This window comes from Pseudoalteromonas sp. A601 (assembly GCF_002165575.1).
In the GTDB taxonomy this organism is placed as follows: Bacteria; Pseudomonadota; Gammaproteobacteria; order Enterobacterales; family Alteromonadaceae; genus Pseudoalteromonas.
This window is the reverse complement of sequence record NZ_MXQF01000010.1, coordinates 114,954-172,624: the sequence shown is the minus strand read 5'-3', so window position 1 is coordinate 172,624 and position 57,671 is coordinate 114,954. Positions and strand designations below refer to the sequence as shown.

The 57,671-nt window shown below is 40.7% G+C and carries 57 protein-coding genes (2 of these 57 cut by a window edge); 40 read left to right on the top strand and 17 right to left on the bottom strand.

The window, feature by feature from the left end; translation table 11 throughout:
• Positions 1-30, bottom strand: partial view of a SlyX family protein gene (locus B5G52_RS10655; protein ID WP_087532623.1) — the start only. The gene continues 183 nt to the left of window position 1, outside the view; only the first 30 of its 213 coding nucleotides appear in the window; the start codon lies at positions 28-30; its stop codon lies off the left edge, out of view.
• Positions 17-1,015 carry a WD40 repeat domain-containing protein gene (locus tag B5G52_RS10650; RefSeq protein ID WP_087532622.1) on the bottom strand — a complete coding sequence of 333 codons (999 nt, stop codon included), beginning with the start codon at positions 1,013-1,015 and terminating at the stop codon, positions 17-19. The genes B5G52_RS10655 and B5G52_RS10650 overlap by 14 nt, the downstream gene beginning before the upstream one ends.
• 202 nt (positions 1,016-1,217) lie before the next feature.
• Between B5G52_RS10650 and fkpA the strand changes: the two genes are divergently transcribed.
• Positions 1,218-1,973: an FKBP-type peptidyl-prolyl cis-trans isomerase gene (gene fkpA / locus B5G52_RS10645; RefSeq protein ID WP_087532621.1), complete on the top strand. Its 756-nt coding sequence runs from the start codon at positions 1,218-1,220 to the stop codon at positions 1,971-1,973.
• A gap of 59 nt (positions 1,974-2,032) precedes the next feature.
• Here fkpA and rsd read toward each other — a convergent pair whose 3' ends face one another.
• Positions 2,033-2,503, bottom strand: a complete 471-nt coding sequence (gene rsd / locus B5G52_RS10640) for a sigma D regulator (RefSeq protein ID WP_087532620.1) — start codon at positions 2,501-2,503, stop codon at positions 2,033-2,035.
• Positions 2,504-2,985: 482 nt separating this feature from the next.
• On the opposite strand from rsd, the gene hemE reads away from it, so the two are divergent.
• The gene (gene hemE, locus B5G52_RS10635; protein ID WP_087532619.1) at positions 2,986-4,050 is read left to right on the top strand and encodes a uroporphyrinogen decarboxylase; all 1,065 of its coding nucleotides are present in this window, start codon (positions 2,986-2,988) and stop codon (positions 4,048-4,050) included.
• A gap of 100 nt (positions 4,051-4,150) precedes the next feature.
• Here hemE and sthA read toward each other — a convergent pair whose 3' ends face one another.
• Positions 4,151-5,578 (bottom strand): Si-specific NAD(P)(+) transhydrogenase, encoded by a 1,428-nt coding sequence (gene sthA, locus B5G52_RS10630; RefSeq protein WP_087532618.1) that lies wholly within the window; start codon positions 5,576-5,578, stop codon positions 4,151-4,153.
• Between the two features lie 13 nt (positions 5,579-5,591).
• The gene (locus B5G52_RS10625; protein WP_087532617.1) at positions 5,592-6,725 is read right to left on the bottom strand and encodes a fatty acid desaturase; all 1,134 of its coding nucleotides are present in this window, start codon (positions 6,723-6,725) and stop codon (positions 5,592-5,594) included.
• A 126-nt stretch (positions 6,726-6,851) separates the two neighbouring features.
• Between B5G52_RS10625 and fabR the strand changes: the two genes are divergently transcribed.
• From fabR to leuD, 5 genes are all read left to right on the top strand, one after another.
• Positions 6,852-7,475 carry an HTH-type transcriptional repressor FabR gene (gene fabR / locus B5G52_RS10620; RefSeq protein ID WP_087532616.1) on the top strand — a complete coding sequence of 208 codons (624 nt, stop codon included), beginning with the start codon at positions 6,852-6,854 and terminating at the stop codon, positions 7,473-7,475.
• Between the two features lie 389 nt (positions 7,476-7,864).
• Entirely contained in the window at positions 7,865-9,418 is a 1,554-nt protein-coding gene (gene leuA / locus B5G52_RS10615) for a 2-isopropylmalate synthase (protein ID WP_087532615.1), read from the top strand.
• A complete protein-coding gene (leuB, locus tag B5G52_RS10610; RefSeq protein WP_087532614.1) occupies positions 9,415-10,491 on the top strand; it encodes a 3-isopropylmalate dehydrogenase in 1,077 nt (358 codons plus the stop codon). The genes leuA and leuB overlap by 4 nt, the downstream gene beginning before the upstream one ends.
• A gap of 61 nt (positions 10,492-10,552) precedes the next feature.
• Positions 10,553-11,953, top strand: a complete 1,401-nt coding sequence (gene leuC / locus B5G52_RS10605) for a 3-isopropylmalate dehydratase large subunit (RefSeq protein WP_087532613.1) — start codon at positions 10,553-10,555, stop codon at positions 11,951-11,953.
• Complete coding sequence (leuD, locus tag B5G52_RS10600; protein ID WP_087532612.1) at positions 11,953-12,552, top strand: 3-isopropylmalate dehydratase small subunit; 600 nt, start codon at positions 11,953-11,955, stop codon at positions 12,550-12,552. The genes leuC and leuD overlap by 1 nt, the downstream gene beginning before the upstream one ends.
• A 54-nt stretch (positions 12,553-12,606) precedes the next feature.
• On the opposite strand, the gene B5G52_RS10595 is transcribed toward leuD, so the two are convergent.
• Positions 12,607-12,921 (bottom strand): hypothetical protein, encoded by a 315-nt coding sequence (locus tag B5G52_RS10595; RefSeq protein WP_140394316.1) that lies wholly within the window; start codon positions 12,919-12,921, stop codon positions 12,607-12,609.
• A 205-nt stretch (positions 12,922-13,126) separates the two neighbouring features.
• On the opposite strand from B5G52_RS10595, the gene B5G52_RS10590 reads away from it, so the two are divergent.
• Positions 13,127-13,720 carry a hypothetical protein gene (locus B5G52_RS10590; RefSeq protein WP_087532610.1) on the top strand — a complete coding sequence of 198 codons (594 nt, stop codon included), beginning with the start codon at positions 13,127-13,129 and terminating at the stop codon, positions 13,718-13,720.
• Between the two features lie 9 nt (positions 13,721-13,729).
• Here the strand turns inward: B5G52_RS10590 and B5G52_RS10585 are convergent, their stop codons facing one another.
• The gene (locus B5G52_RS10585) at positions 13,730-14,101 is read right to left on the bottom strand and encodes a hypothetical protein (RefSeq protein ID WP_087532609.1); all 372 of its coding nucleotides are present in this window, start codon (positions 14,099-14,101) and stop codon (positions 13,730-13,732) included.
• A 95-nt stretch (positions 14,102-14,196) separates the two neighbouring features.
• Between B5G52_RS10585 and B5G52_RS10580 the strand changes: the two genes are divergently transcribed.
• A complete protein-coding gene (locus B5G52_RS10580; RefSeq protein ID WP_087532608.1) occupies positions 14,197-14,640 on the top strand; it encodes a TerB family tellurite resistance protein in 444 nt (147 codons plus the stop codon).
• A 23-nt stretch (positions 14,641-14,663) separates the two neighbouring features.
• On the opposite strand, the gene B5G52_RS10575 is transcribed toward B5G52_RS10580, so the two are convergent.
• Positions 14,664-15,233: an NADPH-dependent FMN reductase gene (locus B5G52_RS10575; RefSeq protein ID WP_087532607.1), complete on the bottom strand. Its 570-nt coding sequence runs from the start codon at positions 15,231-15,233 to the stop codon at positions 14,664-14,666.
• 125 nt (positions 15,234-15,358) lie between these two features.
• On the opposite strand from B5G52_RS10575, the gene B5G52_RS10570 reads away from it, so the two are divergent.
• Complete coding sequence (locus B5G52_RS10570; RefSeq protein WP_087532606.1) at positions 15,359-16,255, top strand: LysR family transcriptional regulator; 897 nt, start codon at positions 15,359-15,361, stop codon at positions 16,253-16,255.
• The gene (locus B5G52_RS10565) at positions 16,255-16,485 is read left to right on the top strand and encodes a hypothetical protein (protein WP_087532605.1); all 231 of its coding nucleotides are present in this window, start codon (positions 16,255-16,257) and stop codon (positions 16,483-16,485) included. Before B5G52_RS10570 ends, B5G52_RS10565 begins: the two co-directional genes overlap by 1 nt.
• Before the next feature lie 3 nt (positions 16,486-16,488).
• On the opposite strand, the gene norR is transcribed toward B5G52_RS10565, so the two are convergent.
• Complete coding sequence (gene norR, locus B5G52_RS10560; protein WP_087532604.1) at positions 16,489-18,048, bottom strand: nitric oxide reductase transcriptional regulator NorR; 1,560 nt, start codon at positions 18,046-18,048, stop codon at positions 16,489-16,491.
• Positions 18,049-18,206: 158 nt separating this feature from the next.
• Here norR and B5G52_RS10555 point away from each other — a divergent pair, with 158 nt between their 5' ends.
• Genes B5G52_RS10555 through hmpA form a run of 3 tightly spaced genes read left to right on the top strand, consistent with a single transcriptional unit; the run spans position 18,207 to position 20,905 of the window.
• Complete coding sequence (locus B5G52_RS10555) at positions 18,207-18,464, top strand: hypothetical protein (RefSeq protein ID WP_087532603.1); 258 nt, start codon at positions 18,207-18,209, stop codon at positions 18,462-18,464.
• Entirely contained in the window at positions 18,464-19,696 is a 1,233-nt protein-coding gene (locus B5G52_RS10550) for an NnrS family protein (protein ID WP_087532602.1), read from the top strand. The genes B5G52_RS10555 and B5G52_RS10550 overlap by 1 nt, the downstream gene beginning before the upstream one ends.
• Positions 19,697-19,723: 27 nt before the next feature.
• Positions 19,724-20,905 carry an NO-inducible flavohemoprotein gene (hmpA, locus tag B5G52_RS10545; protein ID WP_087532601.1) on the top strand — a complete coding sequence of 394 codons (1,182 nt, stop codon included), beginning with the start codon at positions 19,724-19,726 and terminating at the stop codon, positions 20,903-20,905.
• A gap of 41 nt (positions 20,906-20,946) precedes the next feature.
• On the opposite strand, the gene B5G52_RS10540 is transcribed toward hmpA, so the two are convergent.
• From B5G52_RS10540 to B5G52_RS10525, 4 genes are all read right to left on the bottom strand, one after another.
• Entirely contained in the window at positions 20,947-21,318 is a 372-nt protein-coding gene (locus tag B5G52_RS10540) for a hypothetical protein (RefSeq protein WP_140394315.1), read from the bottom strand.
• Positions 21,311-22,942 carry a S41 family peptidase gene (locus B5G52_RS10535; RefSeq protein ID WP_087532600.1) on the bottom strand — a complete coding sequence of 544 codons (1,632 nt, stop codon included), beginning with the start codon at positions 22,940-22,942 and terminating at the stop codon, positions 21,311-21,313. The genes B5G52_RS10540 and B5G52_RS10535 overlap by 8 nt, the downstream gene beginning before the upstream one ends.
• A 96-nt stretch (positions 22,943-23,038) precedes the next feature.
• Positions 23,039-23,692, bottom strand: coding sequence for an endonuclease (locus B5G52_RS10530; RefSeq protein ID WP_087532599.1), 654 nt, complete (start codon positions 23,690-23,692; stop codon positions 23,039-23,041).
• A 134-nt stretch (positions 23,693-23,826) separates the two neighbouring features.
• Complete coding sequence (locus B5G52_RS10525; protein ID WP_087532598.1) at positions 23,827-24,528, bottom strand: hypothetical protein; 702 nt, start codon at positions 24,526-24,528, stop codon at positions 23,827-23,829.
• Between the two features lie 160 nt (positions 24,529-24,688).
• On the opposite strand from B5G52_RS10525, the gene B5G52_RS10520 reads away from it, so the two are divergent.
• Positions 24,689-25,069 carry a hypothetical protein gene (locus B5G52_RS10520; protein ID WP_087532597.1) on the top strand — a complete coding sequence of 127 codons (381 nt, stop codon included), beginning with the start codon at positions 24,689-24,691 and terminating at the stop codon, positions 25,067-25,069.
• Here the strand turns inward: B5G52_RS10520 and B5G52_RS10515 are convergent.
• On the bottom strand, positions 25,066-25,509 hold the full coding sequence (locus B5G52_RS10515; RefSeq protein ID WP_087532596.1) for a PaaI family thioesterase: 444 nt from the start codon (positions 25,507-25,509) through the stop codon (positions 25,066-25,068). The two genes, B5G52_RS10520 and B5G52_RS10515, sit on opposite strands and share 4 nt — an antisense overlap.
• A gap of 112 nt (positions 25,510-25,621) precedes the next feature.
• Here B5G52_RS10515 and B5G52_RS10510 point away from each other — a divergent pair, with 112 nt between their 5' ends.
• The 6 genes from B5G52_RS10510 (at position 25,622) to B5G52_RS10485 (ending at position 31,675) form a co-directional block, all read left to right on the top strand.
• Positions 25,622-26,395: a hypothetical protein gene (locus B5G52_RS10510; protein ID WP_087532595.1), complete on the top strand. Its 774-nt coding sequence runs from the start codon at positions 25,622-25,624 to the stop codon at positions 26,393-26,395.
• Between the two features lie 94 nt (positions 26,396-26,489).
• On the top strand, positions 26,490-27,107 hold the full coding sequence (gene lexA / locus B5G52_RS10505; RefSeq protein WP_087532594.1) for a transcriptional repressor LexA: 618 nt from the start codon (positions 26,490-26,492) through the stop codon (positions 27,105-27,107).
• 410 nt (positions 27,108-27,517) lie between these two features.
• Complete coding sequence (gene coxB, locus B5G52_RS10500; protein WP_087532593.1) at positions 27,518-28,660, top strand: cytochrome c oxidase subunit II; 1,143 nt, start codon at positions 27,518-27,520, stop codon at positions 28,658-28,660.
• The gene (gene ctaD, locus B5G52_RS10495) at positions 28,660-30,261 is read left to right on the top strand and encodes a cytochrome c oxidase subunit I (protein WP_087532592.1); all 1,602 of its coding nucleotides are present in this window, start codon (positions 28,660-28,662) and stop codon (positions 30,259-30,261) included. The genes coxB and ctaD overlap by 1 nt, the downstream gene beginning before the upstream one ends.
• Positions 30,261-30,788, top strand: a complete 528-nt coding sequence (locus tag B5G52_RS10490) for a cytochrome c oxidase assembly protein (protein ID WP_087532591.1) — start codon at positions 30,261-30,263, stop codon at positions 30,786-30,788. The genes ctaD and B5G52_RS10490 overlap by 1 nt, the downstream gene beginning before the upstream one ends.
• 11 nt (positions 30,789-30,799) lie before the next feature.
• The gene (locus tag B5G52_RS10485; RefSeq protein ID WP_087532590.1) at positions 30,800-31,675 is read left to right on the top strand and encodes a cytochrome c oxidase subunit 3; all 876 of its coding nucleotides are present in this window, start codon (positions 30,800-30,802) and stop codon (positions 31,673-31,675) included.
• Here B5G52_RS10485 and B5G52_RS22530 read toward each other — a convergent pair.
• Entirely contained in the window at positions 31,575-31,937 is a 363-nt protein-coding gene (locus B5G52_RS22530; RefSeq protein ID WP_356948211.1) for a DUF2909 domain-containing protein, read from the bottom strand. The two genes, B5G52_RS10485 and B5G52_RS22530, sit on opposite strands and share 101 nt — an antisense overlap.
• Between B5G52_RS22530 and B5G52_RS10475 the strand changes: the two genes are divergently transcribed.
• The 13 genes from B5G52_RS10475 to B5G52_RS10415 all read left to right on the top strand — a co-directional run bounded on the left by B5G52_RS10475 (position 31,891) and on the right by B5G52_RS10415 (position 44,108).
• Positions 31,891-32,628, top strand: coding sequence for an SURF1 family protein (locus B5G52_RS10475; protein ID WP_087532588.1), 738 nt, complete (start codon positions 31,891-31,893; stop codon positions 32,626-32,628). The genes B5G52_RS22530 and B5G52_RS10475 overlap by 47 nt on opposite strands.
• A gap of 1 nt (position 32,629) precedes the next feature.
• The gene (locus B5G52_RS10470; protein ID WP_087532587.1) at positions 32,630-33,124 is read left to right on the top strand and encodes a transmembrane cytochrome oxidase associated protein; all 495 of its coding nucleotides are present in this window, start codon (positions 32,630-32,632) and stop codon (positions 33,122-33,124) included.
• Positions 33,125-33,144: 20 nt separating this feature from the next.
• The gene (locus B5G52_RS10465) at positions 33,145-34,134 is read left to right on the top strand and encodes a heme A synthase (RefSeq protein WP_087532586.1); all 990 of its coding nucleotides are present in this window, start codon (positions 33,145-33,147) and stop codon (positions 34,132-34,134) included.
• A gap of 9 nt (positions 34,135-34,143) precedes the next feature.
• Entirely contained in the window at positions 34,144-35,052 is a 909-nt protein-coding gene (gene cyoE / locus B5G52_RS10460; RefSeq protein WP_087532585.1) for a heme o synthase, read from the top strand.
• Complete coding sequence (locus tag B5G52_RS10455) at positions 35,049-35,675, top strand: SCO family protein (RefSeq protein WP_254911189.1); 627 nt, start codon at positions 35,049-35,051, stop codon at positions 35,673-35,675. Before cyoE ends, B5G52_RS10455 begins: the two co-directional genes overlap by 4 nt.
• 280 nt (positions 35,676-35,955) lie before the next feature.
• Entirely contained in the window at positions 35,956-36,228 is a 273-nt protein-coding gene (locus B5G52_RS10450; RefSeq protein WP_087532584.1) for a lipid asymmetry maintenance protein MlaB, read from the top strand.
• A gap of 9 nt (positions 36,229-36,237) precedes the next feature.
• Positions 36,238-36,600 carry a response regulator gene (locus B5G52_RS10445; protein WP_087532583.1) on the top strand — a complete coding sequence of 121 codons (363 nt, stop codon included), beginning with the start codon at positions 36,238-36,240 and terminating at the stop codon, positions 36,598-36,600.
• Positions 36,601-36,615: 15 nt separating this feature from the next.
• Positions 36,616-38,700: a chemotaxis protein CheA gene (locus tag B5G52_RS10440; RefSeq protein ID WP_087532582.1), complete on the top strand. Its 2,085-nt coding sequence runs from the start codon at positions 36,616-36,618 to the stop codon at positions 38,698-38,700.
• Positions 38,697-39,182 carry a chemotaxis protein CheW gene (locus B5G52_RS10435; protein WP_087532581.1) on the top strand — a complete coding sequence of 162 codons (486 nt, stop codon included), beginning with the start codon at positions 38,697-38,699 and terminating at the stop codon, positions 39,180-39,182. Before B5G52_RS10440 ends, B5G52_RS10435 begins: the two co-directional genes overlap by 4 nt.
• Positions 39,183-39,229: 47 nt before the next feature.
• Positions 39,230-41,560, top strand: a complete 2,331-nt coding sequence (locus tag B5G52_RS10430) for a methyl-accepting chemotaxis protein (RefSeq protein WP_087532580.1) — start codon at positions 39,230-39,232, stop codon at positions 41,558-41,560.
• Positions 41,561-41,636: 76 nt separating this feature from the next.
• The gene (locus tag B5G52_RS10425) at positions 41,637-42,467 is read left to right on the top strand and encodes a protein-glutamate O-methyltransferase CheR (RefSeq protein ID WP_087532637.1); all 831 of its coding nucleotides are present in this window, start codon (positions 41,637-41,639) and stop codon (positions 42,465-42,467) included.
• A complete protein-coding gene (gene cheD / locus B5G52_RS10420; RefSeq protein ID WP_087532579.1) occupies positions 42,451-43,068 on the top strand; it encodes a chemoreceptor glutamine deamidase CheD in 618 nt (205 codons plus the stop codon). Before B5G52_RS10425 ends, cheD begins: the two co-directional genes overlap by 17 nt.
• Positions 43,069-43,076: 8 nt before the next feature.
• Positions 43,077-44,108, top strand: coding sequence for a chemotaxis response regulator protein-glutamate methylesterase (locus B5G52_RS10415; RefSeq protein WP_087532578.1), 1,032 nt, complete (start codon positions 43,077-43,079; stop codon positions 44,106-44,108).
• Positions 44,109-44,118: 10 nt separating this feature from the next.
• On the opposite strand, the gene B5G52_RS10410 is transcribed toward B5G52_RS10415, so the two are convergent.
• Positions 44,119-45,150 carry a polysaccharide deacetylase family protein gene (locus B5G52_RS10410; protein WP_087532636.1) on the bottom strand — a complete coding sequence of 344 codons (1,032 nt, stop codon included), beginning with the start codon at positions 45,148-45,150 and terminating at the stop codon, positions 44,119-44,121.
• Here B5G52_RS10410 and dinF point away from each other — a divergent pair.
• The 6 genes from dinF (at position 45,127) to B5G52_RS10380 (ending at position 57,359) form a co-directional block, all read left to right on the top strand.
• On the top strand, positions 45,127-46,464 hold the full coding sequence (gene dinF / locus B5G52_RS10405; RefSeq protein ID WP_087532577.1) for an MATE family efflux transporter DinF: 1,338 nt from the start codon (positions 45,127-45,129) through the stop codon (positions 46,462-46,464). The two genes, B5G52_RS10410 and dinF, sit on opposite strands and share 24 nt — an antisense overlap.
• A gap of 99 nt (positions 46,465-46,563) precedes the next feature.
• On the top strand, positions 46,564-50,577 hold the full coding sequence (locus B5G52_RS10400; RefSeq protein ID WP_087532576.1) for a two-component regulator propeller domain-containing protein: 4,014 nt from the start codon (positions 46,564-46,566) through the stop codon (positions 50,575-50,577).
• A 610-nt stretch (positions 50,578-51,187) separates the two neighbouring features.
• The gene (locus B5G52_RS10395) at positions 51,188-54,697 is read left to right on the top strand and encodes a hypothetical protein (protein ID WP_087532575.1); all 3,510 of its coding nucleotides are present in this window, start codon (positions 51,188-51,190) and stop codon (positions 54,695-54,697) included.
• A 52-nt stretch (positions 54,698-54,749) separates the two neighbouring features.
• Positions 54,750-55,127, top strand: a complete 378-nt coding sequence (locus B5G52_RS10390; RefSeq protein ID WP_087532574.1) for a hypothetical protein — start codon at positions 54,750-54,752, stop codon at positions 55,125-55,127.
• Positions 55,128-55,199: 72 nt separating this feature from the next.
• Complete coding sequence (locus B5G52_RS10385) at positions 55,200-55,814, top strand: trimeric intracellular cation channel family protein (protein WP_087532573.1); 615 nt, start codon at positions 55,200-55,202, stop codon at positions 55,812-55,814.
• Positions 55,815-55,847: 33 nt separating this feature from the next.
• Positions 55,848-57,359: a YifB family Mg chelatase-like AAA ATPase gene (locus B5G52_RS10380; RefSeq protein ID WP_087532572.1), complete on the top strand. Its 1,512-nt coding sequence runs from the start codon at positions 55,848-55,850 to the stop codon at positions 57,357-57,359.
• Positions 57,360-57,366: 7 nt separating this feature from the next.
• Here the strand turns inward: B5G52_RS10380 and B5G52_RS10375 are convergent, their stop codons facing one another.
• Positions 57,367-57,671, bottom strand: the 3' portion of a protein-coding gene (locus B5G52_RS10375) for a response regulator transcription factor (protein ID WP_087532571.1). The gene runs 400 nt beyond the window's last position; 305 of the gene's 705 nt are visible here — the last part of the coding sequence; its start codon lies beyond the right edge, outside the window — the gene reads right to left on this strand; it ends in the stop codon at positions 57,367-57,369.

Below are 57,671 nucleotides of genomic sequence, written 5' to 3'. Positions count from 1 at the left end.
TTCCATTAAGCGATGTTCAATTGTGTTCATTAGCTTCTCGTATAGTAAAGCGCTCAGCGATTCCGCTGGAGCTTTCGGTTAACAACGCAGTATCGTTATCAGTAAACGCGACATCTAACACCACCGCCGATTTAGGCTTACTGCCTTCGCGCGGAGTGACTCGCCAGCTTTGAATATTTTCACCATCGGCTATTTGCCATAAATCAACTAAGCGGTTAGGTGATCCAGTTAACAACAAAGTTGCTTGTTCGTTAAATCGAACCGCAGTAAAAATTTTCTGACGGGCAATATACTTTAGTTTGCTAACAAGATCACCTGTTGTCAGCTGCCATACATGTGCTTGTGCCATACTGTCTGCGGTAAAGGCGTAGCGACCTTGTGGATCAAGGGCTACTTGGGTTACACGGTTAGGGTGGTTAAAGCGGTGAATGACTTGGCCGCTTTGCGTATCCCAAAAGTAAGCAACGTAGTCGTTTGAGCCACTTAGTGCAAAGCGACCATTGGGAGAGAGGTCTACCACGTTAATTTTTTCTTGGTGACCAAGGAACTCAATGCGCCGGCCGGTCTCTAAGTTGAGGTAAACAACAACATTGTCGCTACGGCCATATAAAACACTGCGACCTTGATTGCTAATAGCGATATCGCGAATGGTGGCGGTTTTTATTTTATAATAACCAACGTTGTCACCAGTATTGATATCCCATACGGCAAACGTGGTTTTTTCTGCGGTAACGGCATGGCTGTTATCAAAGGCTATGGCCACGGTGTGTACCAGACTATCCTGGTCTTGTTGCTGAAACCATTGATATTTTAGTACCTGTTGTTGATTATCCCATAGGGCGACCCCATGGTGTATAGATGAGATCAGGCTATACTGGCCATCGTGAGAAAGTGCAGAGGCAAACGCGCCACGAGCTGCATGCTCATAGCTGGCAGTCGCGTGTTCTTTTTGTTCTGAGCAAGCAATTAATAAAGTGCAGCTCAGAAGATACAAAAAAGTACGAAATATCGACATATTACAGGTATTTCCCCTTAACTCTTGTTGACTGAGAGGTTAGACTAGGACGCGATAAAGGTCGAGGTCGTTTATCTAATGATTTGAAATTGGCATATCGCCGTACTCAGTAATTAGATAAGCAGCCTATCATGTAGGCCGTTAATCTTTAACTAGTAATAATACAATAAATGACATCTGCAAAGTGTGTCGGAGATTTAAAATGAAAAAGACGATTAAATTGTCATTGATTGCAGCGTCAGTTTTAGCGCTTACGGCTTGTAATCAAGAAGCAAAACAAGAACAAGCAGCACCAGTTAAGTTAGAAACTGAAGCACAACAACAAGCATACGGTATTGGTGCATCAGTTGGTAACTTCTTAAATAAAGACTTAGCCGATAAAAAAGAGCTAGGTGTTGAGCTTGATCAAGCACTACTTATGCGCGGTTTTGAAGATGCACTTGCTGGTGAGTCTAAGCTTGATGAAGAAAAAATCCGTGAAGTGTTAACGGCACTTGATACATCTGTACGTACTAAGCAAGAAGCTCACGCGAAAGTAGAAGCTGAGAAAAGTAAAGCTGATGGTGAAAAATACCTAGCTGATAATGCTGCAAAAGAGGGCGTTACAGTGACTGAGTCAGGTCTTCAATATGAAGTGATCACTCAAGGTGATGGTGAAAAACCTGTGGCGACAGACGTAGTTAAAGTACATTATCAAGGTACTTTATTAGACGGTACTGAATTTGATAGCTCTTATTCACGTAATGAGCCAACAACTTTCCCACTTAATCGTGTTATTCCTGGTTGGACTGAAGGTCTACAGCTTATGCCTGTTGGCTCTAAGTACAAGTTCACAATCCCTGCTGATCTTGCTTACGGCGACCGTGACTTAGGTAAAATTCCAGCTAACTCTACACTTGTTTTTGAAGTAGAACTACTTGAAATTCAAGATGAAGAGCAAGCTGCAGCTGCTGAGTAATTTACTCAAGTTAGCAAAAAGGGGCCATTTGGCCCCTTTTTTAATGCAACTTAAAAAGCTTAATCAGTGTGATTAGAATACAAGTTGTCAATGAGTTCATCTTCAAGCTCAAAACGTAGCTCTAATGCTTCACCTAATTTAGATAAGTCATTATCAAAATCATTTAATAACTCATCTTTAGCCACCTCTGCGTATTTATCATTAAAATCCAGAGCAATATCTGTAGTATCAGAAATACGAGGGTATAGGTCGTTGGCAAGCTGTTGGCTTTTTTGGCCTTTTTGCTCACATGCTTTTGCTATATCGTCATAGACCTCAAAGTGCCCAGCTGATAAATAATCCATTAATATTTGGCAAAAGCTTTGAATTTGTAGTTGATCAGGCAAAGCATGATCTTTTTTATCATAAGGAGCAAAACCTGCAATTTTACAATAAAGTACTAATAGCTCTTGGCGCTCTGTTAACCATTTGTCGATTATTGTGTGGCTACCGCCCCATTTTTGTTGAGCTTTTTCCAAACGCGTCAGCATGATTATTCTCCTAAGCTGGGTTGGTTTTCTTTATATAACAATGAAATATGCAGCAAAGATCAACACATTTTTTTATTATTTCGGTAACAAAATTTGAACTGAATGATATATAAGCAGTTTTTATATATTATTAGTATTATTTCAGACAAGAAAAAACCACCATAAAGGTGGTTTAATTTCTTTTCCATGACTTGTTTAAACAAGCTTTCTTTTTGTTATGGGAAGATTTTTATTATTGTTGTTATATAATTTTTATTGTTGTTATTGTTAACGCAGGACAAGTTATACCAAGCTTTTTACCATGTTGCAAACTTATTAATGATAAATTTCAAATGTTATTTTTGTTACTCGACTTTTAAACGTTAAATAAAACCCTTGATCTGCATCTATCAATCTATGTTTTAGCTTCATTGCAATAGAGCACTTGGCGATATGGTGATACAATCTGCGCAATATATATCAGCTTTAGGATCCTTTACGCTATGAGCGAATTAAAAAACGACCGTTATTTACGTGCACTACAGAAACAACCCGTTGATGTGACTCCGGTATGGATGATGCGCCAAGCTGGCCGTTATTTACCTGAATACCGCGCTACACGTGCACAAGCGGGCGATTTTATGAGCCTATGCAGAAATGCTGAACTAGCCTGTGAAGTAACTTTACAGCCGCTTCGCCGTTATCCACTAGATGCCGCTATTTTATTTAGCGATATTTTAACGATTCCAGATGCGATGGGCTTAGGCTTGTACTTTGAGACCGGTGAAGGCCCTAAGTTTGAACGTCCGATTTCATCATTAGCTGATGTTAAAAAAATTCCAAAGCTTGACCCAACGGATGAGCTTGGCTATGTAATGAACGCCGTAAGTACTATTCGCCGTGAGTTAAAAGGTGAAGTGCCACTAATTGGTTTTTCTGGTTCACCATGGACTTTAGCCACTTATATGGTTGAAGGCGGTAGCAGCAAAGTATTTGGCAAAATCAAAAAAATGGCGTTTGCAGAGCCACAAACACTGCACTTATTACTTGATAAATTAGCTGATTCAGTGATTGATTACCTTAATGCGCAAGTAAAGGCCGGTGCTCAATCACTTATGGTTTTCGATTCATGGGGTGGTGTATTAAGCCCGCGTGATTACAACGAGTTTTCATTGCAGTACATGCATAAGATTGTTGATGGTTTAATTCGTGAATATGACGGCCGTAAAGTGCCTGTAACACTATTTACTAAAAATGGCGGTCAATGGATAGAAGCAATCGCGGCAACAGGCTGTGACGCTGTAGGGCTTGATTGGACTATCAATATTAGTGATGCTAAACGTCGTGTTGGCGATAAAGTGGCGTTACAAGGTAATATGGACCCATCAATGCTACACGGTACGCATGATCGCATTCGCCAAGAAGTCGGCACTATTTTAGAAGACTTTGGTACTGGTAATGGTCATGTATTTAACCTAGGTCACGGTATTACACCAGATGTAGATCCTGAAAACGCAGGTGTATTCATTAACGCAGTACATGAGTTAAGTGCGCAATATCATAAATAATAGCCGTTAAAATAACGAGCCATACGTTATTTGCCTAGTAAAAAGCCCGCTAATTTTAAGCGGGCTTTTTGTTGTCTTTTAAGGCGCTTTTAAATATGGGTTATTTAAATAAGCGGTTTAAACCATTTAACGCCGCAACACGGTAAGCCTCAGCCATGGTTGGGTAGTTAAATGTAGTATTTACAAAGTAGTCGATATTATTGCCACCATTTTTTTGTTCCATAATGGCTTGGCCAATGTGAACAATTTCAGAGGCACGCTCACCAAAGCAATGTACGCCAAGTACTTCTTTAGTTTCAGTATGAAATAATATTTTTAAACTGCCTACTTCAGTGCCGGCAATTTGAGCACGTGCTAAGTGTTTAAACTGTGCACGGCCTACTTCGTACGGTATTTTAGCCGCAGTAAGTTGTTGCTCGGTTTTACCGACTGAACTCATTTCAGGAATGGTATAAATACCCGCCGGAATATCAATGATCAGCTTTTCATCGCAATTACCACAAGCGATGGCATCAGCTGCAATTCGGCCTTGATCAAACGCGGCACTGGCAAGGCTTGGGTAACCAATTACATCACCCACCGCGTAAATGTTATCAACCTCGGTTTGGTAGGTTTCATTTACTTTTAATTGCCCACGGCCATCCGCGTTTAAACCTACTGCTTCAAGGTTTAAACCATCGGTGTTACCCGTACGGCCATTGGCAAATAAAATACAATCAGCTTTAACGCGTTTGCCTGATTTTAAATGCATTACTACACAGTCATCACGGGTTTCGATACGGTCAAATTCTTCATTATGGCGAATAACAATACCGCTATTCCAAAAGTGGTAGCTTAATGCGTCTGATATTTCAGCATCCATAAACGCCAATAAGCGATCACGGGTGTTCACTAAATCAACCTTCGCGCCTAAACCTTTAAAAATAGACGCATACTCACAGCCAATTACACCAGCGCCATAAATTAATACGCGATGTGGGTCATGCTCAAGGCCTAAAATTGTATCGCTGTCGTAAATACGCGAGTGATCAAAGTCGACTTCTGGCGGGCGGTAAGGGCGTGAACCAGTTGCAATAACAATGGTCTTTGCTGTTAAACGCTCAGTTGAGCCATCAAGGCGAGTGATTTCAACGGTATTTTTATCAACAAAGCTCGCATCACCTTGAAACAAGTGAATACGATTTCTATCGTAAAAGCTACTACGTAAATTAGATTGCTTTGAAATAACCGAACTTGCATGACGCAAAATATCAGGGAAGGTTAAGCGGCTTGGTCGCTCGCCCACATTAAATAGTGGGTTGGCTTTATACTCAATATAACGGCTAACAGAGTGACGTAGCGCTTTTGATGGAATAGTGCCCCAATGTACGCAACCGCCTCCAACACCTTCTTGGCGTTCGATCACCGCTACTTTTTTGTTGCTTTTAGATAGGTTCATGGCGGTACCTTCACCGCCAGGACCCGTGCCTATAATAATCGCATCATATTGAAACGATTGTTGCTCTTTCTTTACTTGTTGTTTGGCCACAGCCACTCCTACATTAACTAAAAGAGGCTTTTAATAACCTCGCATTCAGTGCTAGCCATGCTTGCTTTTGTGTTTCCCAAGCGGCTTCTAGCTCATGGTATTGTGTAATTAAAGCTGATTTTTCGCATTGTTGCAGCATGTTATTCTTTTTAACTTCAAGTACCTGTTTTTTTAGGGCACAAAAGTGTTGTAGCTTTTTCAACAATAAATCATATTCTTGCTGCAATAATGTAAGCTTATCTTGCGCTAATGGCAATTTAGCTAAGCGAACTTGCGTTTTGTTCATTAAAGTTTCGGCTTTTGCTTTTTCAATACGCTCTACCGGCGTGCGCTTAAGCTTTTTAGCTAACCCAACAGCAGCTAAAGAGCGGATCATCCATTTGGTGGGGTCATAATGAAACCATCTAATGCCATTGCGGTAATCGCTGGCAAAAATATGATGGAAGTTATGATAACCCTCACCATAAGTAAACAGCGCTAAAAAGCCGTTATCTCTTGCTGTATTTTTTTCAGTGTAAGGGCGAGAACCCCAAATGTGTGCCACTGAATTGATAAAAAAGGTAAAATGCTGACTTAACACCAAACGCAATAATCCTGCTAATAATAGCATACCAAACACATCGCCGACCATTAAACCAAGTGCTAATGGAATACCAATATTAGTAGCAAGTACTAGCTTCATGTAGTGACGGTGTTGCCACATCACTACTTTATTACGTTGTAAGTCACGGCAGTTGCTGTAATCACCATAGCTGTCACCTTGATAATCACGAAGCATCCAACCTATATGGCTATACCAAAAACCATTGGTTGCAGCGTATGGGTCTTTGATTGGGTCATCTACTTGACCATGATGAATACGATGATCGCTACTCCAATGCAATGCACTGTTTTGTAATGCAAAGGCCCCACCTAGAGCAAAAAATACTTCTATAGCTGGGTGGGCATCGTAGGTTTTATGAGCCCATAAACGGTGATAGCCAGCTGTTATCGACATACCGGCGTAAAACATACAGCCGACAAATGCAATCCAGTGCGCGCTGGTAAATCCGTAGGTAATTCCATACCAAGGGACTAAAGTAGCCGCAGCTAAAAAAGTTAGGCTAAAGAACAGGACATTGGTCCAAATAATAGGTGGTTTTTTCATCTTTTAAAATCTGAGCGTACACTTGTAAGCTAAAATAATATTTCATTCTCTCGCCGTCAAGTATTAGACTGACGAATTCACATAAAAGTCATCATAAATTGATTTAAATTAAATCAGGAGTAGTTCATGTCGGGTGTTCGCGCGCAACAGAAACAAAAAACACGACAAGCATTAATTGAGGCGGCATTTAATCAGCTAAGTGCTGATCATAGTTTTTCTAACCTCAGTTTACGTGAAGTTGCTCGCGAAGCGGGTATTGCGCCTACCTCGTTTTATCGACACTTCAAAGATATGAATGAGCTGGGCTTGACTATGGTGGATGAAGCTGGCCTAACACTGCGCCAACTAATGCGCCAAGCACGACGCCGTATTGCCAGTGGCGGCAGTATTATTACCACTTCTGTTGTGACCTTTATGGAGTTTATTGATAACTCAAGTAACCAATTCAGGTTACTACTACGCGAACGCTCAGGCACTTCCAAAGCATTTAGAGCCGCAGTTGCCCGTGAAATTAAACATTTTATTTTAGAACTAGCCCACTACCTTGAAAGCGAAACCCCTTGCGATGCGACGCATGCCTATATTCAGGCCGAAGCTATGGTAACACTGGTGTTTAATGCTGGCGCAGAAGCCCTTGATATAGAAGGTCAGCAACGTGATGAACTGGTAGAGCGAGTAATTTGGCAACTACGTTACATTACTCGTGGCGCAAGTAATTATGTAAGAGAAACCAAAGCTGAAAGTGAATAAATAAGAAAAAGTAAGATGAGTTAATCTAAGCAGTGGTTTTAGCTGCATTGGTTTAATACGGTTTATATTTTATATTTACATAATAAATAATTTGTTTTTTTTATTATGTTGGATTTTTTATTCTTTATGTGGCATGTTTTTTCAGTTTGTTAGGAATTATTATGCTTGCATGCTCGGCTGTGAGGTGTTAAAAATAGGGCTCACTGAACACACACATTTAGTAAAGATGATGAAAAATACACAGTTAATTACATTAAAACTAAACCTCTTACTGCTAACGTATGTAAGCGGGGATTAGTGTATTTTCATTAGAAAACATTAAAAAACCCCGCAATATGCGGGGTTTTTTTTATCTCGCAACTAGGGCAGCTGAGAATTAAGGGTAGATTATGCAAGATAAAGACAAGGTATGGATTTTCGACACCACATTGCGTGACGGTGAGCAGGCGCTTAAAGCAAGCCTAACTGAAGATGATAAAATCCAACTGGCGCATACTATTAGTCGTCTAAATGTGGATGTGATGGAAGTGGGCTTTCCGGTTTCGAGCCCTGCCGATTTTCGTTCAGTACAACGCATTGCCACTGAAGTGAAAGGGCCTATTATTTGTGGTTTAGCACGCTCTGTTGCTAAAGACATTGAAGCCTGCGGTGAAGCATTACGCACGGCGCAACAAAGCCGTATTCATACTTTTATCGCTACCAGCCCGCTGCACTTAGAACACAAACTACGTATGAGCTTAGATGACGCGACAGCCATGGCGGTTAAATCAATCAAACTTGCGCGTAATTATACAGATGATGTGGAGTTTTCATGTGAAGATGCGGGCCGTACGCCACATTGGGATTTATGTAAAATTGTAGAGCAGGCTATCAATGCGGGTGCATCTACGATTAACTTACCCGATACCGTTGGTTTTGTAACGCCAGACGAATACGCGGCGATGATCCATCATTTAATGAATAATGTGCCAAATATAGATAAAGCCCGTTTGAGTGTGCATTGTCATAACGACTTAGGGTTGGCAGTTGCAAACTCAGTTGCGGCTGTTCAAGCTGGCGCACGCCAAATAGAATGTACTATCAATGGTATTGGCGAACGTGCGGGTAACTGCTCGCTTGAAGAAGTGGCGATGATCATGAAAATGCGCCAAGACCACTTAAAAGTACATACCGATATTCGCAGCGAAGAAATTTACCGCGCTTCTCGCCAAGTGGCAAAAATTTGCAATATGCCAGTGCAACCGAATAAAGCCATTGTTGGTGAAAACGCATTTGCTCACAGTTCTGGTATTCACCAAGACGGTGTATTAAAAGCGCAAAATACTTATGAAATCATGTCGCCAGAAAGCGTTGGCGTGCCAAATAACCAATTAAATATGACCTCACGTTCGGGGCGTCATGTTATTGAACATCGCTTAGAAGAGTTAGGTTATCAAAAATCTGATTACGATATGGATAGTTTATACGCAAGCTTTTTAGTGTTAGCGGACCAAAAAGGCACGGTTTACGATTACGACCTTGAAGCGATGATCTACTTTAATCAAATCAATGATAAAGACGAAAAATATCAATTAGAGTTTGTTAACTCAACGTCTAATTCACAGTCGGTGGCAAGTTCAACTATTGGCATGACTATCGGTGGCGAATCGAAACAAGAAGCCGCAACCGGCAACGGACCAGTTGAAGCGTCATTCTTAGCGATTGAGCGCTTAACGGGTATGGCTGTTGAAATGATTGAATTTAATTTAGAAGCCACAGGTGAAGGTGCCAGTTCATTGGGGCAAGTCAATATTATAGCTAAATACGATGGTCGCCCTTATCACGGAGCGGGCATAGCTGCGGATGTGGTTGAAGCGTCAGTACGCGCCATGATCCGTGTTTATAACTTAATTTATCGTGCACAAAAAGTGTCTGATTTAAAACAACAAAGGAAAGCAGGATGAGTCAAACAAATTACAGCGTTGCGGTATTAGCAGGCGACGGTATCGGCCCTGAAGTAATGGCAGCAGCAGAAAGCGTGCTTGATGCAGTAAGTAACAAGTTTGGCTTTACCATGACTCGTCATCCTCACGCTATTGGCGGTGCAGCAATTGATGAGTTTGGCAAAGCATTACCAGATACAACGCTTGCAGCGTGTGAAAAGGCCGATGCGATTTTATTTGGCTCAGTAGGTGGCCCTAAATGGGAGCACTTACCTGCTGATGAACAACCAGAACGTGCTTCTTTACTCCCACTGCGTAAGCACTTTGGGTTGTTTTGTAATTTACGCCCAGCCCAGCTATTGCCAGCATTAAGTGCAGCTTCACCACTACGTGCAGATATTAGTGAACGTGGTTTTGATATTTTATGTGTGCGTGAGCTAACAGGTGGTATCTACTTTGGAGATAAAGGCCGTACAGGTGAAGGTGCTGATGAAGCTGCATTTGATACACAAACTTATTCGCGCAAAGAAATAGAACGCATTGCTCGTTTTGCTTTTGAAGCGGCAAAATTACGCAGTAATCATGTTACATCAGTTGATAAAGCGAACGTACTCGCATCAAGCGTGTTATGGCGTGAAGTGGTAACGGATGTCAGCAAAGACTACCCTGAAGTCAGCCTAGATTATATTTATGTTGATAACGCAGCAATGCAATTGGTTAAGCAACCAAGTCAGTTTGATGTATTACTTTGTGATAACTTGTTTGGTGATATTTTGTCTGATGAATGCGCGATGATCACAGGTTCTATGGGGCTATTACCTTCAGCGAGTTTGAATCAATCGGGTTTTGGTATGTATGAACCTGCTGGTGGCTCAGCCCCAGATATTGCAGGCAAAGGCATTGCTAACCCAATCGCACAAATTTTAAGTGCGGCGCTGATGTTGCGTTATTCGCTAGGTCAAGACGAAGCGGCGCGCAGTATTGAAAAAGCAGTAGCAGAAGCCGTGGAAGCGGGTGTAGGCACACCAGATATTTATCCAAATGGTGGATACACTACAAGTGATGTTGCAGCAGCAATCGTTTCACGCATCTAAATATTTTTATAGCCGAAGCACCGTTATGTTTCGGCTCAAAACAGCATTAGGGAATTAGCAAGTGGCCCAAACTTTATACGACAAAATCTGGCAAGCACACGTAGTTGCCAGTATTAATGAGCAAACTGACTTACTTTATATTGACCGTCATTTAGTGCACGAAGTAACCTCGCCGCAAGCGTTTGCAGGCCTTCGTGAAAAAAATCGTAAAGTACGTTGCCCAGAAAAAACCATCGCAACGATGGATCATAATGTATCGACTAAAAGCCGATCACTTGATGCCGCCAGCGAAGTATCAAAGAACCAATTAATGGCGCTTGATGCAAACTGTAAAGAATTTGGTATTACGCTTTACGATTTAAACTCAATTAATCAAGGCATTGTGCATGTAATGGGGCCTGAGCAAGGGATTACCTTACCGGGCACCACCATAGTGTGTGGCGATAGTCATACCTCAACTCATGGTGCATTTGGTGCGCTTGCTCACGGTATTGGCACTTCTGAGGTTGAACACGTACTAGCGACGCAAACGTTACAACAGAAAAAAGCCAAGTCATTAAAAATTCAAATCAATGGCGTTTTACGCCCAACAGTGACAGCCAAAGATTTAATAATGGCGGTTATTGGTAAGCTAGGTACTGCCGGTGGTACAGGCTATGTAGCAGAGTTTTGTGGTGAAGGTATTGAAGCGTTATCAATGGAAGCACGTATGACGCTGTGTAACATGAGCATCGAAATGGGCGCGAAAGCCGGTTTAATCGCTCCAGATAAAACTACTTATGATTACTTAAAAGGTCGCCCATTTGCACCAAAAGGCGCGGACTTTGATGCAGCTATTTCCTATTGGGAAACGTTAAAAACTGACAAAGGTGCGCAGTTTGATTTAGAAGTAGAACTAGAAGCGAGCAGCATTCAGCCGCAAATTACTTGGGGTACTAGCCCTGAGCAAGTTATTGGCGTAGATGAATTTATTCCGGATCCAGACAAAGAGCCTGATTTAATTAAAGCTGATGCAATTCGTAGCGCACTTAAATACATGGACTTAAAAGCGGGAGAAAAGCTGTCATCAGCAAGCGTTGATACCGTATTTATTGGCTCATGTACTAACAGTCGGATTGAAGATTTACGTGCTGCTGCTCATATTGTGCAAGGTAAGCAAGTTGCTGCTGGCGTTGAAGCGTTAATTGTACCGGGCTCAGGCTTGGTGAAAAAACAAGCGGAAGACGAAGGCTTGGCCGATATTTTTAAAGCCGCAGGCTTTGAATGGCGCGAGCCGGGTTGTTCAATGTGTTTAGCAATGAATGATGACCGTTTAGGTGCAGGCAAGCGCTGTGCATCTACCTCAAACCGTAATTTTGAAGGTCGCCAAGGTCGCGGCGGACGTACACACTTAGTGAGCCCTGCAATGGCCGCAGCGGCAGCAATACATGGTCGTTTTGTTGATATTAGAGGAGAAGCTTAATGAGCACTTATTTTAGCGGCTTAATGGCCCCACTAGATAAAAACAATGTTGATACAGACCAAATTATTCCTAAGCAGTTTTTAACATCAACCAGCCGTGACGGCTTTGATGCAGCCTTGTTTTATGATTGGCGTTATTTAGATAACGGCGAGCCAAACCCAGAGTTTATTTTAAATCGCCCTTGTTACCAAGGTGCGCAAATATTGCTAACTCGCGATAACTTTGGCTGTGGCTCATCACGTGAGCATGCACCTTGGGCACTTAAACAATACGGTTTTGAAGTGATTTTGGCTGAAAGCTTTGCTGATATTTTCTTTAATAACTGCGGTAATAACCAAATGCTTGCGATTGCATTACCAGCGCAAACATTGGAAAATTTATTTGTACTGAGTGAACAACATGACGATATTCATATCGACATCGATCTTGAAAATCAAACGTTGACCAGTAACAAGTTTGCACCAATTAGCTTTGATATTCGTAAAGACGTAAAAGAGCGTTTATTAAGTGGTTTAGATTTTATCGGCGTAACCGAAACGCTAAATCCGCAAATCGACGCCTTTGAAGCAAAGCTTAACGCTGAGCGTCCTTGGCAGTAGTGGTTTAAAAGTGATTAAATAATGAAACGCGGCTCAGGCCGCGTTTTTTTATGGTTAATATATATAAGCAATCGTCAAACCTAGTACTGTAAGTGCAAAGCAAATAGTCATATTAATAGTTTTAAGCTTTTTAAATTGACTAATTTTTGGGTCATCTAGGGTTGAGAAAAAGCCATTTTTGAGTGATTCATTAAAATTAGCAGTCAATGTGGAGCGTGAAGTATCGCCTAGTGTATTTTGCGTTAATTGCTCCCACTGAGTTGGGTATGCCTGCGCTAAGTGTGTAAGTAAGGCGTTATATTTTCGATTTTGTATAATAAATAGTGCACAAATTAAAATGAACGACAGCAATGGGTAACTTCCCATCATTCCTTCCTTATTTTTGTTTATCTTTTATTAACCGAACATAAGTTGTTTTTCATTTAAGTTCAACAGTGATGGCCGCTTTTGTTTTATTTTTAGACTCGCTAACTTTTATCTCACCTACTTATAGCTGAACTGCCATTCACCGCGATTACTTCCTTTGTCTTTAGTAACAAGCTAAGGTGGGCTTTTTATCTATTAGGAACATGCTATGAAGTTATTAACTGCTGCAACCTTATTTTTGGCATCAACTGCTGTGTTTGCACGCCCAGCACCGTTAGTGTCTATCCCTAGCCATGATGGCTTTTTTGATAATATTGCCGCCCATTGTGGTAAAGCTTACGAAGGAACCGTAACAGTTGATAATGCTGCTGGTCCTAGTTCGTTTGCGGGTAAAAAATTAATCATGCATGTTCGTAAATGCACTGATAGTGAACTGCAAGTGCCATTTCACGTTGGCGATGATGCCTCACGTACGTGGATAATTACAAAAACAGGCAGTGGCTTGAGTTTAAAGCATGATCATCGCCATAAAGATGGCTCTGATGATGTATCTACTATGTACGGTGGTCATACGATTGATGCGGGTTTTGAGAGCGTGCAGTCTTTTCCTGCTGATCAATACTCAAAAGAATTGTTTGTTAACCAAGGTATTCCACAATCAATGGGTAATACATGGCAAATGTATATTTACCCTGAAAAGTTTACTTACCGCTTGATTCGCCAAGGCCGTGAATTCCGTGTTGATTTTGATTTAACTAAACCAATTACTCCACCTGCTGCACCTTGGGGTTATAAAGATTAAAAGCAAAGACTAGTCTTTTGTGGGCTCAGTCTCACATTGCAGTAATACAGTTAAAGGTGGCTGATATTTACGAGGTTTGGTCGGGAAACGGTCATATTCTTGTACGCCGTCAGTCACTTTTAACATAAAGGTATTGCCACGACATAGACGGTTAGCATGACGAAGTAAAAACACGCTTTGGTTTTTAAAATGCTGATAGTCGTCAGATTGAATTTCTAAGTGGTAGTTATTATCGTCAATTTGAGTTTGATAGTAATGCACTTTTTCGTCAAAGTCGTAGAGCTTTTCGGTTTCTCCTTTTTCTGCATAGGCAGTATTACACCCCGCTAATATCATAAGAATAAAGATACTTGTGAGGTTTTTGCTCCATTTTCCTGTCATAAACCTTGTACTCCATTATTGTATTGCGCACGCGATTTAACTACAGTGGTGCTTCAGCTATGAGTTAAGTCTAACACCCCAAAAGGGAAAATGTGATGTTCAAACAAATAAAACAGCTATTTTCAACTTTTAATGATCAGCCAAATCAGATGCAAGAGCATGATCTGAAAACAGCGGTCGCGGCATTATTAATTGAGGTTATGCGTGCAGATACCCAGCAGCAAGATGATGAGCTTAAAACGTTAACCTTCACACTTAAAAAGTATTTTCAGTTAACGGATGAAGAAGTTGACGAGCTGATGCAAAGCGCAGGTAAAAGCTTAGATGATGCGATTGATTATTTTCAATTTTCTAAGCAAATCAATAATCAGTGCAGTGCACAGCAGCGTATTGAGATAATTGAACTACTTTGGCGCTTGGCTTATGCTGATGGTGAGCTTGACCCGCAAGAAGAATATGTAATACGCCGTGTTGCTAACTTACTTTACGTAACTCATGAAGACTTTATCGCCGCTAAACTAGCCGCGACAAAGCTTTAGTTAGTTGTAGTTGTGGTGGCTAATTACTTATTTAGTTTACTGGCAACGCTTACAAGTTGTTGCGCCAAGCCTGCTACTTTGTCAGCGGTAACAGGGTCGCTAATGCGGCCAGTTTCATCAAGTACAGTATGAATGGCAGGCACCGCTAGTTGATCAGCTAACACTAAGCTACCAATACCCGATAAAATATCGCGTACATGATTCAAACCACGTAATCCACCTAAACCACCTGGTGAAGAGGCATATAACGCTGTCACCTTGTTACGAAATGCAGGTACTGCGCCTTGCTCGGTGCGTGAAGCCCAGTCAATCGCATTTTTAAGTACCGCAGTGATTGAGCCATTGTATTCTGGGCTGGCAAGTAAAATACCATCAGCCGCGCGAAGCTTGTCTTTTAAAAGTTGTGCTCCTGCTGGTGTTCCTTGTGCTTCAATGTCTTCATCAAACAATGGCAAATTTAAATCAGCGAGTTTGATTACCTCTACTTCTGCGCCGCTTTCTAATGCAAAGCGGGCTGCTTCGTTGATCAATTTTTGATTGAAGCTATCTTTACGTAAGCTGCCTGCTAAGGCAATAATTTTTGGTGCAGTCATGGTGTTCGCCTCAATTAATTTAGTTTGTCTGTCTGTTAGCTACTTTAGCAAATATTTACTTGCAGAAAAGCCAAATAAACGCAAAACTTATGTGCATAAATGCACACAAGTGCAAAGGAGCTTATATGGCAATACAATTTGATGACTGGCAAGATGTAAAGGTTGCTTATGAAGTGGCGCGATTGGGCACGCTCACCGCTGCGGCGGAAAAGCTCAACGTACATCATAGTACGGTACTTAGGCGTATTAATAACTTAGAGCAAAGCGTGAATGCACGTTTATTTCATCGTCATGCTCGCGGTTATAAAGTGACAGAGATCGGCGCTAAGTTATTTACAACAGCGCAATCTATTAATAGCGAACTTGAGCGGCTACATAACGATATAATTGCGGCTGACAGCACCTTGCGCGGCAGTTTATTGCTTACCACCGTGAGTGGTTTTATTGATGTATTAAGTGATGTGTGTGAGCAGTTTCAAAGCTTACACCCGCAAGTGCAATTAGAAGTGATATTAGATCAAAAACGTTTGCGGCTGGACCATGGACAAGCGCATATTGCAGTACGTGCAGGCCCTCGCCCAGATGAGGGGGATTATATTGCGCAGCACTTAGCGCATTTATCATCAGGCTTTTATGCGTCTAAACGCTACATAGCCAAACACGGATTGCCTAAATCATTAAAGCAGCTTGAATTACATAATTTTGTCTCGGGGGTTGCAGGTTACAATGGCAAAGTACCTTACTTTGCGTGGGTTGATCAGCACATTCCAGCTGCGCAAGTGAAACTAAGAGTATCAGAAACCTCCGAAGCAACACGAGCAATTGTGAAGGGGTTGGGTATTGGCGGCTTACAGCATGATGTTGCGGCACAATATCCAGATTTAGTGCCGGTATTAGCCAGTGAGTTAAGTTGGCCCACCGATTTATGGCTTGTAACGCATCATTTAGTGCATCGTACTGCGAAAGTGCAAGCGTTTAGTCAGTTACTAAAAGCATATTTCAAAGAGCGTAAATTAGGCTGATGTGGCATTGCAAAAATTTAGGTGATGCGATGCTGTCAGGTATCGAACTTGATAAAATAAAACAACAAGCTAAAGCAGCCGATGCGCCTTTATTTGTGCGTTATGTGGCAAAATATGGTTTGCATTGTGAAGTGATTGTTTATTTTCCACCAGCGGCAAGTGAACTGGCTAAACAGTGTTTAGCCAGTCCGTGCTTAGCGCCTGATCAACAAGATTTAACGGCACTTTAAATATTACAGTGTCTTTTTAATTGTAATTCCGAGTCGCTTAGCAAGTCTCACTAAATTGGCTCTATCAATATTTAAAGTACGTGCAGTTGCCGCCCAATTAAATTCATGATGCGCTAATTGTTGAGTAATTAGATGGTGGGTAAATGCGTCAGTTGCTTGCTTTAACGAAAGCTCTGATTCATGCGGTTTTGGTCTCGGTATTAATGGCGAAACAGTTTTACTGGTTGTCAGGTTTAGCTCACAATGTTCTGGCTCTATGGTGATGATTGCTTGTTGCCATTGGCTTTGCTTAGCCTTTAAAGCTGCACGGCTAATAACATGTTCAAGTTCACGTACATTACCTGGCCAGCTGTATTGCGCTAGTGTGAGCTGTGCCTCGACACTAAGTTTGAGTTGTTCAATCGCCAATTTACGGGCGGTTTTTTCGATAAAAAATCCCGCTAACAGTATTACATCGTTTTCGCGCTGATTTAAAGGTGGAACATGCAATGGGTAGACACTTAAGCGGTGATATAAATCGGCCCTAAAACGTCCTTGTGTTACTTCATCTTTTAAATTGCGATTTGTTGCGGCAATTACTCGTACATCAACATATTTTACCTTATCTTCGCCTACGGTTTGAATTTCACCACTTTGTAATACACGTAATAATTTACTTTGCATTGCCAATGGCAGCTCACCTATTTCGTCTAAAAACAGCGTCCCTCCGTCTGCTAGCTGGAATTTTCCTTGGCGGGCACTTTCAGCGCCTGTAAATGCCCCTTTCGCGTGGCCAAAAAACTCACTTTCGGCTAGGTTTTCCGGTAATGATGCGCAATTTAAGTGGATAAGGGGTTGTTGGCTACGTTTTGAATGCAGGTGAATATTACGTGCGACGAGCTCTTTGCCTACTCCAGTATCGCCTTGAATTAATACACTAAACTCAGAGCCTGCCACGAGTTTTATATCATTTTTTAAGCTTTGCATCGCAGCGCTTTGCCCTATTATTTCAACGCCATCACGAGTAAGTGCCTCACGGTTTAGCTCTTGTACTAATGCATTACTGTGCTGCGCGTGATTTTGATATTGCTGTAACAACAAAGTGGTTTTTAACTGGGTAGCACAGAGCTGACTCAATACGGCTAACTGTTGTAAATCATACTCATCAAACGCTTTTGCATTGAGGCTATCTAGGGTAATCACTGCGAGTAAATCATCGTTTTTATCGAGTAAAGGCATGCCTAAGCAGGCGTGTACCGGAATATCTCCTTGCTTACAACTGAGCAAACCATCGTATGGGTCTGGAAGTGGACAATCTTGAGCAAATTGTAGTGGCTGGCTTGCGTTGCAAATCGCATGTAGGCGAGGGTGGTCGTTGATCACAAACCGTCGACCTAAAGTGTCAGGCATCAGGCCGTGAATAGCCATTGGTTTTAAGACGTCATCTTGGCGAATGAGTAAAGCGATAGCATCACTAGGCAGCGCTTTTTTTACACACTCAATAATATGTTGGTAGTGGCAGTGAGGTTGTTCAATAACAGCGAGCTGCATTGCTGTCTTAAGAAGTGTTTCAGTAGTGATCATGTCAAATTGACTCTTATGTGTTTTTGCCTTTCACTACGATAGGTCATTATGACTCACCTGTCAAAGGGTTAAATAGTAACCTGTTGATAGTAAGGTTATTTTAAACTTGGCTCGCTCCATGCAGTACATCGTGTAGATATTTAAATAATGGTGATTGTATGACTGCCCACACATCGATTTATAACGATTTAACAGATTTCTATATTCGTTTACTAAGTGCTGCTAATTGGGCCTTGGTATTGAGTACAGTTAGCTTAATTATCACCGTGCTATTAAGTTATCCACTTGCAGAGTTGTTAACGATAAAGCTGCAAATTTCAGCTCATATTTCAACCATCATCGCTGCCACTATTTTAAAAATTAGTTATGTACTTCGCTGTATTGCACTCAATAGCTTAGGTAGAGAGGTACGATAATGCGACCTATTAATTTAACCGAACCCATGCCTAAACAGATCCGTTTTTATCAAGTAGGACAGTGGCCGCTTTGGGGGTTAGCATTTCGGCCTTACTTTTTAGGCGCGAGTTTACTCGCTGTTTTATCCATGGCTTATTGGCTGTTAATTTTAACGGGTAACGCGAGTTGGCAATTAAGCATGCCAGCAACATTATGGCATGCTCACGAAATGCTATTTGGCTTTGCAGGCGCCGTTGCTGTGGGCTTTTTATTAACCGCAGCACAAACTTGGACTGGCGTAGCAAGTATCAGCGGCAATAAGCTGATGTTGCTTACTTTAGTTTGGCTGGCAGCCAGAGGTGCGTTCTTCATCACAGGTACTGACATTGAAAACTTTAATTTGTATGGGGTGTTATTACTGCAATTACTTTGGTGGTTAGCAGCAATTACGGCGCTGGCTAACATGTTGCTTAAAGCAAATAACAAAAATAACTATCAATTTTTGCCGATTTTAAGCGCCTTGTGTGCGTTAAATATCATCTATTTATGGTTGGTTATTGAGCAGAATATGCTGCTGGCACTTGCTGTCGTTGATACGGCTGTGTTGGTAATGACGCTACTCGTTGGTGTGGTTGCGGGGCGAGTGCTGCCCTTTTTTACCGCCCGCGGTTTAGGTTTAGCTGAGCAAGTGCGTACGCCACGTTTAGATAAAGTGCTGCTTTATAGCTCGTTGTTTGCTGTTGCGCTTTATTTTATCAGTCAGCTGTTTATATCAAGCGTTAATCCTGGTTGGGCATTGGCTGTTGTGGCTGTATTACATGTATGGCGTTCAGTATTGTGGTGGAATAATAAAACGCTCAAAGTGCCATTGCTCTGGTCGTTGCACTTTTCGTATTTAGCACTTGGCGTTGGCTTAGTATTACTTGCATTGAGTTTTTATAACCCTGTTATTTTGTTTAAAGATGCGCTGCATATGATCACTATCGGAACCATTGGCATGATGATTTTAGCCATGATGACGCGTGTATCTCATGGTCATACAGGACGTCCTTTAACTATTCCACATTTTATGGCTGTGGCATTTGCTTTAGTGCTTGTTGCAGCGATTGTTCGTTCGTTATTACCCTTTGTTATTGGGCCGCATATTGCGTGGCAGCTTAGCGCTGTATTGTGGTTGGTGGCATTTGTGTTGTTTCTACTCCATTGCATTCCTATTTTAACGCGGCGTCGTGTTGATGGGCGGCGTGGTTAATTATTATTTTAGTTATAGGAAAGTAGTATGTTATCTGAAAAAACCATCAATATTGTAAAAAACACTGTGCCTTTGCTCGCACAAGCTGGGACCGTTGTTACGGAGCACTTTTATAATCGCATGTTTAGCCATAACCCTGAGCTGCAAGATATTTTTAATATGGCGAATCAGCGCAGCGGACGTCAGCAGTTTGCTCTTTTTAACGCATTGGCGGCATATGCGCAAAATATTGATAATCTGGCCGTGTTAAAAGAAGCATTAGCACGTATTAATCATAAGCATGCCAGTATGCATATTTTGCCTGAGCATTATCCGATTGTGGGCGGACATTTAATTGGTACTTTAAAGGAATTGATCCCCGAGCAATTTACACCAGAAGTTGAATATGCATGGCGTGAAGCGTATGCGTTACTTGCTGATATTTGTATTACTGAAGAGGCTGCTCTATATGAGCACAATAAAAATAACCACGGCGGCTGGTCAGGAACACGTCAATTTGTGATCACTAAAAAGCAACCAGAATCAGCATTGGTAACAAGTTTTACACTTACTCCTGTAGATAGTAAAGCAGTAATCACCCACAAACCGGGGCAATATTTGGGAATTAAAGTTAAGCCTGAAGAGGCACAATATAGCGAAATACGTCAGTATTCTATTTCCCAGCAAAGTAATGGTGAAAATTACCGTATTAGTGTGAAAAAAGAATTGCTGCCAGCTGCAGGTATTGTATCAAATTATTTGCATTCGCTAGACGAAGGGAGTGTTATAGAGCTTTACCCGCCAGCAGGGGATTTCTTTTTACGTGTAAACAATAAACCTGTGGTGTTAATTTCGGCGGGGGTTGGTCAAACACCTATGTTGCCCATGTTACAAACGTTATTAAGCGACACGTCGAATCAAGCGGTCACTTATTTACATGCTTGTGAAAATGCTCAGCAGCATTCGTTTAATCAATTTTTGGCTGATCAAGCCGCAATGCATGAGCGTTTAAATTACTATACATGGTTTAATCAAGGTGGCGAGGGTGCTGACTTTATTGGTTTAATGAATATCAGTGCAGTTGCTCAGCAGTTACCATTAGTGGATGGTGATTTTTATATTTGTGGACCTAGCGGCTTTATGGCTGCTATTAAACAGCAATTACTTGCACTTGATGTTGATGCTGAACGCATACATTACGAGGTGTTTGGTCCACACCAAGCGCTTTAATCCACTCATAGCAAAAAGGCGCTTAATGCGCCTTTTTGGTTTTAGATAACTTCACATTCGACATTACTAAGTGGAATACTCAGTTGTTTTTTAGGGTAAAATAAAAAGCATTGCTCCCCTGATTTTTGCAAGACAAACTTTTCTGAAGGGATGTTATGTGTGCCCATAATAGGCATGCCATCAGGGCCTTTAGTCGTGCCGTGATCTATCAAAAGCTGTGCGCTTTTAGTAAATACATCATCCGCAAGAGTCACTAAAGGACCACCTTTTGCAGTTTGAATTGCTTGTTGCAGCTGTGTAACAATGCCCGGATTTACTCGTGTTAGAGTTGCATCTTGAGGCTCTAAAGCCTGTGTGCTGTTGCATCCGGTTAGTATTACTGCGCAAACAGCACTTAGCATGTATTTAGTCATTTGCATCTCCTGTACTAGGCCAGGTTAAATCCATATTTGTGTTGTAAAGCGACTGAGGTATCTCAAGCGATAAACCAGTTTCGTTGCTTGGTGAATAGCTGGCAGGTTGTTGTTTTGCATTTTGTGGCACTTCAGGGCAGCCATTATTTGTAATATGGTATAACGCCGTCGATAGCAGTGCTTCGTTTGTATCACCTAGTTGATGATCAAAGTCATCAGCAATAGGGCAGCCTTTAACATCAGCTGAAAACTGGGGTGAAGGGGTGGGTGTTAAACCATCTGAATATTCACCAAAGCCTTTGTAATTAGCACCACTAAACTGAATCGTGTAGTAAGTAGTTGCACAGTTGTGTGTAGGCGTAAAACCATAAGGTTTACCACATGTTGTATCACCAATTAATACCACTTCAACATCAATCCCTTTCAAGCCATTAATAAAGGCTTCAGAGGCAGAGCAGGTACCGGATGTACTCAGTACATAAACTTTTGATAGATTTAAATCAGGTAAAAGTATTTGTTTGCCTTCAAATGTTGAGTAATCAATTTCTTGATTAATGAATGACAAAGGTAGTTCTTGTGGTAGCTTGTCATTCTGAATGGTTTGATAATAATAAAAATCATCGGTGTTAGCAGGGCCAGCAACCATGTAAGCTAATTGTGATGACATGGCTAATAAACCACCGCCGTTGTATCTAAAGTCGATGACTAATTCGTCGACTTGATCAGCCTTAAACTTATTAACGGCATCGATTAAACCTTCTTGTGCAACAGCGATATGGCTATTGAACTGCATGTAACCGACACGTGTATTGTTTTGTGTAGTAAACGTATTTACGTTCTGAACCGGGGTTTTGGCGATATTACCCGCTGTAATGGTGATTGATTTTTCAGTCCCATCATTACTGCGCACTCTAAAGTTATGAGCTTCGCCAGCTGTTGGGCCAAACAAAATACTATTGAGCGAGTCAATTCCATCTTGAGTGTTGGTATCTATGCTTACATCATCTACAGAGAGAACGGTATCGCCACGTTGGATCCCCGCATTCTGAGCCGGTGAATTATCTTCAAGATAGGCAACTCTTAACACTCTTGGTGGCGTATTTGAAATAAATGACCAGTTAATGCCGTAACCTGATACCACGCCTGATTGTGCTTCTTTGTAAAAGTCTTCTGTTGGTTCGCTGTAATGAAAGTTATCTTTCTTAGCACCAGAATCTGTGGTTTGCTCTGTTTTTAATTGTGCAAAATATGCCGCGACAGTATCAAAGCTTTCAGGGTTTTTGTCTGTGATTTCATCATACCAAAGGTATGTTTCATCACTCCAAGAGCGCAGCCACATTTTTTCTGTCAGCGTGGAGCCCGCTTTATCAGGGTATGGTTGGTTATTATTGTATGGATCGTTGCCTGTGCGTGGCACATCACATTGGTTTTTAAATGTACTTGATGCGTCAAATTCACCCGCAACCCATTCAACCTCATTAGACTGTGGTGGCGGTGTTACCACATTGGTAGAGTCTGTATTATTTGAATCTTTATTTAGGCTACCGCCGCCTCCACATGCTGTAATTGCAAGGCCAGAAAAAGCAATGAGAATAGCAGTAGAGATTCTTTTTTTATTAAACATACTTAGTTACGTTCCTGTAAATACTTGTTTCGAAAATATCAATACAGCTGACGATAGGCAACAAAAAATACGTTTATAATGTAAACATTTGTAGAGTTAAAGATGCTGAGAGTTTCGGGTTTGTGCCAAGCTCTGCTTTTGCCATGCTCTAAATAACTGCTGTTGCTTATTAGATATTTTTAAGCCGTAGGTTTTTTGCATGTAAAAGTATGCATCTGCGATACGCTTGCGTGAATAGGCAGGTGGTTCAACTACCCGTTGTTTAAAATTCACCTTTACTTGGCAGTTGCCATATTGAGTGGCGTTACCTGCAATCATACCAAAACGATAATTCGATCTATCCGCATTAATCTCACCAATTGCAGGGGCTAGGTTATTAATATCAGCTTCCATTTTTCTAAATTGTTCACTGGTTTTCACGCAGTTTTTACGCCCGCCATTTTTCCAGCATTGTAACTGATGACCGAACTCCCACGCTGGTACTATATGCTCCCACTCAATACGAACAGCTCGTGCATTAGGTTTACCTGAGCGCGTAACTGCATTGCGCGGTTTATAGCCGCATGCTGCAGGGTCTGGTATTAATTTTTTACCTTGGCGCTTTATATCGCAGCCACAGTAAATGCTTTTGGCATCACTGGGTAACGTTTTTATTAAATGTCTTTTTGCTGTTGAGAAGCGGGTAAACTGCTCGCTGTGAAGGTTAAAGCTTGCAAGGGAAATTACTAACGCAATAATAAAGTAAGGCATATCCAATCACTTAAGTGAACTACAGGAAACGCTATTTTAGAGTGATTGTTCTATTTGGTAAATCGGTTGAATGGGTTGAGTTGTTATAAATGCAATGATAAGCGAGGCAGAGATTCTGCCCCGATAGGGTTTATTTAGCGTTTATGACGACGAAGACGAACATTTTGCAGTAACAAAGTAATTCCTGTGAGGCAGAACAGCACACTGGTTGCCGAAAAGCTAATCAACAAAGGGTTATTAAAGTCTTCTCGTTCATCGTAGTCCATGATATGTAACATCCAGAAAAAGTCAAAAATTCGCCAAATAGTGCTACGAACAGTGATAACTTTGCCACTATCAGCCCATAAATACAGGGTTGTATTAAAATTATCATCGAAGCTAACTTGCCAAATATTTTCTTTATAGCCTACTTCTCTTGGGCCTATTTCGAGTTTAGCCGCTGCATTTACTTTGGCATCGATTAATAAATGAGCTTGTGCATTAGCAATTATTTGCGCTTTACTTGGCGCAATGAAAGGGCGGCCAGTTAAGCCGTTAAAACTGTGCTCTTCATTTTCACTCGTCACAGTAATAATAGGTGTTGTTAAAAAGTGGGTGTAATTTATTTTTATTGGCTGCGCCACCTGAGAAACAATGTTATCAAGTGATGTAGGGTAGTCGACCTGCGTAAACGGGTTTTCAAGGGAGCGCAATGCTAAATGTTTGCCATGTACTTTATCGAGAGGAATTGCACTCATCACTAAACCACCTAATAGCCATGCAAAGATTTGTAGTGCGAGTATGTAACCAAGCCATTTATGAATTTTTCGTGCATGCTTGAAAATGCGTTTGTTCATTACTTACTCATTTATTGTTATTTTTCAGTGCGATATTTTATAGGTTAGGGGGCTTTTGCCAATGTGGCAAATTGTCGCAGGTAATAGATGATTTGGTATATATACAAATTTAGGTTAAAGTTTGCGGTGTATTTAACATGGGTTAAGGGTAAAGCTACAAATGTCGGAAATTCAATTTTTAAACGTAGATCTAGAGCTTGAGTCTAAACAAGATATTAGTGCGCTAGTGGCTGACTTAAAAAAAATTGCCACAGTTTTACATTATGACCACGATGAATATCGTCAATTAGCGCGTGTAGAAGCAAATATTGAGGTATCTACACCGGATAAAGCGATTAACCACTTATGTGAGTTAATAGAATCATGCTCACGTAATGCATTAAAACAGTGGTTGTCGTGTTCTCGGCGTACATTTGATATTGGCTTTGAGTCGGGTACTTCACCGAAATGCTTTAATCAAGCACTGCAAGCAGACACTCTACTTAGAATATCTGCAATTGGTGCGGGTGTTGAAATAACTATTTACCCTATCGAAAGCTAATTTTTACGTTCAACCACTGCTGCGGTCATTCTTGATACGCAGCATAGTTCGTTGCGACTATTTGTTATTTTAATTTCCCATACTGAAGTACGTCTACCTAAATGAATAGGCTTTGCTATTGCGGTTAAAGTTCCATTGCGTGAAGCTTTTAAGTGATTAGCGTTGATTTCTTGGCCTACACAATAGAACTTAGTAAAATCAATCACAAAGTTTGCTGCATAACTGGCAACCGTTTCAGCAAGTACGACATTGGCACCGCCATGTACCATGCCCATAGGATTATGATGTTGAGGTATCGCGGGCATAGTGGCAACTAAGTAGTCATCACCAATTTCGCTAATTTCAATACCCATTGTTTTCATTAATGTGCCTTGGCCGTTAATGCCCTCATCAAGTTGCTTACACTGTTCTAAGGTGATTGGTTGATACCAAATAGTCATGGAATGTCCTTAATTGAAAATTTAAAACCAGTCTACACTTTTGTACACTTTCCTACAGTTAAGATCATCAAAATCGTTAAAATGTACCTAAAATTACATTTTGGACGTAGCAATGAAAAAAATAATAGCGATATTTATTAGCGGCTTAGCTTTTCCAAGTTATGCAGCTATAAACCATCAAGTTGAAGTGGGATTTACAGATTTAAGCGGGTTAGATAAAGCATTTCTAGGCGCGAGGTATCGTTATTTTAATGATGATTTGGACGCCTTATCGGGCCCTCAAGAGTTGAAAAGCCATTTGCATCGAGTGAGTAATGTCGCTATCGGCGGGTTTGCTAATGATAACCTGTATTATATTACCAGTGATGCGACTTATTATTGGCAGCATGGCGTTATTCTGGCGGCTGGTGTACAGCATGTGGATGATGATAGCGGTATTTGGCAATCAGATAGTTCTTTGCTCAATGCATCGATAGGTAATCAAATAAACGATCAATTGCAAATTGGCTTAACTGCTTTTTATAGTCGGGTGGAAGAAACACGTCACTTTTATCCAAGCGAGGAGCTAACTTCGGTTGAGTGGAGTTATGCGCCTTACATTCGCTGGACTAATATCAATAATAATCAAGGCTGGGATATAGAGGCAAAGCAATTGGCAGGGCGGTATCGTTACATCCAAGGCCGAGCAGCGTATTACGTTAATCAAGACTGGTCTGTTGGCGTAGTTGCTAACGTACATGGGCGAGGCGATCGAGATGATAATTATGAGTTGCAAACACAGTATTGGTTTAATGAACATATAGCGTTGAAGTTTGGTTTAGGCTCATCTTTGAAATCTGATGATGGTTTAAATAGCGCTACTTTATTGCTGAGTACCAGATGGTAATCAAGAAGGGTTAAAGCTAGCGAATTTAAAATTTGCGATTTTCAAATAACTGTATATACTCACAGTTAAATGTACTGTATGGAAAACCAGTTGTATGCGCCCATTAACGAATCGTCAAGCTCAAATTCTTGAATTAATCAAAGTGTTTATCAAAGATACTGGCATGCCACCTACGCGTGCTGAAATTGCGCAAACTTTAGGTTTCAAAAGCGCTAATGCTGCCGAAGAGCACTTAAAAGCACTGGCTAAAAAAGGTGTTATTAAAATGAAGCCGGGTGCAAGCCGCGGTATTCAGCTGGTGGAAGAAGATGAGCCAGAGCAGCTCGGATTACCATTAATAGGCCGAGTAGCAGCGGGTGAACCTATCTTGGCGCAACAACATGTTGAAAGCCATTGCCAGATTGACCCTTTAATGTTCAAGCCTGCCGCTGATTTTTTATTGCGTGTACAAGGCATGAGTATGAAAGATATTGGCATTATGGATGGTGATTTACTTGCGGTGCATAAAACCCAAGTTGCTGAAAACGGCCAAGTAGTGGTAGCGCGTGTTGATGATGATGTAACTGTAAAGCGCCTAGAAAAAGCCGGGCGTAAAGTTTTGTTGCACGCCGAAAATGAAGAGTTTTCTGCAATTGAAGTAGACTTAGAGCATGAGTCTTTTAATATTGAAGGGCTTGCAGTCGGTGTGATCCGTAATGCTGATTGGATGTAAACCTATTTTGCACCAAATTGGTGATATTTGGTGCTTTCACTTTTATATTTTTATTTAACTGCTAGTTTTAGCACTTGTCTGTAGCTACTAAAGCTCTATATAAGCTAGATACCTCCTGCTTTTAGCCATTTCTTTCCTCACCTGAATTTAAAATAACGCGCTGATTTTGTATTGTTATTTTTGCACCAAAATAGAATTTTATTTGCACTAAAACTTGCTAATTGTTCATTTTTTAACTAATTGGTTAATACACTGTGTTAACGACTGATCTTTTGGGGCCTTGCTGCAATTTATTGTTGCATGCGAAGAGATTAATTTAACCAGTTACAATAAAAATAACGAATTGGCGCGAAAAAAGCAGTGCCGCCTTTTCGCTTTGCGTTAGCAATAGCATCAAAAGGAGCCGTCACATGGGTAAACTGAGCTCTACCTTGTGCCTTATATTATTTATGCTGCCGCAGCAATTATTGGCAAATAGTCAATTTAATATGCGCGAAGGTGTAACCGATATAAGTAATAATGTTTATCAACTGCACATGACAATATTTATAATTTGTTGTGTGATTGGGGTGATTGTTTTTGCCGTTATGTTTTGGGCTTTAATACATCACCGCAAATCAAAAGGGGCGATACCTGCCCAATTCCATGAAAGCACCAAGGTTGAGATACTTTGGACTGCGATTCCGTTTGTCATTCTAATTGCAATGGCAGTGCCTGCGACAAAAACCTTAATTGCGATGGAGGATGCCAGCAAAGCTGACATTACCATTAAAGTGACAGGTTCTCAGTGGAAGTGGCATTATGAATATATGGGGGAAGACGTTAGTTTTTATTCAATTTTATCAACACCGAACGACCAAATTGCCAACCAAGCCGATAAAACAGATACCTACCTACTCGAAGTTGATAAACCTTTAGTTTTACCAATCAACAAAAAAATTCGCTTTTTAATGACCTCAGATGATGTGATTCACTCTTGGTGGGTGCCTGATTTTGCAGTTAAGAAAGATGCTAACCCTGGGTTTATTAACGAAACATGGACCAAAATTAACGAAGAGGGCATTTACCGTGGCCAGTGTGCCGAACTATGCGGTAAAGACCATGGCTTTATGCCTGTGGTTGTTGAGGCAAAGTCTGAGCAAGATTTTGTTAATTGGTTAGCCGACGCTAAACAAGCTAAACAAAAAGCGGCTGCCGCAGATGCTGCATTGATGGATCAAACCTTACCTAAAGAAGAGTTAATGACCTTAGGTGAACAAGTGTATATGACCAGTTGTGCAGCGTGCCATCAACCTACCGGTATGGGTTTACCTGGCGTCTTCCCGGCGCTTAAAAATAGCCCTGTGGTATTGGGAGATGTTAATGAGCATATTGATGTCGTAGTTCATGGTCGTCCGGGCACAGCAATGCAAGCATTTGTAAAACAACTATCGATAAAGCAACTTGCGGCGGTTGTTACCTATAAGCGTAATGCATGGGGTAATGACACGGGTGATGTGGTTCAACCTAGCCAAATTCAGGCTTTGATTGATGCAACTGCGGAGGCTAAGTAATGAGTAGCATAACAGACGATCATAATAACGACGCAGCACATCACAATGCAGAACATCATCACGGCGCAACCGGGATTAAACGTTGGTTGTTTACAACGAATCATAAAGATATAGGTAGCTTGTATTTAATATTCTCGCTAACCATGTTTTTGATTGGTGGTGCGATGGCGATGGTGATCCGCGCAGAGTTATTTCAGCCCGGATTACAATTAGTTGACCCGCACTTTTTTAATCAAATGACCACAGTCCATGGTTTGATAATGGTGTTTGGTGCTGTCATGCCGGCATTTACTGGGCTGGCAAACTGGATGATACCCCTGATGATTGGTGCGCCAGACATGGCATTACCGCGAATGAATAACTGGAGCTTCTGGATTCTACCATTTGCGTTTTTGATTCTATTAGCATCACTATTTATGCCAGGTGGTGGCCCCGCTTTTGGCTGGACTTTTTATGCCCCGCTGTCTACGACTTACAGTAATGACAACACGGCTTTATTTGTATTCGCCGTTCACATTATGGGCATTAGTTCCATTATGGGGGCAATCAATGTGATTGTTACCATAGTGAATATGCGCGCCCCTGGTATGTCTTGGATGAAGTTACCGTTGTTTGTATGGACTTGGCTTATTACTGCGTTTTTATTGATTGCGGTTATGCCTGTTTTAGCAGGCGCTGTGACCATGGTACTAACAGATAAATACTTTGCCACTAGCTTTTTTGATGCGGCCGGTGGCGGTGATCCGGTGATGTTTCAGCATATATTCTGGTTCTTTGGTCACCCTGAAGTGTACATAATGATCTTACCTGCCTTTGGCATCATATCGACCATAGTGCCTACCTTTTCACGGAAAAAACTATTTGGCTATGCCTCGATGGTTTATGCCACATCATCAATAGCATTACTAAGTTTTATTGTGTGGGCACATCATATGTTTACCACGGGTATGCCTGTGGCTGCTGAATTGTTTTTTATGTATTCAACCATGTTGATATCGGTACCTACAGGGGTAAAAGTATTTAACTGGGTGGCGACCATGTGGCGAGGTTCAATAAGCTTTGAAGTGCCTATGCTATTCAGTATTGCGTTTATTGTGTTGTTCACTTTAGGTGGCTTTTCAGGGTTGATGCTAGCAATTACACCGGCTGATTTTCAGTACCATGATACCTATTTTGTTGTGGCGCATTTTCATTATGTACTTGTTACTGGCGCGGTCTTTTCAATCATGGCTGGGGCTTACTATTGGCTGCCAAAATGGACTGGCAATATGTTTAATATCACCTTAGCTAAATGGCATTTTTGGCTGTCTTTGGTCAGTGTGAATGTACTGTTTTTCCCGATGCACTTTGTTGGTCTTGCGGGTATGCCAAGGCGGATCCCTGATTACGCGCTGCAATTTGCCGACTTTAACGCCATTATCAGTATTGGTGGGTTTGCCTTTGGCTTATCACAACTGCTGTTTGTTGTAGTGGTTTTTAAATGTGCCAGAGGCGGCGACAAAGTACCTGCGAAGGTGTGGGATGGCGCACAAGGGTTAGAGTGGGAAGTTGATTCTCCGGCACCTTATCATACCTTTGAAACACCACCGGAGATCAAGTAATGAATCACGCACCTCTGCTCAAGCGCTTAGTTTTAATATGCCTTGGCATGTTTGCTTTCGCGTTTGCTTTGGTGCCTTTATACGATGTTTTTTGTGATATCACCGGGCTTAATGGTAAGCCTTCTCTTGAGCAAGCGAAGCAAAGTACACAGGTTGTTGAGTCACGCCAAGTCGATGTTAGCTTTACCACTCATGCACAAAGTGGAGCGTCGTTTGAGGTGCAATCACAGGAGTACAGCGTGGTCGTAAAACCTGGTGCAATGCGCGAAGTATTGTTTAAAGCAAAGAACCTCAGTAATGAAGACAAAGTCATGCAAGCGGTGCCTTCGGTATCGCCTGGGAAGGCTGCCAAATATTTACATAAAATGGCCTGCTTTTGTTTTGATCAGCAACCACTAAAAGCAGGTGAAGAAGTGGAGTTTACATTGCTATTTTATGTTGATACCGCGCTACCTGATGACGTAGAAGAGCTCACCTTGTCATATACCGTGTTTGATATTAGTAGCCAGTTAGTGGCTAGTAATTAGGAGCAAGTGAAATGAATCAAAATTACGATAAATATTATGTACCCGCGCAAAGTCCGTGGCCAATTGTAGGTGCTGTGGCGTTATTTTTAATCGCTGTTGGCGCAGCACTGACTGTGATGCAAGTTAACTCAGAAGGCGGCTCTGGCCAGTATGTACTTTATGGTGGCATCGCTATTTTGCTCTATATGCTATTTAGCTGGTTCAAAAATGTGATTGATGAGTCGCACCAAGGTTTGTACTCCGCGCAAATGGATCGATCATTTCGCCAAGGTATGAGCTGGTTTATTTTCTCTGAAGTGATGTTTTTTATGGCCTTCTTTGGTGCTTTATTTTACGCGCGAATGATCTCAGTACCTTGGCTTGGAGGCGCTGGCAATAACGCCATGACCAACGAAGTGCTATGGCCAACATTTGAAGCTATGTGGCCATTAGTAACAACCCCAAGTGGTGGCACAACACAAGCCATGGGCTGGCAAGGTTTGCCATTGATAAATACCGTGATCCTGCTGATTTCATCGGTGACTCTACACTTTGCCCATGTTGCGATGGAGAATAATAAGCGTGGCCCACTTAAAGCATTTTTAGGATTAACTATTTTACTTGGCGTTGCTTTTTTAGGGCTACAAGTTGAAGAGTATATCCATGCCTACAATGACTTAGGTCTCACCTTAGACGCCGGAGTATTCGGTAATACGTTTTTCTTGCTAACGGGCTTTCATGGTATGCACGTAACGCTGGGAACCATAATTTTATTGGTGGTCTTTTTCAGAATATTAAAAGGCCACTTTAGCCCAGATAAACACTTTGCTTTTCAGGCGGCTGCTTGGTATTGGCATTTTGTTGATGTGGTTTGGTTATGTTTATTTGTGTTTGTATATGTGTTGTAGGGTTGGCATTTGGGTAGATGTAACCGAGTTTAAGTGCGGCAATTACAATGATAAGTACGATGACAGAGAACATCACGCGGCGGCCTAAATAGTGTGACATTGGCCGCCCATTATCGCGACCAGAGACCATAATAAATAAAGCTCTAAATAAGTTAAAAAGTATAAATAATAACAACAGTACGATAATAATTTTAATAATCACTGGGTTCACCTTTATGCAGCTAATTTTATGGCGTAAACAAAAGCTTAGCTCAATTTTCATCATTTGCGTGGTGATAGTTGTGGTATTGGTGTGCTTACGTTTAGGTTATTGGCAAATACAGCGAGGTCAAGCGAAGAGCTTGCAATTGTCGCATATAGCTAAGGTGCAATCTAAAGGGGTTATGCCGTGGCAGCAAGTATTGGCGTTGCCCAGTGAGTGGAATAAAACTGGTATTCAAGCCACTTTAACTGGCACTGTAAATGCGGTGCATTATTGGTTGTTAGATAACCAAGTCGTGCAAGGGCAGGTTGGTTATGATGTTTTAGCATTATTTAAACCTACACATAGTCAAACGCCGATATTAGTTAATTTTGGCTGGATTAAAGCGCCAGCCTCTCGTCAGCAATTACCGTCTATCACCCTACCTAAAAACGCAATCGACATTAATATTCAGCTAAAGCAGGGCAAGCTCAGCGGCTTTACTTTAGCTAGCCCAGAGCACCAAGAGCAAAACAATGATTGGCCTAAACGCGTACAAAATATCGACTTAGCGCTATTTGCAAAACATGCACAGCAGCCCTTAGTTGATTTTATTGGCTATCGCCAAGGTATTGGTGATGCTTTTGGCATACCTCATTACCAAGCTGTAGTAATGAGTCCGCAAAAGCATTATGGCTATGCAGTTCAATGGCTATTGATTGGCTTGTCTTGCGTTGTGGTTGCCATCGTTGCTAGTAAAAGAAGGAATTAAAATGAAAAACAAACTAATGATTATTTTTATCGGCTGTTGTTTAGTGCCCTTAGTATTGGCCTATTTAGCACTAAAGTTTGAATGGATCCCTTCAGCTGCAACAAATAATGGCGTGTTTTTAAGTACAGAAATAAAACTTAAAAACTGGCAAAACTCAGAGCATAAACAGTGGACGATTGCTTTAAATCATCCTAAACAGTGCCAACAAGCATGTGCAGAGCAATTACATGCACTCGATAATTTGTATGTAGCACTGGGTAAAAACCAAGGCAAAGTCGATATGGTTATTTTAGGCAGCCCACAAAAGCAAGGTTCAACGTGGCGACAATTAGCCGAAACCGCTGAGCTGGAACCTGCGAGTTTATATTTAATAGATCATATGGGGTTGGTGGTTTTGCAATACCCCTATCAGCAAGAGCTGCAGCAAAATCGGTTGGTGCAAAAAGGGTTATTAAAAGATTTAAAAAAATTACTTAACTATTCACGCTCAAGCTAATTTTATCTAAGGGGCTGATTATGTATAAAAACTATAAATATTTAGTGGTCGTGACCTTCTTTTTATCTATTTTAGTGGTTGGACTTGGTGCATATACGCGTTTGAGTGATGCGGGGTTAGGCTGCCCAGACTGGCCCGGATGTTACGGCTTTTTAACGGTACCAAAGCATGCTGCTGATCTTGCGTTAGTTGAGCAAACTTACCCAGATATGATGTTCGAAACTGCAAAAGCATGGAAAGAAATGATTCATCGCTATTTTGCTGGCACGTTAGGGGTATTAATTTTAGCGCTATTTATTGTGGCGTTTATTAAGCGCAAGCAGCCGACTATGCCTGTGGGGTTGCCGTTACTATTGCTCATATTAGTCATCTTTCAAGCTGCACTTGGAATGTGGACAGTCACCATGAATTTGCAGCCCTTAATCGTGATGGGGCACTTACTTGGTGGTTTTAGTATTTTGTCGCTAGTGGCGCTACTGTACTTACGGCTAACCTCAAAACCTATTGATGGCGGAGATGCACCTGCGAGGCGCCATTTTAAATTAAGTTTGGTTGCGTTAGTGGTATTGATATTACAAATTGCATTGGGTGGTTGGCTTGCCGCTAATTATGCTGCACCTCATTGCAATGGTTTACCGCTTTGCAGTTATGGTCAGCCATTTTCACTGAGTAGTGTATTTCAGTTACCTATGGAGCACAGTACTTATGAATATGGCGTGCTTTCACAACAAGCGAGAATGTCGATTCATTTACTGCACAGGATTTGGGCACTGGTTACCTGTGTGGTGCTCGCGTTGATTATGTGGCGTATATATAGTCATGCGATTTCTACAAAAATTAAACACTGCTGTGTATTTGTACTCGTTGCTTTGTTTTGCCAAATAGCATTAGGCCTTGCTGTGGTGCATTGGCATTTTCCTTTGGGTGTAGCACTGGCACATAATTTAATGGCAGCCATACTGTTAATTACCCTTGTTCGTTTATGCTTTTATTTAAAAGCCCGCACTTAGGAGACTGTTATGGCACATTTATTAACGATAACAAAAGATGCACCACACCAACTGACAGAGTTATTTAAAGACTATTTAGCTATTAGCAAATTTAAAGTGGTCGCAATGCTGGTGTTAACAGCATGGGTTGGTTTAGCACTGGCCCCTGATGTTGGGCGCGGTGTTGGGGTGCAGTTTATAAGTTTATTAGGCATAGGTTTACTATCGGCAGCGGCAGCGGTAATTAATCATGTGGTTGATAGTGAAATTGACAGTAAAATGGCCCGCACTAGGCACCGGCCGGTGGCAAAAGGGCGCTTATCAAAATTTCATGCCTTAAGTTTTGCCAGTGTTATTGGAGTAACTGGTTTTGCCATGTTGGTAATTTGGGCAAACACCCTTACCGCGATATTAACGTTATTTGCTTTAGTGGGTTATGCGTTTATTTATACCTCATTTTTAAAGCGTGCGACACCGCAAAATATTGTCATTGGCGGGTTGGCTGGAGCAATGCCGCCTTTACTGGGTTGGGTGTCTGAAACAGGGCAAATGGCCGCTGCGCCTTGGCTATTAGTGATGATTATATTTACTTGGACCCCACCTCATTTTTGGGCGCTAGCCATTGCCCGTAAAAGTGATTATGAGCGAGCAAAGATTCCAATGCTACCAGTGACACATGGTATCGATTTTTGCAAAACGTGCGTGATTGCGTATTCTATTTTACTTGCTTTGGTGTGCGTGCTGCCCTATTTAATTGGTATGTCGGGCTTAATATATTTAGTGGCTGCATGTGTATTAAACGCGGTGTTTATGTATAAAGCCATAAAACTAAAAATAGCGCCGGTGGATAACACTGCAATGGATTTATTTCGTTTTTCAATTATCCATTTAATGATACTCTTTATCGCCTTATTTATTGATAAATGGCTGGTCATATGAAGTTTTTAACTCGGACACTTAGCAAACGTTTTTTTATGTTAATAAGCCTGTTGCTATTAGCATCATGCAGTGACGCGACTAAACCTGATGTAGAAGCGTTAGTCTATGAGCAAGCTAAACCACTTAGTGATTTTGCATTACTTGATCAACATAATAATCAAGTGACGAAAGCGGCTTTTGAAGGGCAGTGGAACTTAGTGTTTTTAGGTTACACCAGTTGCCCTGATATTTGCCCGTTAACGCTGGCAAAGTTAAACGCGGTGCACAAGGCGTTAAGTGAGCAATATCCACTGCAAATTTGGTTTTTATCTGTGGATCCCAAGCGTGATACCGCAGATAAACGCAAAGCCTATATTGATTATTTTAACTCTGATTTTTTAGCCGTTTCAGGTGAACATAAAGACTTATTTCCATTGGTGCGTGAGCTTGGATTAATTTATGCCATTAGTGACAGTGATGAGCAAGAGTACGCTGTTGATCACAGCGCTTCTGTTGCTATGGTTGATTCACGTGGGGCTGTAAGGGCAATATTTAAACCTGAGTTTAAACAAGGTAGTGTTCCGTTAATTAATGCTAAATCATTAATTAGTGAATTTAAATTGATAGCTGACTACTATCAATAAGTTGCTATTAATGAGTAACCAAAACTCTGGATAATTAATTAGTTTCTAGCTAGAGGGGAATGTTAGTATTTATTTTTAAAATCAATACTTTATAGAACCCTTTAAGCAGAGTGAAGACTAAGTATATTTTCGATTGTTTTTGGAAGCGTTGGCCTCTTTTTTTACTTTTATTTCCCCCTCTATAAATAATTTCCTCTTTTTTCGATGCATATATGGCATTTTTCACAACTCAGTCTAAGCTTTTGTTATGAATTGGTAAATTACGCAAAGTGATGAAAGTATGTTGAAGCTTCCTGAAGAGTTAGCAATCACCAAAGTCGAATCTTTACATCAAGACTTGCTAAATGAGCTAAGTACTAATGACGATGTTTGCCTAGACATCAGCGATGTATCACGTGCTGATACTGCGTCCATTCAACTACTGTGTGCTTTACAAAAACACTTACTGTCTGTGCATCATAAAATAATTTGGATTGGACAGAGTGAGCCATTAAAGAACGTTATCAATCAATTAGGTTTAAATGAATATTTAATACTCGATAATGAAAATTAAGAGGTGTATATGAAAAGAATTTTAGCTGTAGATGATTCTGCGTCGATGCGTCAAATGGTGGGCTTTACATTAAAAAAAGCTGGCTTTGATGTAACCGAAGCAAAGGATGGCAGTGAGGCGTTGAATATAGCTAAGCAACAGGGTTTTGACGCTGTGATCTCGGATATAAATATGCCTGTTATGGACGGTATTACTTTAATTAGAGAGCTGCGCAATTTACCCAATTATAAGTTTACACCCTTATTAATGCTGACTACTGAATCAGGCATGGACAAAAAAGTGGAAGGTAAGGCAGCTGGAGCAACAGGCTGGATAGTTAAACCTTTTAACCCTGATCAATTATTAGCGGTTTTAAAAAAAGTGATTCGCTAATTTAGGGAGCGAGGCATGAGTATAGATTTAAGTCAGTTTTTTGAAGTTTTCTTCGAAGAAAGCTTTGAAGGCTTGGATGCCATGGAAGCTGAACTGCTTAATTTGGTGCCGGGCGAAGAAGATTCAGAAACAATTAATACAATATTTCGTGCTGCTCATTCAATTAAAGGGGGGAGCGGCACTTTTGGTTTTGATTCAGTTGCTGAGTTTACCCATGTACTAGAAACATTGTTAGATGAAGTCCGTGAAGGTAAGCGTACTTTAACGACAGAGCTTGTAAATTTATTACTAAAATCTGTAGATTGTTTAAGAGCTCTGCTGAGTGCTTTACAAGCAGAGCAAGCGCTAGACTTGAGCGAATCAATTGAGCTGAGAAAACAGTTTGAGAAAATTTTAGCGCTTGATGATACCCCTTCAACTCAAGCTAATACCATTACGGATACCGTAGTCGAAGTAAATACCTACCAGATTGACTTTAAACCACATCATCATTTATTCAAAACTGGCAATGAACCACTGTATATGATCAGTGAACTTGCTGAGTTAGGTGATTTAGAAATTGTTGCGTTTCATAGCGAAGTTCCAGATATAACCGACTTAAGTGCAGACGACTGCTTTTTATCTTGGCGGTTTTTTTTAAACACTGATAAACCAGAGCAAGCCATCTCTGAAATTTTTGAATGGGTTGAAGATGATGCAGATATAACCATTGCTCTGTGTGGTGGATTATTTTCAGATGATGAACAGCCTAAACAATCAAAAGAAGCTCAAACCATTGAGTCTTCTAAAGTTAACACTTCAGTATCAAAAAACACTGCCCCAGAAGTAAAAGCCGCGATTAATGCTAAGGTCTCAGCGCCTGCTACAGCTGTGGAGTCAACCTCAATCAGAGTGGGTATTGATAAAGTAGATTCATTAATAAACATGGTTGGTGAGCTTGTGATCACGCAAGCGATGTTAAGTCAATTAGGTGAGCAAGAAATTACTGAGGCAACACTAGCGTCGCTACAAGAAGGGCTCGCGCAACTTGCACACAACACCCGTGACTTACAAGAAAATGTAATGCGCATCCGTATGCTTCCAATTAGCTTTGTGTTTAGCCGGTTTCCCCGTTTAGTCAGAGATATATCGCAAAAGTTAAACAAGCAAGTAGAGCTAAAGCTTATCGGTGAGCAGACAGAGCTTGATAAAACTGTGATGGAAAAAATATCAGATCCTATGGTGCACTTGGTTAGAAATTCTTTAGATCATGGGTTAGAAACAGTTGAACAGCGTATTGCCTCAGGTAAAGACCCCGTGGGTATTGTGACGCTTAACGCTTTTCATCAAGGTGGCAATATCGTCATCGAGATTATGGATGATGGGCAAGGTCTTAATACTCAGAAAATAAAACAAAAAGCCATTACAAATAGGCTTATCAATGAAACTGATGAGTTATCAGATAATGAAATAAACGAGCTCATTTTTATGCCCGGCTTTTCTACAGCAGATGAAGTGAGTGACCTTTCAGGCCGCGGAGTCGGTATGGATGTAGTAAGGCGTAACATTCAATCTTTAAATGGTTCTGTTGAAGTGACTTCTGCATCCGGGGTTGGTTCGACTTTTACTATTAGGCTACCGCTCACGTTGGCAATTCTAGACGGTCAGCTAGTTCGAGTGGCTAAGCATACTTATATTATTCCGTTAATTTCTATCGTTGAATCATTACAAATTGATATCACTAAAGTCAGCCGTGTAGGCAAAGACCTAGATGTATTACGGTTACGCGATGAGTACATTCCAATTCTACGGCTATATCAGATATTTAATCATCAAGATGCAATTGAAACTTTGGATAAAACCTTATTGGTTGTGGTTGAAAGTGACAATCAGAAAATAGGCTTATTGGTTGATGATTTACTATCGCAACAACAAGTCGTGATTAAAAGCTTAGAAGCAAACTATCAAAAAGTAGATGGTGTTTCAGGAGCAACCATATTGGGTGATGGTCGCGTATCGCTTATTGTTGATATTAGCGGGTTGATCAAATTATCCGGATTAAGAAAGCCAGGCAGCCAAGAGTTAATTGTTGAGTCACAAGCTAATTTGGAGGCGTCATGAGCGCACTGAGTAGTGAGTTAGACCATAATCTAGTGCTTGAAAACGTCCAGGGCGTAAAACAGTTCCTTACCTTTATTATGGCCGAGGAAGAATATGGAGTTGATATTTTAACAGTGCAAGAAATTCGTAGCTGGGAAGAGATCACCGCGATACCAAATGCACCCGACTATGTAAAAGGTGTGATTAATTTACGTGGAACTATAGTACCTATTTTAGATTTGCGGCTGAGATTTGGCTTACCCTACATCGAGTATGGTGGTTTAACAGTGGTCATTGTCGTGAAAGTCGAGTGCGCACAACAAAGTAAAATAATGGGCATGGCGGTAGATGCTGTGTCTGATGTTTATAGCATTATGGAGCAAGATGCGAAGATGGTGCCTTCATTTACAGAGTCAGATAACTCGGAGTTTGTTGCTGGATTAGTAAACGTTGGGGAAAAAATGGTTGCATTACTCGACCTAAAAAAAGCAATGGATATATGAGTATCTGTTAATCGAGCTAATAAAAACTTATATAAAAGGTGATGGACATGGGGTGGTTTAGTAATTCTCAACGGAGCAAATCACAGAGTGATTTAGTTCTAACTGCGTTGAATAAATCGTTAGCTGTTATTGAGTTTGAGCCAAGTGGAAGAATTCTTACAGCAAATAGTAATTTTTTAAATGTTGTGGACTATGGCTTGGCAGATATTCAAGGCCAACATCATTCTATGTTTGTCGAACCGGATGAAGTGGCTAGTAGTGAATATCAGCAATTTTGGCAGCGCTTAAAAGGAGGTGAATTCATTTCTAATGAATTTAAGCGCATTGGAAATAATGGCAAAAAAATATGGATTCAAGCAACGTATAACCCTGTTATTGATTCACAAGGTCAGGTTATAAAAGTTGTGAAATTTGCCACCGATATTAGTGAGCAAAAATCGGCAACGGAAGAAGCAATACGTATTGCTAATCTCGCAAATGCTCTTGAAGTGTGCCAAGCAAATGTGATGATTGCTGATAACGACTTAAAAATAATTTTCGTTAACGAGCAAGTTAAGCAAATGCTGCAAGCACGTGAGAGCCAACTTCAAACAGTACTACCTAGCTTTGCTGTTGAAAACTTAATAGGCACCTGCGTTGATGATTTTCATAAGCAACCGGCGCATCAGCGTCAGTTATTAGCGAGTTTAAATGACCCTTATAAAGCAACATTACGTTTGGCAGGTCTTATTTTTAGTTTAATCGCAACACCTTGGCTGAGTCGTGACGGTGAACGTTTAGGCACAATTGTTGAGTGGCAAGACATTACTGATAGTGTTAATAAAGCAGAAGAAGAAAAGCGAGAAGCTGAAGAAAACCTGCGAGTACGTCGAGCATTGGATCGTGTTGCAACGAATACAATGATTGCAAATGCAGATAATGACATTATTTATATGAATGAATCGGTACTAAATATGATGACGGCAGCTGAAGCTGATATTCGTAAAGATTTGCCTAATTTTAATAGCAGTAAGTTGTTAGGGCAAAATATTGATGTATTTCATAAAAACCCTGCACACCAGCAACATTTATTAAGTAAATTAACGAATATATACAGTACAGAAATTAATGTAGGTGGGCGAACTTTTGGTCTTGTTGCTAACCCAATATTCACACCTGAAAAAGAGCGCATTGGTACAGTTGTTGAGTGGGAAGATCGCACCGATGAAGTCGCTATTGAAAAAGAAATGGCTGATTTAGTTAGTGCTGCAGGTAAAGGTGAGCTGAAAACGCGTGTAAATGAAGCTGGCAAAGAGGGCTTTTATCTTCGCCTAGCGAAAGGCTTAAATAGTTTAGTCAGTATTGTTGATGATGCAGTAACTGACACTGGAATTATGCTGGATGCTATGGCTAATGGTGACTTATCTATTCGGATTGAGAAAGAATACCAAGGCTCATTTGATAAACTAAAAACAGACGCTAATGCAACAGCAGATAAACTCACAGAAGTGATTAATCGGATTAACTCTTCGGCGACTATGGTTGCCAGTGGTGCAGAGGAGATCTCACAAGGTAACGCAGATTTAAGTCAACGAACAGAAGAGCAAGCATCTTCATTAGAGGAAACAGCCTCAAGCATGGAAGAAATGACCAGCACGGTTAGGCAAAATGCCGATAATGCTAAGGTAGCGAACGGTTTGGCAGCGGAGACTCGTGACAAAGCGATGCAAGGTGGCGAAGTTGTAAACAGAGCCGTTGTGAGTATGTCAGCCATTAATGAATCAAGTAAGAAGATTGCTGACATAATAAGTGTGATAGATGAAATTGCATTTCAAACCAATCTACTGGCTCTTAATGCCGCGGTTGAAGCAGCACGAGCAGGAGAACAGGGGCGTGGCTTTGCCGTGGTTGCCGGTGAAGTACGTAACCTTGCTCAGCGCTCGGCTGGTGCGGCAAAAGAAATTAAAGAGTTAATCAGGGATAGTGTTGGTAAAGTGGAAGATGGCACTTTACTGGTTAATGAGTCGGGTGCAACGTTGCAAGATATTGTCAGTTCAGTGCAAAAGGTTACAGAGATGATTTCTGACATCACAGAAGCCTCTGAAGAGCAAAGTGCAGGAATCGAACAGGTAAATAAAGCTATTTCGCAAATGGATGAGATGACTCAGCAAAATGCCGCGTTAGTTGAGCAAGCGTCTGCTGCTGGTGAATCTATGTCGGAGCAGGCGAATGATATGCGTAGGCTGCTGAACTTTTTCTCACTCAGTCAGCAAGAGATGCCCGGTTTAATTGAGTCAACGCCAACCGCAAAAACACCAACACGAGCTAGTCAAAATATTCGCAGCGCTCCTCGCGGCAACGATTTTGCTGACTCTTCCGATGAATGGGAAGAGTTTTAGCTAAAGCTTAAGGGCAGCTCCATAGGTTTTGAGTTGCCGATTTGTTTTAACATTTTTGGCATTTCGAGTGCGCGCAATGAAAGAGTTTTTACTAACGGATAATGATTTTAAAAAAATTGCATCACTGGTTTATGGCGCATGTGGCATCGTACTTGGAGAGCACAAGCGCGAAATGGTTTATTCTCGTCTTGCAAGGCGTATTCGTACTCTGCGGTTAGCCAACTTCAAACAGTATCTAGATTATTTAGACGCTCATAAAGAGCAAGAATTTAGTGATTTTATAAATGCGATTACTACAAATCTAACATCTTTTTTTCGAGAAGCTCACCATTTTGAATATTTAAAGTCGCACATTGTTCCTGCGTTGTTACAAGCTAATAAACAAACAAAGCGAGTAAGAGTGTGGTCTGCTGGATGTTCGAGTGGTGAAGAACCTTACACATTAGCCATGACTTTACATGAGTTATTCCCGAATAATTGGGATGTGAAGATACTCGCCACAGATTTAGATTCAAACGTACTGAAAAAAGCGCAGCTAGGAAGTTATAGCGCAGCGAATGTTAGTGGTCTTGAGCAGCACCATTTAAAGCGCTGGTTTTTAAAAAGTAAAGACGGTGAACTGTTTAAAGTTAAACCTGAGTTGCAACAACACATACATTTCAAGCGATTGAATCTACTACAAGAGTGGCCAATGAAGGGGTCTTTTGATGTAATTTTTTGCCGTAATGTTGTTATCTATTTTGATAAAGAAACCAAAGATCAGCTTTTCCAGCGGTATTGCACTATTTTGGCGCCCTGTGGGCATTTATTTTTAGGCCACTCTGAAAGCATGGGGAAAGAGCATAGTGAGTTTAAAAACTTAGGGAGAACGATTTATCAAAAGGTGATGCATGAAGCAAAGCTTTAAACCTGTATTACCTGGTTTTGAACATGTTAAGCGGTTTTGGGATGCTGGGAAGCAGCATATGATAGTTAAAGTTTTACCGGGCGAGTTCTACGTATCTAAGAATGATGAATTAATTACAACGTTACTTGGTTCGTGTATTGCTGCGTGTATTTATGATGATCGTTTAGGTATAGGAGGTATGAACCATTTTATGTTACCCATGGAAAAAGGAACTGAGTTTACCGGCGCTCACAGCTTAAATTGTCGTTATGGTAATTGGGCTATGGAATTTTTGATAAACGAAGTGATAAAAAATGGTGGGTCTCGACAAAATTTAAAAATAAAGCTGTTTGGTGGTGGGAAAATTATTCGTTCTACAACAGATATTGGATTAGGAAACATTCGCTTTGCTCGCGCATATGCACAAGAGGAAGGGCTTGAGCTTGTGTCGCATGATGTTGGCGGACCTTGGCCAAGAAAGGTGTTATTTAATCCTCAAACAGGTAAGGCACAAGTGAAAAAGTTACGAGAAATGCATAGTGATGCCCTTGAAAAACGTGAAATACGTTACCTGCATGATATCGAAAAACAAGATTCCCAAACAGACATAGAACTATTTTAGGAGGAACTATGATCAAAGTGTTAGTTATTGATGATTCGCCTTTGATCAGGCGCCTGCTGACTGAAGTGTTGAGTCAAGCCAAAGATTTAATGGTTGTCGGTTGCGCAGAAGATCCTTACCAAGCACGTGAAATGATTAAACAACTGAACCCAGATGTGATTACACTTGATATTGAAATGCCGAAAATGGATGGGATCAGCTTTTTAAAAAACTTAATGAGATTGCGGCCAATGCCAGTAGTGATGATTTCAACACTCACAAAAAAAGGCTCGCCAATTACACTCGAAGCTCTAGAGCTCGGGGCTGTGGATTTTATTGCTAAACCGACAGTTAACATATCACAGCAATTTGCCCAATACGCTCAATTAGTGCAGCAAAAAGTACGCACTGCTGCGTCTGCCCGGGTACGTTCGTTTAAGATGAGTCAAGATAAACCTCAGGATGTTGTTAGTATTTCTGAGTTTGATTTAAAAGCCGTGGTAGCTATCGGTGCATCTACTGGTGGGACTGAAGCTATCAAGGAAGTGTTATTAAGGATGCCAAAAAATTGCCCACCCATTGTTATTACCCAACATATTCCTCCAGTATTTAGTAATTCGTTTGCTCAGCGAATGAATCGAACCTGTATGATCAATGTCAAAGAAGCTGAGCACGGTGATAAATTAACGTCAGGCACTGCGTATATAGCACCCGGCGATAAACACTTAAGTGTGATAAAACAAGGAGGAAATTTGTTTTGTGTTTTAGATGAATCTCCACCAGTTAATCGCCATCGGCCTGCTGTCGATACCTTATTTAATTCACTAGTTAATGTATGCCCAAAAAATACCATAGCTGCCTTATTAACAGGTATGGGAAGTGATGGGGCTAAAGGACTATTGGCGTTAAAGTTACAAGGCGCATATACCTTAGCACAAGATGAATTAACATCAGTTGTGTGGGGCATGCCAAAAGCCGCTATAGAATTAAATGCTGCAACAGATATTGTGCCACTAGATAAAGTGGCACATAAATTATTGCAGCGTGCGCAAAAAAATTGATATTAAGATGTTATTTAACAATTACCCAAGGTTGTGAGAACCAATAGTAACTGCCTTTGTGTTTTTTAGATGGCGCAGTGCAGTTAAACCTTGAACGCCCTCGGCTAAGCTTTTTCGAAGAATTAACAACGACAGTGTCATTACTGATCCAGTTTAGTTCTGCTTGGCCAACACCAGAGACATAACACGCCAGTTGGCTTTTGTGAAAATCCCCCATATTAAATGTAATACTAATTTGTGGAGGGTTTTGGTTTGTAACGCTGTCGTTGTAAGTCAGCTCTTTGATTGAAAAAGCCCGTGAGTTTAATTTAGTTATCAAGGTTTCTAGCTTACTGTAGAAACCGGATGCAGGAAAGCGAGGCAGGCGGGTAAAATCGGCATTTGCATCAAGCGCCCCAGAGTGTTGACCAATACCGATAAAGCCAATCTCTTTTATTAATGCTTGTAGTTTATTGTTAAACTCACCATAAGGGTATGCTAGGTATTTGTAATCATGGCCAATTTCTTCTTTTATTCGTTGCTGTGACGATAAAATATCTTGTTTGATACGTGTTTGCCATTGAGCATCACTTTCGTCGTAATATTTTTTGTGTAAATAATCATGCTGAGCACTATGATTGCTGATCAGTGCTCCTTTTTTAGCAAGCTCTCTTAATTTATCCCAACCCATAACATAGCTTTTTCCTTCATCAATAAGTTTAGGGTTAACAAAAATAGTATAAGGAAAATTAAACTTCTCAAGTATAGGTGCTGCTTGTTCATAGTTATTGTTATAACCATCATCGAATGTAATCGCTACCGTTTTATCTGGTAAACTTTGCCCCGCTTGCAGTGCCGTTAATAACTCATTGAGTGGAATTACCTCAAAATCATGTTGCTGCAAATAGCTAAGGTGTTCAGTGAAGGCATTAGCACTGATACTCGTTACTGCAGGTAGTGTTTCGCTAACATGATGGTATTGTAAAATAACTGCACTTTTGGCAGGTAAAGATAACCAAAATAGGATTGGAAAAACACAGTGAAACAATTTCTTAAACGTCATAAGGCACACCATCAAAGCTTGCTGTTGTTAGCGGGTCCGATGATACTATCAAATATAACCGTGCCATTGTTAGGAATTGTTGATACTGCGGTAATTGGTCACCTTGGTAGTGCGCATTATTTAGCTGGGATTGCATTGGGAGCCTCAGTAATTTCGTTATTATTTTGGCTAGCAGGTTTTTTACGCATGAGTACCACTGGGTTGGTCGCGCAAGCATATGGTAAGCAAGATTTAGTTTTATTAGCGGGTTTATTAAAACGCAGTCTAGTATTGGCATTAATTGTCGCTTTCTCGTTATTAGCTTCATCACCCTTTATTAAGGAAGCTATCGCCTATCTGTCGGGTTCAAATAGCGAGGTTTTACAGCAAGCTTACAGTTATTTTGATATTCGAATATTCAGCGCCCCAGCCGCGTTGTGTAACCTAGTGTTATTAGCGTGGATGCTCGGCGTGCATTACGGGCGAGGGCCATTTTACTTATTGTTAGTGACCAATGTTACAAATATTGTATTAGATGTCTATTTTGTGGTCTTTTTAGATTGGCAAGTTGCAGGCGCAGCTTGGGCATCTGTTATTGCAGATTATACAGCACTGGTATTTGCGGTTTGTTTGGTGTTTAAGTTAGCAAAAAAAATGGCCGTGCCTCTATTTCTCGAAAACTGGTTCAGTGCTGCAAAAATGCTGGATTTACTCAGTTTGAATCGTGATATTTTTATTCGCTCACTCATCTTGCAGCTTTGCTTTAGCTTTATGACTTTTTACGGTGCGCGCATTGGAGAGGTCACCCTTGCAGCAAATGCTGTTTTGCTGAATTTTTTAATGTTAGTGAGTTTTGCATTAGATGGCATAGCTTACGCAAGTGAGGCTAAAGTGGGTCACGCTAAAGGGCAAAATAGCGCGCGTAAAATTCATTTATGGGTGAGGGTCAGTTTGTTTTGGGGAGGGATATTTGCGTGTGCATACAGTATTTTCTTTGCTTTGTTCGGTTCGCAAATCATTTCACTATTAACAGATGTTCCTGAAGTTATCACCGCTGCTAATAGGTATCTTCCTTGGTTAATTATATTACCGATTGCTGCAATGAGCTGTTTTTTATTTGACGGTATATTTGTAGGTTTAACGCGCGCAAAAGATATGAGAAATACCATGATTATCTCTGCGGGTGTTGGCTTTTTTGGGGTGTTCTTGTTATTCGAGGGGTGGCAAAACCATGGCCTCTGGCTAGCGATGACTAGCTTTATGTTATTACGTGGCGTGACCTTGATTATACGCTATACACAGTTATATAAAGGAAGACGTTTAACTAAAATGTGAATTAGTAAAAATTAACAGGTACAACCAACTAATTACGTGTGTTAATTTTAGGTTTCGTCTATTCTTTATCCTAATAACAAAAAGATTAAAGAGTAGTGGATGAAAGTTAAGCTATGGGTATTAGCTAGTTTTCTATGTTTCTTTCAGGTTGAAAGTGCTTTTGCGGCGTTTAAGCATTACAGTATCGAAGAGGGCTTGTCGCAAAGTGTGGTATTTAATATAGAGCAAGATCAACTTGGCTTTATGTGGTTTGCCACGCAAGATGGTCTTAATCGGTATGATGGCAACCGTTTTGACGTTTTTAAGGCATCTGCAAAAAATACTAACTCTTTAACTAATAATTATATTTATCCCCTTGCTTTAGATAATCAAAATAAATTATTTATTGGTACACGCCATGGTGGGGTGAATCAACTGAATCTTTATAACTATGAGTTTGCTGCCCCATTTTTAAAAAATAAGCGTATTACCTCAGTACTTCCAATTAAAAGTTGGTTATTTGTTGGCACATTTGATGGGGTTGTCTATCGAATAAGTCGTGATTCCACAAAAATTGAAATAATTGCAGAGCATTTAAAAAAACCAGTTTATGCACTCACAATGATTAATAGTGTTTTATGGATTGGCACTCATGGCAGTGGGCTTTTCCATTATAATTTGCAAACAAATCAGCTTGTTAATAATTACCTACATAACGTTTTTAATAGCCATAAAGTACATCCGAGCATTTTTTCAATTAAGGAGGATGTAGACTCCAATGTATGGCTAGCTACACAAGGAGGAGGCGTTTACAGGATTAATCTAACTGGTAATGAATACATAAACTGGCGTCATGATCCAAATGATCCCTACTCGATATCTAGCAACCAAGTGCGGGATATCGAGTTTGATGATACTGGGCGGGTTTGGTTTGCCACTCGTGGTGGAGGGGTGAGTATTTATGATAAATCACAAAAGCGTTTTACTCATTTAAAGCATGACCCGTTTGACAGATATAGTTTAGCTCATAACAGAGTGTACAGCGTATTTAAGGACCAAACGGGTATTATGTGGTTCGGTACTGCAAATGGAATCAATAAGCTAGATCCCGCATCTTTAAATTTTACAAAGCTAAAAAAGCCAGACCCATTATCGAGTAATGATTCATGGGCACTACATGAGGATCCACAGCAGCGGCTATGGTATGGAAGTTGGGGTGGCGGTATTGACATACTTGATGAGAAATTTAACCGATTACAGCATTTAGATACACAGTCATCACCGTTGGCTTTATCGAGCAATGCTGTCAAAGTAATTACGCAAGATAAGCTTGGCAATACGTGGATCGGTACTTGGGCTGACGGCATAAACGTGATCACCAAACAAGGCGAACTCATTAGGTATAATGTTGATGACGGTAATCATGGCTTGAGTGAAAACAGCATTTATAGCCTGTTGGTCGATAACCGTAATCAAGTATGGGTAGGCACCAATGGGGGGGGGTTGTTTCGATTTGATAGAGAATTGAACTATTTTATTAGCTACGCTAAACCTCAACAAGGCAGTGCTCTATACATCGATGCTCCTCGAGTGACCAGTTTGTATCAAGGCTCAGATGATAACCTGTGGATTGCTACAGACGGCAGTGGCGCGTATAAATTTAATATGCGCTCTGAAAATGTTACTCATTTTAGTAAATTATCGCAGGGTGAAGGCCTCAGCCATAATACGGTACGCGCATTTTTATTGCTTGAAAATAGTGATATGTGGCTTGCTACTTCTAATGGTGTGAATATTATAAAAGCGAAATCCAGTAGAATAATTCACTTAGGTATTGAGGAAGGACTGCCAAATCAGGTGGTGTACGGACTAATATCGCAAGGGCAATATGTTTGGCTAAGCACTAATAATGGTCTAGTAAAAGTGAACACCAAAACACTTAATATGGAACACTTTCAAGCTAAAGACGGCTTACAAGGGAATGAATTTAATGCGGGCGCATATTACAAAACCAGTCAAGATAAAATAATATTTGGTGGTACCCAAGGACTCACTGTTTTTACGCCAGGTACACAAACAACAAAACAGTTATCCGCAAAGCTAGCACTTACGCAATTAAGTTTTGATGATCAGCCGTTACGCAATAGTATTGGTAGTGAGTTAGGTATGCATTATGAGGTTGATAAAAGCCGTCATTTAACTATCCCGTTCTCTGTAAATAGGGTTTCGCTAGGGGTTAATTATCTGCATTATCAAGAGCCCAAAGAAAATAGGTTTCGTTATCGCTTAACGGGCTTTGAGCAACAATGGCGATCCGCAGCAGGTAGTAATATTGCAATTGAATATACCAACTTACCTGCGGGGAAATACAAGTTAGTCGTTGAGGCAACGTCTAATGCTGGCGCAAAAGCCATAACTCCTCTAGTCATAAACTTTCACGTGATAACCCCTTGGTGGCAAACACCAATTTCATATGGTTTATATTTTATCTTATTGATTGGTTTTATCTGGTTGTGTAGTACTTTATGGACACGTCGTTTACGCAGTCAAAAGCACGAGTTAGAGCGCTTTGTTACGTTGCGAACTCAAGAAATAGCAACACAAAAAAGCCTCATAGAGAAGCAGGCTGTTGCCTTGAGCAATACCCTCGAAAATAAAGTGCGCTTTTTTACCCATGCATCACATGAGTTAAGAACCCCGTTAAGCTTACTTGTTGCACCAACTCAAGCATTATTAGCTAATGAGGGGGAGTTGCAAAAACGTGAAGATCTGAACTTAGTTTTACGAAATGCAAAGCGCTTAGAAGGGTTAGTCGATAAATTATTAACTTTAACGCGGTTTGATGAAAGTGGAGATGATGAAGTCAAACAACTTTCTCTATCAGTTATCGCGCGAGAAGTGGCTGAGCAATTTAAAGTACTAGGCAAGCAAAATTTACAATTTGATTATCATATTGAAGAAGCCCTATATATCGACGCGAGCCGTGAGGGATTAATTACTATTTTTAATAACTTATTGAGTAATGCTTTTAAATATACAAAAACAGGGAAAATTGAGTTTAAGGTTTTCGCAAATCATGAACAGGCAGTTATCGAATTTATCGATACAGGTCGAGGCATAGCTGAAGTCGAACTTGATAAGGTTTATGATTTGTTTTATCGCGCTACAGGAAACGTCAATATTGAAGGCAGCGGGGTAGGTTTATCAATTGTGAAAAGGCTTGTTGATAAATACCAAGGGCAAATTGATTTAAAAAGTAAGTTACGTGAAGGCACGCAGTTTACAATTAAGTTTAAGTTAATTACTGCACAAAAACGGGTAAAAGTTGAAAGTAATAAACAAGTGGTTCTCACTCATACGGTGAAAAACAAACATGCTGCAACCGTGATTATTGTGGAAGATAATGATGAATTACGTCATTATCTGAAAACGGAGTTGTTGCAAAAATATAATGTTTTAACGGCTGAAAATGGTGATGTAGCTATGGAGCTTATGTTAAAACATGTACCCGATTTATTAATAACCGATTTAATGATGCCTAAAATGGATGGGTTTGAGTTATTAAAAGCATTGCATGAATCGCGGGTTACTTGTCATATCCCTGCGATTATCTTAACAGCAAAAGGTGACCATGAAAGTAAGTTAAAAGGACTAAACCATTACGCCCTTGATGTTATTACAAAACCTTTCGACCGTGCTGAGTTATTAGTCAAAGTAGACAATTGGATAGCCTGGCTAAACACCTATCATCAAGGAATCAATAACTATAATAAGTTGCCGACAATTGTTGCTAACCGGCCCAATCATGATCCAAAAGATGCGCAGCTATTATCAGATTTGAATGAATTCCTAGCAAACCATTACCAAGATACGCAATTAACTGTGCCGCGCTGTGCTAAAGAGCTGGCTTTAAGTGAGCGACAATTTCAGCGGAAATTAAAAGCGCTAATAAACATATCACCAACAGAATATATCCGTGATTACAGGTTGATCAAAGCGGCTGAGTTATTAAAGCAGGGACGACAAATTAATTTAGTTATAGATGATGTAGGGTTTACGTCTCGTTCTCACTTCTCAAAATCATTTAAAGCTAAGTTTGGTATGACAGCAAAAGAGTTTCAGGTTTCTAATTGATTGAATATTAATGTTTTGTCGTATATGAGAACAATTTGGTCGTAAATGAGAGCTGCTTTTTTATAGTCTTCCCTTATGCTGTTTATTCAGTCTTTAGATATAGGCTGCTTATTTTTTGCAATACTTAGTTTTTTCGTCTTGCTAAGTTAGCGAGTTGTTTTGAGTTTTCTCCTTCGGTGGAGGCTGGAGAGTAGGCCAGCCTCTGCTATTTTTGTTTATTCCTGTCGTTCTCTATTTTGTATAGGCAGTAAAATCACAATCCCTCACAGTGATAAATATTCGCTTTAAGTTATTGAAATTTTAGTTTTTGTCGGATAAGAGTTCATTTTAGGCGTAAATTAACACGTTGTTTTATAGCGTATTCATCTACCATTAATGCAGCTAATTTGCGTTTAAACACGCACATCTACCGATACACGAAATGGAATAAATTGTTACGTTATATGGATGTCTGACTTCCTCATTTTAGGATCGCTTAGCTCAGTATCTTATGTACCGTTGAAAATTTACTCCCCCGTTTATCAATAAATTCACCTAATTTATCAAGCGCGCACTGATGCTCGTCTTAGTAAGCGCTTGATTTGAATTGTAGGTAAATAAGGATAATAAAATGAGTTCTTCAAATAAAATTAAAAGCCTAGGAGCTTCAGCACTACTAATTAGTTCCTTACACCTTGCTGGTTGTGGCGGCGGCGGTGATGGAGATGACAACACTACACCACCTGTGTCGGATAATAATAGCCCTACAGTCAGCATTTCTGGTGAGACAGAAGTAACAGAGGGAAATGAGTTAGCAATTTCAGCTACTGCAAGTGATAGCGATGGCAGCATTTCTAGCTACGCTTGGCAACATGTGTCAGGGCCAGACGTCATATTGACAGGCAGTGACACCGCAAATATTAGTTTTACTGCTCCTGAACTTGAAGATGATGCACAGCTAGTGCTTGAGGTGATTGTAACCGATAACGAAGGTGCAACAACATCAGCTCAAGTGACAATTGAATTAAAGCGTAAGGTACTTACGGTAACTATTACCGGTATTGTGACAGATGAGCCCATTAAAGAATCAAATGTTGCAGTGCTGGTAGGCGATGAAACTTTTGACGTTACTGCTGATGGCGATGGTAAATACAGTGTTGAAATTGAGGTAGATGACTCATTTGCGAATAAGCTTGTACGCTTAGTTGCGTTAGGAAATACCGCAATAAACCCTGAGGTGGAGTTTATTTCGCAGCTAAAATCGGTTGCTACGCTAATGAACCAAGCTGGCGAAGATAGCGAACTAACTAAAGAGGAAAACTTTGGCGTAAACATTACTAACGTAAGCACATCAGAGTTTGCACTTATTAAACGAGGTAATGGCGAGATAGCAGACGAACAGGCACTTGATAACGCTTTATTAGCTGTTGATGCTGATGAAAAGCTTTTATTAGCGGCGTTAATTAAAATTATTGTCGATGAAGATAATTATGAACTGCCTGAAGGGGTTGAGTCGACCCTGGATTTGATTTCAAATGCTGATGACATAGATAACTTCATTAATACAGTAGAAAGCCAAGATCCTGATTTAATAGAGGCCACTAAGAATGACATCAAAGAAGATGGCGAGCTGGTCGACAAAACGGTAAGTGATATGAGCGGTGAATTCATTTTAATGATGCCACAAAACTACCACACATTAACGGCACAGGTGCACTTTTCAAGCGAGAGCAAAGGTTATATCAGTTTCTCAGATGCAGATGCAAACTTTACGTGGCAACAAGCTGGTGAAAAGGTGAGCATGACTTTGGATGAGCCAGTTGGAACATTCTGTCATGTGCAGACATCTGAAAACAATGAGCAGCAAGAAAGCTGTCGTTACCTCGTTGATTTAGACATGACAGTGCTCCTTGAGAATGATGCGAGCAAAACAGTTGAGTTATATAGGAAGTATGAAGATCGTTGGAGTAATACAGGTGATGTACATTTTACATATGAAGTTTCTGATAACTTAAGTTTAATTGAAAAGCAAAAGACAATTGCTGTTACCACCGATGAATTAATTGGCACATGGGTTGTGGATGGTGTAAATGACCTGCAGGGTGGTTGGAATGCTATTGCTTTTGATTTAGAGGCCGCTGGAGTAGGAACGCTCAAAGATAACGACAAAGATCCTGTCAGTATCACTTGGCAAGTAATTGATAATCGCTTAGTCGTTACCAACACAGATGAACAAGCAACACTAGACTATGAATTTTGGTTAATCAAAGATTTACAAGTAGGTTACCAATTTGCTTCATCATTAAATGCTAAAGCAGATGGATCGACACGCACCTCATCTGGCTTAATGGTTAAAGATAATAATTTGGCATTTACAGCTGATGAATTGCTTGGCAAATGGACTATTTTCCTCGGGTATAATTCGCCACAAACAGACTTACACTACGATGTCTATGATGATGGCTTAATGAACTTTAATTTGAACCAAAATTACCGTTCATGGCAGATTAGCAGTGAGGGGGAATTTTTACGATACAATTACTATACTGACAACGGTATTGAGCCAACATGTCCTGAGGGCCAAACGTGTCAAGTATACAGTGAGTTTTCACAACGTTTACTGGCATCAGCTAATGATCAAAACTTTACCTATCGTAAGTATCGCTTCTTCAATATGGATGGTTCAGAGCGTGTTGATGATTATTCATCACATCTACGTAACTTCGCCGTATCGGATAATTATGGTGTTACACGTTTTGCACCCTATTGGATTCAAGGGAACCCAGGCTTTGGCACAAACGGTTACCCAACTAATGTCAATTATATCGAACTGTATACGCCTAATAGTAAGGGGGTAGAGACAATAGCCATCATGACAAACTATGGTGAGCAAGGCGAGCCTATCAGTTACACAATTAGTTTCACTGACTCAGGTTTTTCAGAGTCGTATGATTATAGCTTAGCTTCTGGGAAGCTTTTATATAGTGATCAGCAAATCAAAATAATGGACTTTGATCGTAACTTCCTGACAGTGTGTATTTATGAACAGGGCGGGGTGTGTAATGAGGCAAATACACAAGCTTGGTACTTTGATGAAGCAATGGCTGCAGAAAATGTACAGGTTGTTCGCCCTCAGCCAGTTCACCCCCTTGATGGCGCATGGCAGATTGCTGATGAGCCAGATGTAGTGGTTGTAATTCGTGATGGTAAATGGGTGCATGTTCAAAGCGAAGCTGATGCTGATGTGGATGATGCATTTCCCGGCTTTGAGATTGGTGACTTTACTTGGAATGAAGAAACTGGTGAGTTCGTTGTCACCTTAACCGAAGATACTAATGGTTCATTTGGCTTAGATGAAGATGAAACTATATTGGCAAGTGTTGAAGGCGATACCTTAACCCTGAATATTAACGGTGAAGGGAACTTTGTTTTAACTCGAATTTATGATTCAAGTAATCCGTTAGTGGGTGCTTACTTTGATGGTTCAATTGCTGATGATGACTTTTTCTTGGTGGTATTCAAAGAAGATGGCACCTTTATTGAGCTAGATCATGAGAGTGGGTATGAGCCAGGTATTACTGGTAGTATGTATACAGTTGAAAGCGATGAAAGTGGTGACCCAAGTACTTTAGCTGTGACAGTTGATTACTATATAAATCAACTAGACAGCTTAGCAGACCAAGACCCATACTTTGTTGTGCAACCAAGTGGTAACAAGATTATCTGGCATGATGGCGACGATTTTGGCGTGATGCAACGTGTAACAGAGGTAAGTAGTAATGAACTGCTGTTTACTGAAGCAGACGTTTTAGGCCAGCATATACTTCGCTATCTTACAGATGACGGTACCGGCCAAGTTGATTTAGTAGTCGATATTATGACAGACGATGCGCGCTTTGAAATTAATGGCGAACTTCGAGTGGTTGAATGGTCAATTGAGCTTGGCCAGCTTAAGCTTTATAGCCCATTAGAGCTAGAAGGTGATTCTGCTTATGGAGTCATAATTTCACCAGAGGCGATTATTAATGAAGACGAAGGTTTTGCTGTATCAGTGTTTGGCTTTGAAGCCCCAGATAACCATCCAGATAAAGAAGACCCTGAGCTTTATATTAGTGTAATGGGTAGTATGTTAAAGCAGTAGTTACTATATAACGGAGCCTTACGGCTCCGTTTTACTTTTAAGGAGCTATACAATGTATAAATTGTTATTAGTTTTTTCTCTACTAAGTATCACAGGTTGTGAAACGGTTGATTCAATGCAGCAAGATGTCACTGATTTTAGCAACGACTTATTTGCAACTGCAACTAAAGGCACTAAAGATGATGCTTCAGATGCTTTTTTTAAAGCACAAGAGGCCTACTCTGAAGCCGAAAAAGCGCGCAAGCAAAAAGTGTTACTTAATGCACAGCAGCGAAGCTTATGGGCAGAACTTGAAAGTGACTATCAAAAGTTGGTAGAAAACCCAGACACTGCTGCTGATAAAGAGTCAATTTTCTCTGATGGCACTATAGCTGACAATATCATGACACAAAGCCTAGAGTTTATAGAATTAGCAGCAAAAACAGATTAATTACCAAGATGACTTAAAACTGTGTGGTGATTGTGTTAAAACGATTACATAGATCACTTTTTAGTTACAAGCATGACTGAACTTTACCACTGGTTTGATTTAATCGGCGTAGCCGTGTTTGCGGTGTCGGGCACTTTAATTGCGTATGATAAAAAAATGGATGGCTTTGGTGTAGTGGTACTCGCAACCGTTACCGCTGTTGGCGGCGGCACTCTGCGCGACTTAATTCTAGATGTGCCGGTTTTTTGGTTACATGATCAAAGTTATTTTATCGCTATTTTAGCTGCTATTTTTGTTACTGCGCGATTAATCAATAAGCAAAAGTCTATTCCGCTCTATCATTTACATGTTGCAGATGCGTTTGGTTTAGCATTTTTTGCCGTGATGGGAGCACAAAAAGCATTATTAGCAGGCATGCCTGCTACGACTGCGATTATTATGGGAATAATCACAGGCTGCTTTGGTGGGATGATCCGCGATGTATTAGCAGGTAATATTCCGATGCTTTTAAAAGGCGAGCTGTACGCTATCACCTGCATTGCTGGTGGATTTGTGTATACGCAAAGCATCTCATTTAATGTAATGACAGAAGTTGCTATGGTTTTAGCAATGCTAACGACCTTATTTTTACGCTTAGCAGCCATGAAATGGCAACTAACACTACATATTTTCAAATATCCTGACTAGACTGTAATAAAAGTAATATTACAGGGACAAAGGATGTCATTAGCTCGTATATATTCTCGTGCACAAATAGGGATTCAAGCGCCAGAAGTAATGGTGGAAGTTCACTTAGGTAATGGTTTACCTGCTTTTCATATTGTTGGCCTGCCAGAAGCGTCAGTAAAAGAGGCGAAAGACCGAGTTCGTAGCGCATTAGAAAACTCTCAATTTGGTTTTCCAGATCAAAGGATTACGGTAAACCTCGCTCCAGCAGATTTACCTAAAGACGGTGGCCGATTTGATTTAGCCATAGCCGTGGGTATTTTAGTCGCCTCAGGGCAAGTGGTGTGTAATGAGCTCGAGCGTTATGAATTTTACGGTGAGCTTGCTCTAAATGGGGAAGTGCGTGGTGTGAATGCTATTTTACCGTCGGTATTAGCTGCGAAAGAGCAAGGTCGGTGCTGTTTTTTACCCGCGGTCAATGACAGCTTAGCAAGTTTAGTTAATGGGGTTGCTCGCAAAGCTGTTTATTCAATTCAAGATGTATGGAATGATTTACTTAACCAGCAGCCACTGCCTTTAAACATTGAGTATGCGGAACGTGTTCATAACACGCATTTTATCCATGATTTAAGTGATGTGAAAGGCCAGCCAGGTGCTAAAAGAGTATTAGAGATAGCGGCTGCGGGTGGCCATAATTTACTTTTTTTAGGCCCACCAGGCACTGGAAAGTCAATGCTCGCGCAGCGTATGCCAACTATAATGCCCGGCATGTCTGATGAAGAGGCGCTATCAAGTGCTGCGTTGTACTCTATAATTGGCCAATCTATTGATTTAACAAATTGGCGCAAACGCCCTTTTCGCAGTCCCCATCATACTTGCTCCGCCGTTGCTTTAGTTGGCGGCTCTTCTAATCCTAAGCCCGGTGAAATATCGTTGGCGCATAATGGCGTACTCTTCTTAGATGAGCTTCCTGAGTTTGAGCGAAAGGTGTTGGACTCTTTGCGTGAGCCTATGGAAACCGGTACCGTTACAATCTCAAGAGCAGCCCGACAAATGGAGTTTCCTGCTCAATTTCAACTTATAGCGGCCTTAAACCCGAGCCCCACCGGTTGTCATAATGATAAACGCGCGACGCCAGATCAGGTTATGCGTTATTTATCTAGGGTATCAGGGCCCTTTATTGATCGTATTGATTTGCAAATCGAGTTGCCGCGTCTAAGTAGCAGTCAGCTGCAAAGCACCGAAGAAGAAGAAAGCAGCGAAATTGTGCGTGCCAGGGTAGAAGCAGCCTATAATATTCAATTAGCACGTCAGGGAAAAGTGAATGCTCGACTTAATAACAAGGAAATGAGCGTGCATTGTGCACTGGCCTCAGCCGAATTGCATTTTTTAGCCAAAGCGAGTGAGAAACTATCGCTCTCGCCACGCTCTTATCATCGGGTCATTAAAGTCGCGCGGACGATTAGTGATTTAAAAGGCGCCACAAATATCAGTTTAAATGATTTAAAAGAAGCCCTGAATTACAGGGCTTTTGAGCGCTTAATTAGCCAGTTAACACAATATTGAATAAATACTATATCGACAACATATAGCCTTTACCGCGTACGGTAACAATGCGTTTTTGGTCTTTTTCGTCACTGAGCTTTTTACGTAGTCGGCCAATCAAAACATCAACTGTGCGGTCATTAGGGCTCCAATCTGGTTGGCCTATTTCTTCAGAAATTTTTTCTCTTGAGGTGGCTTTACCCGCATTGGAAATTAAGCAAATAAGTACTTTATGTTCTGCTTCTGTTAGGCGTGATTCAATGCCATTAGTTGTTATTAAAGTACGATTATCTGGATGCAGTTTAAAGTCTGCATATTCAATAAACTCTTCGC

Excerpts from the sequence above, each read along its gene's own strand:
- B5G52_RS10550 (WP_087532602.1), top strand. The coding sequence starts at position 18,464 with ATGCGACCTATTAATTTAACCGAACCCATGCCTAAACAGATCCGTTTT.
- cyoE (WP_087532585.1), top strand. The coding sequence starts at position 34,144 with ATGGCACATTTATTAACGATAACAAAAGATGCACCACACCAACTGACA.
- ctaD (WP_087532592.1), top strand. The coding sequence starts at position 28,660 with ATGAGTAGCATAACAGACGATCATAATAACGACGCAGCACATCACAAT.
- B5G52_RS10490 (WP_087532591.1), top strand. The coding sequence starts at position 30,261 with ATGAATCACGCACCTCTGCTCAAGCGCTTAGTTTTAATATGCCTTGGC.
- B5G52_RS10485 (WP_087532590.1), top strand. The coding sequence starts at position 30,800 with ATGAATCAAAATTACGATAAATATTATGTACCCGCGCAAAGTCCGTGG.
- norR (WP_087532604.1), bottom strand. The coding sequence starts at position 18,048 with ATGATCACTACTGAAACACTTCTTAAGACAGCAATGCAGCTCGCTGTT.
- B5G52_RS10555 (WP_087532603.1), top strand. The coding sequence starts at position 18,207 with ATGACTGCCCACACATCGATTTATAACGATTTAACAGATTTCTATATT.
- B5G52_RS10395 (WP_087532575.1), top strand. The coding sequence starts at position 51,188 with ATGAGTTCTTCAAATAAAATTAAAAGCCTAGGAGCTTCAGCACTACTA.
- lexA (WP_087532594.1), top strand. The coding sequence starts at position 26,490 with ATGCGCCCATTAACGAATCGTCAAGCTCAAATTCTTGAATTAATCAAA.
- B5G52_RS10530 (WP_087532599.1), bottom strand. The coding sequence starts at position 23,692 with ATGCCTTACTTTATTATTGCGTTAGTAATTTCCCTTGCAAGCTTTAAC.
- hmpA (WP_087532601.1), top strand. The coding sequence starts at position 19,724 with ATGTTATCTGAAAAAACCATCAATATTGTAAAAAACACTGTGCCTTTG.
- leuB (WP_087532614.1), top strand. The coding sequence starts at position 9,415 with ATGAGTCAAACAAATTACAGCGTTGCGGTATTAGCAGGCGACGGTATC.
- B5G52_RS10435 (WP_087532581.1), top strand. The coding sequence starts at position 38,697 with ATGAGCGCACTGAGTAGTGAGTTAGACCATAATCTAGTGCTTGAAAAC.
- B5G52_RS10515 (WP_087532596.1), bottom strand. The coding sequence starts at position 25,509 with ATGACTATTTGGTATCAACCAATCACCTTAGAACAGTGTAAGCAACTT.
- cheD (WP_087532579.1), top strand. The coding sequence starts at position 42,451 with ATGAAGCAAAGCTTTAAACCTGTATTACCTGGTTTTGAACATGTTAAG.
- fabR (WP_087532616.1), top strand. The coding sequence starts at position 6,852 with ATGTCGGGTGTTCGCGCGCAACAGAAACAAAAAACACGACAAGCATTA.
- B5G52_RS10425 (WP_087532637.1), top strand. The coding sequence starts at position 41,637 with ATGAAAGAGTTTTTACTAACGGATAATGATTTTAAAAAAATTGCATCA.
- B5G52_RS10430 (WP_087532580.1), top strand. The coding sequence starts at position 39,230 with ATGGGGTGGTTTAGTAATTCTCAACGGAGCAAATCACAGAGTGATTTA.
- B5G52_RS10470 (WP_087532587.1), top strand. The coding sequence starts at position 32,630 with ATGAAAAACAAACTAATGATTATTTTTATCGGCTGTTGTTTAGTGCCC.
- B5G52_RS10585 (WP_087532609.1), bottom strand. The coding sequence starts at position 14,101 with ATGACAGGAAAATGGAGCAAAAACCTCACAAGTATCTTTATTCTTATG.
- B5G52_RS10380 (WP_087532572.1), top strand. The coding sequence starts at position 55,848 with ATGTCATTAGCTCGTATATATTCTCGTGCACAAATAGGGATTCAAGCG.
- B5G52_RS10385 (WP_087532573.1), top strand. The coding sequence starts at position 55,200 with ATGACTGAACTTTACCACTGGTTTGATTTAATCGGCGTAGCCGTGTTT.
- B5G52_RS10440 (WP_087532582.1), top strand. The coding sequence starts at position 36,616 with ATGAGTATAGATTTAAGTCAGTTTTTTGAAGTTTTCTTCGAAGAAAGC.
- B5G52_RS10650 (WP_087532622.1), bottom strand. The coding sequence starts at position 1,015 with ATGTCGATATTTCGTACTTTTTTGTATCTTCTGAGCTGCACTTTATTA.
- leuD (WP_087532612.1), top strand. The coding sequence starts at position 11,953 with ATGAGCACTTATTTTAGCGGCTTAATGGCCCCACTAGATAAAAACAAT.
- rsd (WP_087532620.1), bottom strand. The coding sequence starts at position 2,503 with ATGCTGACGCGTTTGGAAAAAGCTCAACAAAAATGGGGCGGTAGCCAC.
- B5G52_RS10535 (WP_087532600.1), bottom strand. The coding sequence starts at position 22,942 with ATGTTTAATAAAAAAAGAATCTCTACTGCTATTCTCATTGCTTTTTCT.
- fkpA (WP_087532621.1), top strand. The coding sequence starts at position 1,218 with ATGAAAAAGACGATTAAATTGTCATTGATTGCAGCGTCAGTTTTAGCG.
- B5G52_RS10570 (WP_087532606.1), top strand. The coding sequence starts at position 15,359 with ATGGCAATACAATTTGATGACTGGCAAGATGTAAAGGTTGCTTATGAA.
- hemE (WP_087532619.1), top strand. The coding sequence starts at position 2,986 with ATGAGCGAATTAAAAAACGACCGTTATTTACGTGCACTACAGAAACAA.
- B5G52_RS10520 (WP_087532597.1), top strand. The coding sequence starts at position 24,689 with ATGTCGGAAATTCAATTTTTAAACGTAGATCTAGAGCTTGAGTCTAAA.
- B5G52_RS10575 (WP_087532607.1), bottom strand. The coding sequence starts at position 15,233 with ATGACTGCACCAAAAATTATTGCCTTAGCAGGCAGCTTACGTAAAGAT.
- B5G52_RS10455 (WP_254911189.1), top strand. The coding sequence starts at position 35,049 with ATGAAGTTTTTAACTCGGACACTTAGCAAACGTTTTTTTATGTTAATA.
- B5G52_RS10400 (WP_087532576.1), top strand. The coding sequence starts at position 46,564 with ATGAAAGTTAAGCTATGGGTATTAGCTAGTTTTCTATGTTTCTTTCAG.
- B5G52_RS10525 (WP_087532598.1), bottom strand. The coding sequence starts at position 24,528 with ATGAACAAACGCATTTTCAAGCATGCACGAAAAATTCATAAATGGCTT.
- B5G52_RS10510 (WP_087532595.1), top strand. The coding sequence starts at position 25,622 with ATGAAAAAAATAATAGCGATATTTATTAGCGGCTTAGCTTTTCCAAGT.
- B5G52_RS10445 (WP_087532583.1), top strand. The coding sequence starts at position 36,238 with ATGAAAAGAATTTTAGCTGTAGATGATTCTGCGTCGATGCGTCAAATG.
- B5G52_RS10415 (WP_087532578.1), top strand. The coding sequence starts at position 43,077 with ATGATCAAAGTGTTAGTTATTGATGATTCGCCTTTGATCAGGCGCCTG.
- B5G52_RS10625 (WP_087532617.1), bottom strand. The coding sequence starts at position 6,725 with ATGAAAAAACCACCTATTATTTGGACCAATGTCCTGTTCTTTAGCCTA.
- B5G52_RS10465 (WP_087532586.1), top strand. The coding sequence starts at position 33,145 with ATGTATAAAAACTATAAATATTTAGTGGTCGTGACCTTCTTTTTATCT.
- B5G52_RS10450 (WP_087532584.1), top strand. The coding sequence starts at position 35,956 with ATGTTGAAGCTTCCTGAAGAGTTAGCAATCACCAAAGTCGAATCTTTA.
- B5G52_RS10540 (WP_140394315.1), bottom strand. The coding sequence starts at position 21,318 with ATGACTAAATACATGCTAAGTGCTGTTTGCGCAGTAATACTAACCGGA.
- B5G52_RS10410 (WP_087532636.1), bottom strand. The coding sequence starts at position 45,150 with ATGACGTTTAAGAAATTGTTTCACTGTGTTTTTCCAATCCTATTTTGG.
- B5G52_RS10580 (WP_087532608.1), top strand. The coding sequence starts at position 14,197 with ATGTTCAAACAAATAAAACAGCTATTTTCAACTTTTAATGATCAGCCA.
- B5G52_RS22530 (WP_356948211.1), bottom strand. The coding sequence starts at position 31,937 with ATGAAAATTGAGCTAAGCTTTTGTTTACGCCATAAAATTAGCTGCATA.
- B5G52_RS10475 (WP_087532588.1), top strand. The coding sequence starts at position 31,891 with ATGCAGCTAATTTTATGGCGTAAACAAAAGCTTAGCTCAATTTTCATC.
- B5G52_RS10565 (WP_087532605.1), top strand. The coding sequence starts at position 16,255 with ATGTGGCATTGCAAAAATTTAGGTGATGCGATGCTGTCAGGTATCGAA.
- coxB (WP_087532593.1), top strand. The coding sequence starts at position 27,518 with ATGGGTAAACTGAGCTCTACCTTGTGCCTTATATTATTTATGCTGCCG.
- B5G52_RS10595 (WP_140394316.1), bottom strand. The coding sequence starts at position 12,921 with ATGATGGGAAGTTACCCATTGCTGTCGTTCATTTTAATTTGTGCACTA.
- B5G52_RS10390 (WP_087532574.1), top strand. The coding sequence starts at position 54,750 with ATGTATAAATTGTTATTAGTTTTTTCTCTACTAAGTATCACAGGTTGT.
- leuA (WP_087532615.1), top strand. The coding sequence starts at position 7,865 with ATGCAAGATAAAGACAAGGTATGGATTTTCGACACCACATTGCGTGAC.
- B5G52_RS10590 (WP_087532610.1), top strand. The coding sequence starts at position 13,127 with ATGAAGTTATTAACTGCTGCAACCTTATTTTTGGCATCAACTGCTGTG.